The following is a 55,045-nucleotide window of genomic DNA, read 5'->3' as shown; positions in this document are numbered from 1 at the left end:
CGCAGGCGGGCGGCGTCGTGCTCGAACCGTTCCAGGAGGTACTGGGCCGCCGTCGTGTACCGGGCCGTGCTCGCCGCGTCGTGGGGCAGCACCAGCCGTGTGGGGTTGAGCCCGTCGCGCACCGGCAGGGGCGGACGGTGCGGGCCGGGACCTCCAGACGACGCGGGCACCGCTCCATTCTCCCGGGTCCCCGGGCACCGAGCACTGGGCATCGGGGCATGATGGAGCCCATGAGCCTCTACGACATCCCGTTCGAGCGCATGGACGGCACGACGACGACCCTGGCGGAGCACCGGGACGACGTCGTGCTGGTGGTCAACGTCGCCTCGCGCTGCGGGCTCACGCCTCAGTACGAGGCCCTGGAGCAGCTGCAGAAGTCGTACGCCGACCGCGGCTTCACCGTGGTCGGCTTCCCCAGCAACCAGTTCCTGCAGGAGCTGTCCTCCGACGACAAGATCGCCGAGTTCTGCTCCACCACCTACGGGGTGACGTTCCCGGTCGTCTCGAAGGTCCGGGTGAACGGGCGGCACGCGCACCCGCTGTTCGTCGAGCTGAAGAAGACGCCCGACGCCGGCGGTCACGACGGCCGGGTGCGGTGGAACTTCGAGAAGTTCCTCGTGCTCCCCGGGGCGGACGTGCACCGGTTCGCCCCGCAGACCGTGCCGGACGACCCGGAGATCGTCACCCTGATCGAGAAGGCCCTGCCGAGGTAGTCCGGGCCCTGCCGAGGTAGTCCGGGCCCTGCCGAGGTAGCTCAGGTCCCGCCGAGGTAGTCCGGACCCCGCCGAGGTAGTTCAGGTCTCGGTGAGGTAGCTCAGGACGTCACACCTCCAGGTGCAGCCAGCGCTCCGTGACCACGTAGCCGAGGGCCTCGTTCGCACGCCGCGACGCGACGTTGTCGCCGGACCCGCCCGTGCCGAACCGCGTCCGCCCCGTCGCGGCGAGGTCGAGCACCGCGGCGCCCTTCACGGCCGTGGCCAGGCCGCGGCGCCGGGCCGCCGCACGCGTCACGGTGAAGTCGATGTCGACGCGGTCCGCGGCCGTGTACAGCACCGTCGCCGCGTCGAGCCTGCCGTCGGCGGCGAACGCGCCGAACGCCCAGCGCTCTCCGGCGGCCAGCGCCGCGCCGAGCTCGCCGGCGTCGGGCACGTCGTGCGACGTCGCGACCGTCACCGGGTAGTCGCCCGCGGCGCCCGCGTCCAGGGCGACGAGGGCCGTCGCCTCCTCGGGTGCGAGCGCGCGGACCGTCCACCCCGCCTCGCGCGCGGCGTCGACCGCCGCGCGGCACGTGTCCAGGACGTCGGGGGTGACGGTGAGCCGGGCACCCCACGACTCGGACCGCACCCGCGCCCCGGAGTCGAGGAGGCGTGCTGCCTCCGGGTCGTCGGAGCGCAGGACCCGCACGGGCTGTGTCGTCGTCATCAGGTCGCAGGCTACCGGGGAGCGGTCACCCGCGGTTCGTCCCGGGGTCGCGGCCCGCGAGCAGGGCGGCGATCTCGGCGGGCACGGCGCCCGCGACGTCGAGGGCGGCGACCGGGCCCCCGGGGTTGGCGCGGTGCGCCGCGCGCCCGTGCACCAGGGCGGCGGCCGCGGCCACCTCGGCCGCGAGGGCCGGACGCTCGACCACCTCGTCCGCGCGGCCGGCGAGCATGGCGCCCAGCACGCCCGCCAGCACGTCGCCCGCCCCTGCCGTGGCCAGCCACGCCGGGCCGTCGGCCTGCGCGTACGTGGTGTCCGGCCCCACGACGACGGTTACGCCGCCCTTGAGCAGCACGGTCGCGCCCGTCAGCTCGTGCGCGCGCCGGGCCCAGAGCAGCGGCTCGGCCTCCACGTCGGCCCGCCGCACGTCCTCGCCGCGCGAGCGCAGCAACGCGGTCAGCTCACCCGCGTGCGGGGTGAGCACGAACCACGGCGGGACGACGTCGTCGAGCAGGCCGAGACCGCCCGCGTCGACGACGGCGGGCACCGGGCCGCCGGCGGTCCCGGCGAGGTTGCCGGCCGCGGCCGCCAGCGCAGCCCGGCCGCGCTCGTGCTGCCCGTCGTCGAGGCCGGAGTCCTCCCCCTCGTGCGCCGCCTCCGGGCCGCCCGGCACTCCCGGCCCGACCACCCAGGCCTGCACCCGGCCGGGCGCGGTGACCACCTCCGGACGGGCGGCCAGCACCGGGCGGCCCACGCCGTCCGACCCGCGGAAGCGCACCATCCCCGCGCCGGCGCGCACCGCGGCGGTGGTGGCGAGGACTGCCGCGCCGGGGTACGTCGTCGTGCCCGCGACGACGCCGACGACGCCGCGCGAGTACTTCTGGTCGGCGGGCCCTGGCACCGGCCACGCGCGGGCGACGTCGGCGGCTGCCAGCCGCCGCACCGCGGGGTCGCCCTCCGGGCGCAGGCCGAGGTCGACGACGCTCACCTCTCCCGCGTGCGCGGCCGCCGGCGGCAGCAGCAGGCCGGGCTTGATCGCGCCGAACGTCACCGTGCGGTCGGCGGCCAGCACCGGGCCGGGCACGGCGCCGTCGTCCACCCCGATGCCGGAGGGCAGGTCGACCGCCACCACCCACGGCGCCGTGAGCGGGCTGTCGGCCCCGGCACGCCGTGCGTCGCGGGCCGACAGCCCGCTCACCACCTGCTCGGCGAGGCCACGCAGCGGACCGTGGGCGCCGATGCCGACCAGCCCGTCGAGCACGACGTCGGCGCGCGCGGCGTCGTCGAGCACCGCGCCCAGGAGGCCCGGGGCGGAGAACAGCTCCACGACCCGGCCGCCGGCGCCCTCCAACGCCGCGCGGCCTTCCGCGTGGAACCGCTCGGCGACCAGCACCGCCGTGACCTCGAGCCCGCGGCGTGCCAGCACCGCGCCGGCGTGCAGCGCGTCGCCCCCGTTGTTCCCGGCCCCGACGAGGAGGACGACGCGCGCCCCGCGGACGGGGCCGCGTCGCGCCGCGACGTCCCGCACGACGTGCGTCGCCAGGGCGAACGACGCCCGCTCCATCAGCGGGACGCCGGCGGCGAGCAGCGGCTCCTCGGCGGCACGGACGGCGGACGCGGGCCACGACGTGATCATGAGACGCATCCTGCCGCCACCGCTCCGACGACGCAGGTGGGGCATAGGCTCGGGCCCATGCGATTCGGACTCTTCATCCCGCAGGGCTGGCGCCACTCGCTCACCGACGTCCCTCCGGAGCAGCACTGGGAGACGATGCTGTCCCTGCTCCACTACGCCGACAACGCAGCGGCCGGGGAGCCGATCCCCGGCGGCCCGTGGGCCTGGGACTCCGTGTGGGTCTACGACCATTTCCACACCGTCCCGGTGCCCAGCACCGAGGCCACGCACGAGGCGTGGACGCTGATGGCGGCGTTCGCGGCCGCGTCCCAGCGCGTGAAGCTGGGGCAGATGTGCACGTGCATGTCGTACCGCAACCCCGCCTACCTGGCGAAGGTCGCCTCCACCGTGGACGCGATCTCCGGCGGCCGCGCCCAGCTGGGCATCGGCGCCGGCTGGTACGAGCACGAGTGGCGCGCGTACGGCTACGGCTTCCCCCGCGCCGGGGAGCGGCTGCGAGCGCTCGACGAGGGCCTGCAGATCATCACGCAGATGTGGCGCACCGGGTCGTCCGGGAAGTTCGACGGCGAGACGTACCAGGTGGACGGCGCCCTCTGCTACCCGCAGCCGCTGCAGCAGCTGCCCGTGGGCGACGGCGGCGCCGACGTGCCGAGCATCCCGCTGTGGGTCGCCGGCGGCGGCGAGAAGAAGACGCTGCGCATCGCCGCGCGGTTCGCGCAGTACACCAACTTCGACGGCTCGCCCGAGGGCTTCGCGCACAAGTCCGCCGTGCTGGAGCAGCACTGCCGCGACCTCGGTCGGGACTTCGGGGAGATCACCCGGTCCGCCGACTACAACGTGGTCGTCGGGGAGAACCAGGCCGAGGTGGACGACCGCCTCGCGTGGATCGAGTCGCACTTCCGCAAGTACGCCCCCGGCGAGCGTGCCGAGGCAGAGATCGCGAGCTGGCGCAACGGCCCCCTGGTCGGCACGCCCGAGCAGGTCGTCGAGGAGCTCACCGAGCTGCGCTCCCTCGGGATGACGTACGCGATCACCTACTTCCCGAACGCGGCCGCCGACCGCGACCAGATCGAGCTGTTCCAGCGACAGGTCATCCCCGCGCTGCAGGACTGACCGCCGCGCCCCCGGGCTCCCCGGCCGTCCGGGCCGGGGAGCTCCACGGGTCGCCACGACCGCCCTCCTCGGCGCCCCCGGGCCGCAGGAGCTCGTCGAACCTCGGGGTGGCGAACCGCACCAGGTCGTCGGCGTCGAAGAGGCGGCAGAGCGCCCGCCCCACCGTGCCGGACGACGTCGTCCCCCTCGCCTCGAACTCCGCGCCGACGAGGGGGAACAGGGTGCCCAGGTCGTCGGCCACGTCGGCGGTCTCCACCCAGGCCCGCTCCCCCGCGACGACCGCCGGGAAGCGCCGCAGCTTGCGGCGGTGGTGCGGGCTGCGCCCCTCGGCATGGTGCAGGAACGTGTTGCGGTCGTGGCCGACACCGAGCAGGAGGACACGTCCCCCGAGCTCACGGACCGTACCGAACGGCGACACCTCGCCCACCCCGTAGGCGAGGCTCTGCCGCGCCACGACCTGGCTGGCCGCGCGCCCGTGGGCCACGACGGACACCTGGGGGTGGCTGCTGCGCAGCGTCCCCGCCGTCCTGCGGAGCTCCTCGGGCACGGCGCCCATCTGGCTGGGCGTGTCGGGCGTGAACAGGGGGACCGCGTCCCGTCGGGCCTGCACGTCCGACGGCGGCGGGCCGGCCACGGACGGGTCCGGGTCGGCGACCTGCGGCGTGAACGCCGGCATCACCAGCGTGCCCGCGGCGCCCACCGCGGCGCACAGGCTGTCGACCACGGCCGACGCGCCGCCGTCGACCGCTCCGAAGGCGGACAGGGAGGCGTGCACCATCAGCACGTCCCCGTCGCGGACACCGAGCCGGCGCCACGCACCGAGAAGATCGTCCCGGCCCAGGGCCTCGCGCGTCGGCATGGACCGATCCTGTCGTGGGCCACCGACACGCGGCGGCCGGCGACGGAGGCGGACGTCAGCCCTCCGCCACCACCATCGCCGACGCGATGCCGGCGTCGTGGGAGATGGACAGGTGCCAGGTCTTCACGCCGAGCTCGTCGGCGCGCGCCTGCACCGTGCCGCGCAGCTCGACCTGCGGCGGGCCGCCGACGACGCGGTGCACGGTCGCGTCGTGCCAGTGCAGGTCGCCGGGAGCGCCGAGCGCCTTGGCGATGGCCTCCTTCGCCGCGAACCGCGCCGCGAGCGACGACGCCGGGAGGTCGCGCTCGGCGTCGGTGAAGAGCTTCTCGCGCAGGCGCGGCACCCGCTCGACGGTCGCCATGAACCGGGCGACGTCCACCACGTCGATACCCACGCCGATGATCATGGGCCCAGCCTAGGTGTCGGTCACTGCCGGTCACTGTCGGTCCCCTGCCCCCGGCCTGTGGCCACGACGGGCTCTCTCAGCCCGGCGCGCGCACCCCGGCCTCGTCCTGCGGCTCCACCAGCGACCGCCAGCGGAACCACTTGCGCTCCAGCTCCGCCTCGAGGTCGACCCCGAACCGGCGTGCCACGAGCAGCAGCTGGGCCAGGACGTCGGCGAGCTCCGCCCGGAAGGCGGCGTCGACCTCGCCGTCGCCCTCGCCCCGGTCGCGCGACCGGCCCGAGCGGGCGAGGTAGGCCTGGGTGAGCTCGCCGACCTCCTCGTGCAGCTTCAGCACCAGCCAGTCGTCGGTGCGCGGGATGCCGAAGCGTCGCTCGTACACGCGCGAGATGATCTCCAGCTCGTCGGACAGCTCGTCCAGCTCCATGTCCCGATCATGCCCCTTCGTCGGCCGACCGCGGTCTCGCCCCGCGCGCGAGCAACCCGACCCGGACCCTAGGCTCGGCGCCGTGGCGAGCGTCCGCGTGGGCCTGTCCGGCTGGCAGTACGCCCACTGGCACGGCTCCTTCTACCCCGACGGCACCCGGCGTGCCGACGAGCTGTCCTACGCCGCGGCGCGCTTCGGGTCCCTCGAGCTCAACGGCACGTTCTACGGCCTGCAGCGGCCGAGCTCGTTCCTCCGCTGGCGCGACCAGGTGCCGCCCGGGTTCACCTTCGCGGTCAAGGGCAGCCGTTACGTCACGCACCTCAAGCGCCTGCGCGAACCGGGCACGGCGCTGGCGAACTTCGTCGCGAGCGGGCTACTCGCCCTCGGCGACCGGCTCGGGCCCGTGCTGTGGCAGCTTCCCGAGCGCACCTCCTTCGACGCCGAGGTGCTCGCGCCCTTCCTCGAGCTCCTGCCCCGCACGACCACGGCCGCCGGACGCCTGGCAGCCGCCCACGACGACCGCCTGCGGGCCGAGGCGTGGACCGACCCGGGCGAGGACCGGCCGCTGCGGCACGCCCTGGAGGCCCGCCACGCCTCGTTCGAGGACCCGGCGGCCCTGCAGCTCCTGCGCGACCACGACGTCGCCCTCGTCGTCTCCGACGGCGCCGGGCGCTGGCCGATGCTCGACCACCAGACCGCCGACCTCGCGTACGTGCGGCTGCACGGCCCGACGGAGCTGTACGCGAGCCGCTACGACGACGCACGCCTCGACCGCTGGGCCGGCTGGGTGCGGCGCCGGCACGACGCCGGGCAGGACGTGGTCGTCTACTTCGACAACGACGGTCACGCCCACGCGCCGCGGGACGCCCTGCGCCTCCTGGAGCGTCTCGGCGACGTCGCGGACCCGTGGCCACCGTGAGCCACCGTTCGCCACCGTGTGCCACCGTGTGCCACCGTGTGCCACCGTGAGGTCCGGACGCCGTCCGTGGCCCGTGGTTGCCCGGTTCTGGGTCGACTCGGGCAGAATCGACGAGTGGCACCTCCCCTCCCCGACCCGGCAGCGCTGCACGGCACCGGCGGCCCCGCCGCCCGACCCGCCGACCCCGGCGGCGGTGCGCCCCTACCGCTGGGCGACCACCTGACGCGGCTCGCGCCGGCCTCGCCGTACGTCGACCTCGACCGCGCCGCGTGGAGCCGCCTGTCGGCGTCGACACCGCTCCCCCTGACCGACGCGGACGTCGAACGCCTGCGCGGCCTCGGCGACCCGATCGACCTGGCCGAGGTGGACGACGTCTTCCGGCCGCTGTCACGCCTGCTCAACCTGTACGTCGCGGCGAGCGCCGGCCTGCACCGCGCGACGTCGACGTTCCTGCACGAGGAGCCGCCGCGCACGCCCTACGTCATCGGCGTCGCGGGGTCGGTGGCGGTCGGCAAGTCGACGACGGCGCGCATCCTGCGCGAGATGATGGCGCGCTGGCCGGACACCCCGCACGTCGAGCTCGTCACGACGGACGGCTTCCTGTACCCGAACGCGGAGCTGCAGCGCCGCGGGATCATGGACCGCAAGGGCTTCCCCGAGTCCTACGACCGGCGCGCCCTCATCCGGTTCCTCTCCCGTGTGAAGGCGGGCCAGCCGGAGGTGCGCGCCCCCGTGTACTCGCACGTCGTCTACGACATCGTGCCGGGCGCGGAGGTCGTGGTGCGCAAGCCGGACGTGCTGATCGTCGAGGGCCTGAACGTGCTCCAGCCGGCAAGGCCGTCGGCGGTGGACGAGTCCACGGTCGCGGTGAGCGACTTCTTCGACTTCTCGATCTACGTCGACGCCCGGACGCGCAACATCCGGCAGTGGTACGTGGAGCGCTTCCTGCAGCTGCGCAGGACGGCGTTCAGCCGGCCGGAGTCGTACTTCCGGCGCTACGCGGACCTGTCGGACGCGGAGGCGACGGAGCGGGCCCTGTCGATCTGGGAGTCGATCAACGCGCCGAACCTCGAGCACAACGTGCTGCCCACGCGCGGGCGCGCCACCCTCGTGCTCACGAAGGGGTCGGACCACTCGGTGCAGCGGGTGCGGCTGCGCAAGCTCTGACGGGACCGTCAGGCGGCGCGCGTGGTGGGCTCGGCGTCGGCGCCGTCGGCGCCGCCCTCCTCGTCGGCCGGCACCGGCAAGACCTTGGCGGGGCCGGCGACCCGCTGCACCACCTGGTCCACCAGGACGCCCAGGAGGATGCCGGCGACCACGCCGGACACCATCGCGAGGAGGGTGTTGTGGCCGAGCCAGGACGCCGCGGCGAGGCCGATCAGCATCGAGTAGACGCCCCAGGTGACGGCGGCGATCGCGGAGAAGACCATGAAGCGGCGGCGCGGGTAGCCGACGGCCCCGGCGGTCATGTTCACCGCGACGCGCCCGATGGGCACGTACCGGGCCGCGAGGATGAACGACGCGCCCCGGTGGTCGAGGGCGTGCCGCGCCCACGCGACGGACTTGCGGCCGCGCGCAGAGCGCAGGAACGCGAACCGTTCGGTGCCGACGGAGCGGCCGATCTGGTAGGCGATCTGGTCGCCCGTCCAGGCGCCGACGATGGCGAGGGCGAGGACGCCCGGCAGCCAGGGCACGCCCTCGGTGTGCGCCAGGACCGTCAGGGTGATGACCACGGACTCGCTGGGGATCGGCGGGAAGAACCCGTCGACCGTCGCGGAGACGTACATGGCGGGGTAGATCCACGCGGACGCGCCCAGGTCGAGGATCCAGCTCTCCAGCTGTCCCAGCATCGTCGACAGACTCTCCAGCACGGTCCCTCGGTTCGTCGGCCGGGAGGGTGACCTCCGGCGGTCGCGCGACGCCGGACGGCGTCACGAGACCCAGCCTAGGCAGAGTCAGGGCACAGGCTGCATGGGGAATTCCCCCGGTTCCACCCTGAGCGCCGAATGTTCACCCGAGGTCCACGACCGCGCCGTAGCGCACGAGGTTCTCGTTCGAGGTGAGCGTGCGCAGGCGTGCGTGGTCGAGGTACAGCTCGCCCGCGAGATGGTCGGTCTCGTGCTGCACGATGCGTGCCGGCCAGCCGGACAGCACCTCGTCGACCGGCGCGCCGGTCTCGTCCCGGGCGGTGAGGCGCACGCGGCGGTGCCGCGCGACGACGGCCTGCCAGCCACGCACGGACAGGCAGCCCTCGTGGAAGGCCGCGCGCTCCGGCTCGCCGTCCGCACCGGGCACGGGCTCGTACCGCGGGTCGACGAGCACCCGGAAGGGCAGCGGGGTCCGCTCGCGCGGGTCGTCGGCCTGGGTCCCGGCGTCCTCGACGACGGCGATCGCCAGACCGATCCCGACCTGCGGCGCCGCGAGCCCGACGCCCGGGGCGGCGTGCATCGTGCGCCGCATCGCGTCGACCAGCCGCGGCAGCACGTCGCCCAGCTGCCCCGTGTACGGCGCGGCGACGGCGCGCAGCACCGGGGCACCCGCCTGCACGATCGGCAGGATGCCGGTGCCGGGGCCCTCGGCGGCGGCGTCCGCCCGGTCCAGCAGGTCGACGACCGCGGCCCGCAACGCCTCGTCGGTCGAGCCGCCCGGGGCGGTCACAGGGCCGTCGGTCACAGGGCCGTCCGTCACAGGGCCGTCCGTCACAGGGCCAACCGGTCGCGCACGACGGCCGCGAGCGTGTCCGCGACGGAGTCGGCCTGCGACTGGCTGGCGGCCTCGACCATGACCCGCACCAGCGGCTCGGTGCCGGACGGGCGCAGCAGCACGCGCCCGGTGTCGCCCAGCTGCGCCTCGGCGCGCTCGACGGCCGCGCGGACGCCCTCGTCCTCGCCCGCACGGGCCTTGTCCACGCCCTTGACGTTGACGAGGGTCTGCGGCAGGCGCGGGACGTCACCGGCGAGGTCGGCCAGGCGTCGCCCGCTCGCCTTCACGCGCGCGGCCAGGTGCAGCGCCGTGAGCACGCCGTCGCCCGTGGTGGCGTGGTCCGCCAGGATGATGTGGCCGGACTGCTCGCCGCCCAGGCCGTACCCGTGGGCCCGCATCTGCTCGAGCACGTACCGGTCCCCCACGCCCGTCTGGACGGTCGTGATGCCGGCGTCGCGCATGGCGAGCAGCAGGCCGAGGTTGCTCATCACCGTGACCACCAGGGTGTCCGACGGCAGGCGCCCCTCGTCCTTGAGGGCGCGCGCGAGGATGCCGAGGATCTGGTCGCCGTCGACGAGGACGCCGCCGTGGTCGACGGCCAGGCACCGGTCCGCGTCGCCGTCGAACGCGACGCCGAAGTCGGCCTCGGCCGCCACGACGACGGCCTGCAGCTGCTCGGGGTGCGTGGAGCCGGCCTTCTCGTTGATGTTGCGGCCGTCGGGGCTGGCGTTGATGACGACGACGTCGGCACCGGCTTCGCGCAGCGCCTCCGGGCCGACCTGGCTGGCGGCGCCGTTCGCGGCGTCGACGGCGATGCGCAGGCCCTCCAGCGGCCGCACGTCGGGCGTCGTGCCGATGCTGGCCACGAGGTGCTCCACGTACTGCTGCGCCGCGATGCCGGTGTCCGAGCGCATGCGCCCGACGTCCGCGCCCACGGGCCGGTCCCACTCCTGGCCGAGCCGCGCCTCGATCTCGTCCTCGACGTGGTCGGCGAGCTTGTAGCCACCGCGGGCGAAGAACTTGATGCCGTTGTCGGGCATCGCGTTGTGGGAGGCGGAGATCATCACGCCGAGGTCCATGTCCATGGCCCCGACGAGGTGCGCGAGCGCGGGCGTGGGCAGCACGCCGAGGTTGACCACGTCGACCCCGGAGCTCGCGAGACCCGCGCCCACCGCGGCCGACAGGAACTCTCCCGACGCCCGCGGGTCGCGGCCGACGACGGCCCGTGGCCGGTGGCCCTGGAACTCGCCGGACGTCCCGAGGACGTGCGCCGCCGCGCTCCCGAGCCCCAGGGCCAGGTCTGCGGTGACGTCCCGGTTGGCGAGGCCACGGACCCCGTCGGTGCCGAACAGTCGCACGATGTCTCCTCCTCCGGGCGCGGCGGGAGCTCCGCTCTGGCGCCCACGGCGTCCACGACGGACGCCGCACCGATCGTAGCCGGACGTGCGGACGGCCCCGCCGGAGTGTTCCGACGGGGCCGTCCTTGCGCTGACGCTCCGGCCGGTGTCCGACCAGGAGCGCTCGATCAGCGCTTCGAGTACTGCGGCGCCTTGCGGGCCTTCTTGAGACCGGCCTTCTTCGACTCGACCGCACGCGGGTCACGCGTGAGGTAGCCGGCCTTCTTCAGCGCGGGGCGGTTCGCCTCGGAGTCGATCGCGTTGAGCGCACGGGCGATGCCCAGGCGCACCGCGCCGGCCTGGCCCGAGGGGCCACCACCGGTGATGCGGACGATGACGTCGAAACGGCCCTCGACCTCGACCAGCTTCAGCGGCGAGTTCACGAGCTGCTGGTGCACCTTGTTCGGGAAGTAGTCCTCGAGGGTGCGACCGTTGATCTTCCAGGTCCCGGTGCCGGGGACGAGACGCACGCGCGCCACGGCCTCCTTGCGGCGGCCGACGGCCGCCCCGGGAGCGGTGATGGACTGGCCGCCGTCCGCGACGGGCGCGGCGGACTCAGAGGTGTAGGTGCTGGGCGTGTTCTCGTCCAGCTCGGTGTCGACGGTGGTCTCGGCCACTGTGATTCCTTCGCTTTGCATCCGGCAGCGGCTCAGGCCTGCTGCGAAACCTGGGTGATCTCGAACGGCTTGGGCTGCTGAGCCGCGTGCGGGTGCTCCGCGCCGCGGTAGACCTTCAGCTTGCCCAGCTGCTCGCGACCGAGCGTGGTCTTGGGGATCATGCCGCGAACGGCCTTCTCCACGGCGCGCTCCGGGTTCTTCTCGAGGAGCTCGCCGTAGGCCACGGAGCGGAGACCGCCCGGGTAGCCGGAGTGGCGGTAGGCCAGCTTGGTCTCCCGCTTGTTGCCGCTCAGGGCGACCTTGTCCGCGTTGATGACGATGACGAAGTCACCGCCGTCGACGTGCGGGGCGAAGGTCGGCTTGTGCTTCCCGCGCAGGAGGATGGCGACCTGGCTCGCCAGGCGGCCCAGGACGACGTCGGTCGCGTCGACGACATACCAGTCGCGCTGGACGTCGCCGGGCTTGGGGGTGTACGTACGCACGGTTGCGTCACCTTTTCGTGTTCGGTGTCGTCGGGCGAGAAGCGGCGCCCGATGAGTCAGGTTGTTGTGCGCGGGTGCTCCGGTGGCGTCCTGGCCGGGGCATCGTCGGGTGCGAGTGGGCGCGCTGACGACGCGGACGCCGGGGCATAGCACAACGACGAGCCAGTTTAGCGGCCGTTCGGTACACGGGTCAAAGCGACGACCGTCACGGTCCCGAGAGGGCCGCGGAGGGCCGCGTGGCGGGATGCGGGCTCCGTCGCCGGGAGGCACCGTAGGGGCATGACCGACGAGACACCCGCCACCTCCGCCGACCCCGAGACCGGAGCCGAGGGCGACGAGGACCAGCTCCCCCAGGAGGACACCCTGCTCGACCCCGAGCTCGACGACGTCCTCGACGAGGGGTACTCGCCGCTCGAGCGCTCCCGGTCGAACCACTGGGGCGAGACCGCCTGGGAGGAGTCGGCCGGCGAGCCCCTCGACCGGCGGCTGGCCGAGGAGCAGCCGGACGTCTGGGAGGCCGACCCGCTGGACCGGCCGGACACCACGCGCGCCGGGCGGCTCGCGGAGGACCCGTTCGCCGACCCCAACGAGGACGGCGACCGCGAGAACGACATCTACGGCGAGGACGCCGGCATCGACGGTGCGGGCGCGAGCGCCGAGGAGGCCGCCGTGCACTGGGTCGAGGAGCCCTGAGCCGGCCCTGAGGCCAGCCCTGGGCCAGCCCTGGGTCAGCACTGAGCCGGTCAGGGCCACGTCTCGGTCCTCGCGGCGCCGTCGCGCCGCGCCGCTCCCGGTGATCCCGCCAGCCCCGCCAGCCCCGTCAGCCCCGTCAGCCCCGTCAGCCCTGTCAGCCGCGTCAGTCGACCTCGCTCTGCTCCCGCCTCGCCCGCACGCGGTCGGCGCGAGCGGCGAGGTCGACGTCGTCCGGGTAGGCCACGTGCTCCAGGACGAGGCCCCGCGCCGCGACGACCCCCGCGGCCGCGGACCTCGACCGGCCCGCCAGGACCGCCGCCGGGTCGCTCTCGGGCCGTCGCCCCTCTCCCACGGCCAGCGACATCCCGACCAGCGCCCGCACCATCGAGTGGCAGAACGCGTCCGCCTGGACCGTCGCGACGGCCAGACCCGCGTCCGGGCCCTCGGTCGGCCGGGCCCACGACAGCTCGGTGAGCTCACGGATGGTCGTCGCGCCCTCGCGAGGCTTGCAGAACGACGCGAAGTCGTGCAGGCCCACCAGGGGCTGGACGGCGCGGTGCATCGCGTCGACGTCGAGCCGTCGCCGGTGCCAGAGCACCCAGTCCCGGCGCAACGGGTCGCGCAGGGCAGGGTCGTCGGCCACACGGTAGGCGTACCGGCGGTGCAGCGCGGAGAAGCGGGCGTCGAAGCCGGCGGGGGCCTCGGACGCGCGGTGCACGACGACGTCCGGCGGCAGCACCCCGGCGAGCCGGTCGGCGAGGGCGACGCCCGGCTCCCGGTCGGAACGGCCCGGCAGCACCTCCCAGCGGGCCCGTGGGACGTCGACGTGCGCGACCTGGCCGCGCGCGTGCACCCCCGCGTCCGTGCGGCCTGCGACCGTCAGACGGGGCCGCGGCAGCCCGAGCGGCTCCGTGCGCAGGATCGTGGCGAGGGCGTCCTCGAGGACCCCCTGCACGGTCCGCAGGCGCGGCTGGGTCGCCCAGCCGGCGAAGTGGGTGCCGTCGTAGGCGAGGTCGAGACGCACCCGGAGGGTGTCGTCGGGCGGTGTCGGCGTGCTCACCGCCCCATTGTGGCCGGATGATGTCCCCTGATGGTCGACACAGGCGCCACGGCGCACCCCACCGGACCCCGGCCCGACGGCGGGACCGCCGACGTGCTCACTCTCGCCGTCGACTGCGGCGGCGGGGGCATCAAGGCTGCCGTGCTGGACTCCGCGGGCACGGCGCACGCCACGCCCGTCCGCGTGCCCACGCCGTACCCGCTGCCGCCGCGGCTGCTCCTGGACACGGTCGCGGACATCGCCGACCGGCTCCCGGCGGCGCACCGGGTGACGCTGGGGATGCCGGGGATGATCCGCCACGGCGTGGTCGTGCACACCCCGCACTACGTCACGCGGTCCGGCCCGCGCTCGCGCGTGCTGCCGGAGCTGGTCGAGGCCTGGTCCAGCTTCGACGTCCGCGGCGCCCTCGCACGCCGCCTGGGCATGCCCGCGATGGTGCTCAACGACGCCGAGGTGCACGGCGCGGGCGTCGTGGCCGGGTCCGGCGTGGAGCTGGTGCTCACGCTCGGCACCGGGCTCGGGTCCGCGCTGTTCGACGGCGGCCGCCTCGCGCCCCACCTCGAGTGGTCGCACGCCCCGGTACGACGGGGCGCCACCTACGACCAGTACATCGGCGAGCCGGAGCGGCGGCGGCTGGGCGACGGGCTGTGGTCGCGCCGCGTGGTCGCGACGGTCGACGGCCTACGGCCCGTCTTCCACTGGGACCGGCTGTACCTGGGCGGCGGCAACTCGCGTCGGATCACCCCGACGGCGCTCGACCGCCTGGGCGACGACGTCGTCGTCGTGCCGAACTCCGCCGCGCTGGTCGGCGGGGCGCGCGCCTGGGACCTGCCGCTCGCCTGAGCCCGGGCCGGCGCGGGCCACCTCGGCGGCCGCCTCCAGCAGCACCCGGGCGAACGCCACCGGAGCATCGAGGCTCACCAGGTGCCGGGCGTGGGGCACGACCACCAGACGCGCCTGCGCCCCGCCCCGGCGGGCCGCAGCGACGAACGCCCGCTCCTGGGTCCTGAAGTGGTCGTAGCGCCCGTTGACGACCCACACGGGGCTGTCCGCCGCGGCGAGCGCGCCGAGCACGTCCACCGGGGCCAGCTCGCGCAGCACGGCGCTCATGACCGCCAGGGCGAAGCCGCCCGCCCCGATGTCCCGGACGCCCTCCTCGTCGAGGGCGAGGCGCACGAAGGACTCGTTGAGCCGCGCGCCGCCGTCGGGCCAGCGCTCGATCCAGCGGGCCAGCGAGAGCCACGCCGGGCGCAGCGGCGACGACGTGACCGTGCTGCACGACGCCGCCACGAGGCCCGCGCTCTGCGCGGGGTGCCGCGCGCGGTGCTCGATCGCCACGTACCCGCCGAGCGACAGCCCGGCGACCAGGGCCCGTCCGCCCGCCGCGTCGACCGCGTCGCGCACGGCCGCCACGGCGCCGTCGAGGGTGAACGGCTCCGCACGCCGCGCGCCGTGGCCCGGCAGCTCCACGGCCGTCGCGCGGACGCCCGCACCGTCGAGGATCTCGAGCTGGCGGCGCCACATCGTGCGGGAGGTCCGTGACCCGTGCACGAGCACCACCGGCACGCCGAGAGAAGCCATCCCCCTACCGTGCCACGACGCCTGCCCGAGGCCCTCCCGGGGACGACGCAGCCCCGCACCACCTCACGGTGGCACGGGGCTGCGTGGTGCGCGAAGGAGCGCTCAGGAGCCTGGGGTCAGGCGTCCTTCGACTCCTCGGCCGGAGCCTCGGTGGCCTCGGCGGGGGCCTCGGTCGCCTCGACGGCGGCCTCGTCCTCGACCTTGGCGGGCTTCTCGTCGGCCTTGGCGGACTTCTCGGTGGCCTTGGTGGCCTCCTTGACGACGGCCTGCTTCGGGCTCACGGGCTCGGTGACGAGCTCGATGACCGCCATGGGGGCGTTGTCGCCCTTCCGGTTGCCGATCTTGGTGATGCGCGTGTAGCCACCGTTGCGCTCGGCCATGGCCGGGGCGATCTCGGTGAACAGGGTGTGCACCACGGACTTGTCGCGGACGACGGTCAGCACCCGGCGACGAGCGTGCAGGTCACCGCGCTTGGCGAAGGTGATCAGGCGCTCGGCCAGCGGACGCAGGCGCTTCGCCTTCGTCTCGGTGGTGGTGATGCGGCCGTGCTCGAAGAGCGAGGTCGACAGGTTCGCGAGGATCAGTCGCTCGTGAGCCGGGCTGCCACCGAGCCGCGGACCCTTGGTGGGGGTAGGCATTTCTGGTTCTCCTTGAGGGTGGATCCGCGCCGCGCGGCCCGGTCAGGTCGAGCGGGCTGCTGCGGGCGCGGAGACGTCAGTACGACTGCTCGTCGGTGTACGTGGCCTCGTCGTCCCCACCGCTGAAGTACGCGGCGCTGGACGGGTCGAAGTCGAGCGGCGAGTCCTTCAGCGAGAGGCCCAGCTCGGCGAGCTTCTCCTTGACCTCGTTGATGGACTTCGCACCGAAGTTGCGGATGTCGAGCAGGTCGGCCTCGCTGCGCGCGACGAGCTCACCCACCTGGTGGATGCCCTCGCGCTTGAGGCAGTTGTACGACCGGATCGTGAGGTTGAGCTCCTCGATCGGCAGCGCCAGGTCCGCGGCCAGCGCGGAGTCCGTCGGCGACGGGCCGATCTCGATGCCCTCGGCCTCGACGTTCAGCTCGCGGGCGAGACCGAACAGCTCGACGAGCGTCTTGCCGGCCGAGGCGAGCGCGTCGCGCGGGGCGATCGCAGCCTTCGTCTCGACGTCGACGATCAGCTTGTCGAAGTCCGTGCGCTGCTCGACACGGGTGGCCTCGACCTTGTAGGTGACCTTGAGGACCGGCGAGTAGATCGAGTCGACGGGGATCCGACCGATCTCGGCCTCGTCGTTCTTGTTCTGCGCCGCGGACACGTAGCCACGACCGCGCTCGACGGTGAGCTCGATCTCGAGCTTGCCCTTGTCGTTGAGGGTGGCGACGTGCAGGTCCGGGTTGTGCACCTCGACGCCCGCCGGCGGCACGATGTCCGCGGCGGTGACCACGCCCGCCCCCGTCTTGCGCAGGTACATCACGACGGGCTCGTCGTTCTCCGAGGAGACGACGAGGTTCTTGATGTTGAGGATGATCTCGGTGACGTCTTCCTTGACACCCGGCACGGTGGAGAACTCGTGGAGCACTCCGTCGATGCGGATGGAGGTGACGGCCGCGCCCGGGATGGACGACAGGAGGGTCCGGCGCAGGGAGTTGCCGAGCGTGTAGCCGAAGCCAGGCTCGAGCGGCTCGATGGAGAAGCGCGAACGGTACTCCGAGATGACCTCTTCGGTCAGGGAGGGGCGCTGTGCGATCAGCACGGTCAGGTCCTTTCAGTGTGCGTCCGCCATATGACGCATCACGGATCCGCGAGAGCTCGCGGCCCCCGGGCGGGACTCGGTCCACCCGCCCGGGCAGGCTGCGGCGTCGTCGAGCCCGGGGCCGATCCCTCGGCCCCGGGGCCCGACGACGTCGGGAGGGTCAGACGCGGCGACGCTTCGGGGGGCGGCAGCCGTTGTGCGCCTGGGGCGTCACGTCCTGGATCGAGCCGACCTCGAGGCCGGTCGCCTGCAGGGAGCGGATCGCGGTCTCACGACCGGAACCCGGGCCCTTGACGAAGACGTCGACCTTCTTGACACCGTGCTCCTGGGCGCGGCGGGCGGCCGACTCGGCGGCCAGCTGCGCGGCGTACGGCGTGGACTTGCGGGAGCCCTTGAAGCCGACGTGGCCGGCGGACGCCCACGAGATCACGGCGCCCGACGGGTCGGTGATCGAGACGATCGTGTTGTTGAAGGTGCTCTTGATGTGCGCCTGGCCGAGCGGGACGTTCTTCTTGTCCTTGCGGCGCGGCTTGCGCCCGGCCGTGGCGCGGGTCTTGGGAGGCATGTGCTCGTTCTCTCCTGGTCTGAGGTCGTCGGACCGGTGCGGGCGTCAGCGAGGTGCGCCCGCGTTCCGGACTGCTGGCGTCAGCGGGCCTTCTTCTTGCCCGCGACGGTGCGCTTCGGACCCTTGCGGGTGCGCGCGTTGGTCTTGGTGCGCTGGCCGCGCACCGGGAGGCCGCGGCGGTGACGCAGGCCCTGGTAGGTGCCGATCTCGACCTTGCGGCGGATGTCGGCGGCGACCTCGCGACGCAGGTCACCCTCGAGCTGGTAGTTGCCCTCGAGGTAGTCGCGCAGGGCGACGAGCTCGTCGTCGCCAAGGTCCTTGACGCGCAGGTCCGGGTTGATCCCGGTCGCGGCCAGCGTCTGCTGGGCGCGGGTACGGCCGACGCCGTAGATGTAGGTGAGCGCAACCTCGAGCCGCTTGTCGCGGGGGAGGTCGACGCCGATCAGACGTGCCATGTGCCTTCCGGCTCCTGTACTTCGTCCAGAGGTCTGCCGCACCGCCCTCCCGCGATGACCGCGGGCCCCGGCCCCTGGACCGAGGGTTCCCCCGTCGCCGTGGCGGCGGGTTCGTGGTGGTGCGCTTCGGCTGACGGCGAGCGCGTGCCGTCAGCGGGTGGCTGCGATCAGCCCTGGCGCTGCTTGTGGCGCAGGTTCTCGCAGATCACCATGACGCGACCGTGCCGGCGGATCACCTTGCACTTGTCGCAGATCTTCTTGACGCTCGGCTTGACCTTCATGTGTCTTTCCTTCGCCGCCTCGGCCTCGATCAGCCCGTCACAGCTGTTCGAGGACCCCGCGGTTCGCACCGCGGGTGTCGGCGTGATCGGTGGGGGGACCGCCCGGAGGCCCGGGCGGTCGTGACGGTTGACTACTTGTAGCGGTAGACGATCCGACCGCGGGACAGGTCGTACGGGCTGAGCTCGACCACGACACGGTCCTCCGGGAGGATCCGGATGTAGTGCTGACGCATCTTGCCCGAGATGTGTGCGAGGACCTTGTGGCCGTTCGCAAGCTCCACACGGAACATCGCGTTCGGCAGGGCCTCGACCACGCTGCCCTCGATCTCGATGACGCCGTCCTTCTTTGCCATGTCCTCCGCTAACTCTCGTCTGGCCCCGGGCGCCCGCCAGCAGCGTGACGGAGGTCCGGATGTCGTGCGTGCCGCCTGCTCACCCTCGTCCTGCTCCGACCGACGCTCGCGCCGGTCCGTGCTGGTCTGCAGCGCCGCTGTCGGGCGACTGCATCGAGGAACTGCCGAACGGACTACACCCGACGGAACATCGTACTCCATCGTTCCAGCCCCGGCGACCGCGCGCCCAGGGGGTGGTTCGTCACACGTCGAGATCGACGGGCTCGACCTCGAACGGTGCGAGGCCGGCGCGCCCACCGTCGACGGCGGTCAGCACGCTGATGCCGTCCTCCAGCAGGGCGACGGTGTGCTCCCAGTGCGCGGCACGCGACCCGTCCTCGGTGACGACCGTCCAGTCGTCCTCGAGCACGCGCGTGGCGCCGCTCCCCCGGGTCACCATCGGCTCCACCGCGAGGCACATGCCGGGGCGGAGCCGCGGCCCGCGGTCCGAGGTCCGGAAGTTCACGATGTCCGGGGGCTGGTGCATCGCCGTGCCGATGCCGTGACCGACGTAGTCCTCGACGATGCCGTACTCCACGCCCGAGGCGCCGCCGGCCAGCTCGACGGCCGTCTCGACCGCCGTCCCGACGTCGTTGAGCCGCTTGCCCCCCGCCAGCGCGGCGATGCCGGCCCACATCGCGGTGCGCGTGGCGCGGACCAGGTCGAGGTCCGCCGGGTCGACGCCCGGGGCGCCGTCCACCGGGGCGTCCACGTCGAGGGCGCCGTCCGGGCCGAGCACGAGGCTCAGCGCGGAGTCGCCATGCCAGCCGTCGACGATCGCACCGCAGTCGATCGACACGACGTCGCCGAGCTCGAGCACACGTCCGCCCGGGATGCCGTGGATGACCTCGTCGGCGACCGAGACGCAGATCGTCGCCGGGTAGCCCTGGTAGCCGAGGAACGACGGCGTGGCCCCCGCGTCGGCGATGGCGCGCGCGGCGACCTCGTCGAGGTCGGCGGTCGTCATCCCGGGCCGGGCGGCCGCGCGCACGGCGTCGAGCGTCGACGCGACGACCAGGCCGGCGCGCCGCATGACGCGGACCTGCTCGAGCGTCTTGAGCTCCACGCGCTCGCGCGAACCGAAGATCATGGCGGGCGCGACCTCAGCCGAGCTCGGCGGCCAGCGCCTGGACGATGCGGTCGGTCACCTCGGTGACCTCGCCGATGCCGTCCACCTGGGCCAGCAGGCCCCGCTCCGAGTACGCCGCCGTGAGGGGCGCCGTCTGCTCGTCGTAGATGTCCAGGCGGCGCGCGATCGCGTCCGGGGTATCGTCCTCACGGCCCTCGATCTCGGCACGGCGGGCGATGCGGGCCAGGAGCTCCTCGCGCGCGGCGGTGAGCTCGATGACGCCGTCCAGCTCCCAGCCGAGGTCGGCGAGGATCGCGTCGAGCGCCTCGACCTGGTGGGCGTTGCGCGGGTACCCGTCGAGCAGGAAGCCGCCCTTCGCGTCGTCCTCGCCGAGGCGGGAGCGGACCATCTGGTCGGTGACCTCGTCGGGGACGAGCTCGCCCTTGGCGCTGTACTCCTGCGCGAGCCGACCGAGCTCCGTGCCGCCCTTGATGTTGGCGCGGAAGATGTCGCCCGTCGAGATGGCGGGGATGTCGAACAGCTCGGCGAGGCGCGCCGCCTGCGTGCCCTTGCCCGCGCCCTGCGGTCCCATGATCACCAGGCGCGTCACCCGCGCCTCGGCGCTGCGGGCACCGTGGAGCTCGCGGCGGGTGGTCGGCGCGGCACCGGGGGTGCCGCCTTCGTTCGTCTCGGTCAACGGAGGAACCCTTCGTAATGACGCTGCTGGAGCTGGGAGTCGATCTGCTTCACGGTCTCGAGACCGACGCCGACGATGATGAGGATCGACGTGCCACCGAACGGGATGTTCGTGGTGACCCCCAGCACGACGAGCATGATCGTGGGGATCAGCGCCACGATCGCGAGGTAGATCGAGCCGGCGGACGTGATGCGCGTGATCACGTAGTCGAGGTACTCGGCGGTCGGTCGACCCGCGCGGATGCCGGGGATGAACCCGCCGTACTTCTTCATGTTGTCCGCGACCTCGTCCGGGTTGAACGTGATCGAGGTGTAGAAGAACGCGAAGAAGATGACCAGCAGCACGTACAGCACGATGTACAGCGGGTCGGACTGCTGGACCAGGTTGTTGGAGATCCACACCACCCAGCCCGCGGTCTGGTCGCCGAACTGCGCCAGCAGACCGGGGATCGCGAGGATCGACGCCGCGAAGATGACCGGGATGACGCCGGCCATGTTGATCTTGATCGGGATGTAGGTGCTGGTGCCGCCGTACATGCGGCGACCCACCATCCGCTTCGCGTACTGCACCGGGATCCGGCGCTGCGACTGCTCGACGAAGACCACGAGCCCCACGACGATCACGATCACCGCGATCATCACGATGAAGTTGATCGGGCCGTTCGAGCCACCGGCGATCGACCAGAGAGCGGACGGGAAGTTCGCCGCGATCGACGTGAAGATGAGCAGGGACATGCCGTTGCCGACGCCGCGCTCCGTGATCAGCTCGCCGAGCCACATGACGAGGCCGGTACCCGCCGTCATGGTGATGACCATGAGGGTGGCGGTGATGAAGCTGTCGTCCGCGATGACGTCGACGTTGCAGCCCGGGAACAGCATCCCGGTCCGAGCGGTCGTGATGATCGTGGTCGACTGCAGGATGGCGAGGGCGATCGTCAGGTAGCGCGTGTACTGCGTGAGCTTCGTCTGCCCCGACTGGCCCTCCTTGTGCAGGGCCTCGAAGCGAGGGATGACCACCCGCAGCAGCTGCACGATGATGCTCGCGGTGATGTACGGCATGATGCCGAGCGCGAAGATCGAGAGCTGCAGCAGGGCGCCGCCGCTGAAGACGTTGACGAGCCCGAGCAGCGAGGAGCTGTTCTCGAGGGCCGCCACGCACTGCTGCACGTTGCCGTAGTCGACGCCGGGTGTGGGCACGAGCGACCCCACCCGGAAGAGCGCCATGATCGCGATCGTGAACAGCAGCTTGCGCCGCAGGTCCGGTGTCCGGAAAGCCCGGCCGAATGCGCTGAGCACCTATCCTCCTGGCCCGCCGCGGCGGGTTGTCGTGTCGCCGGGGACCGGCGAGTTGTGGCGCGAGCTCCCGGCACCGCGGCCCGGGGGCCACGTCGCCGACACGCCGACTCGGTCATGGTCCGGCCGGGGAGACCCCGGCCTCGTCGGCACCCGGGGACCGGGTGCGCGGCTCGAACCGTCACGGATTCTACGTGCCCAGGACGAGTGATCCAGACCACACGGTCTGGCGGCTGGTGCACGCCGAGAGCACACAGGGCCGGCAGCGCGTGTGCGCCGCCGGCCCTGTGAGCGGATGTCAGTCCTCGGAGACCGTGCCGCCGGCCGCCAGGATCTTGTCCTTGGCGGAGCCGGAGACGCGGTCGACCACGACGTCCAGCTTGACGGTGATCTCGCCCGTGCCGAGCACCTTCACCGGCTGGCCCTTGCGGACCGCGCCCTTGGCGACGAGGCCCTCGACGGTGACGGAGCCACCCTCGGGGTACAGCGCGGCGAGCTTGTCCAGGTTGACGACCTGGTACTCGACGCGGAACGGGTTCTTGAACCCACGGAGCTTCGGGAGGCGCATGTGCAGAGGCATCTGCCCACCCTCGAAGCCTGCGGGAACCTGGTAGCGAGCCTTGGTGCCCTTGGTACCGCGACCCGCCGTCTTGCCCTTCGACGCCTCACCACGACCCACGCGGGTCTTGGCGGTCTTGGCGCCGGGAGCCGGACGCAGGTGGTGGACCTTGAGAGGCTGCGCCTTCTCGGTGTTGTCGGCCATGATCACTCGACCTCCTCGACGGTGACGAGGTGCGCCACCGTGGTGACCATGCCACGGATCTCCGGACGGTCCTCCTTCACGGCGGTGTCGCCGATCCGCTTGAGGCCGAGGGTCCGCAGCGTGTCACGCTGGTTCTGCTTGCCGCCGATGGCGGACTTGACCTGGGTGACCTTCAGACGAGGCATCACGCACCCACCTTCTCGTCCGCCTTGGCCGCCTTCTCGGCGAGACCGGCGGCCTGCGCACGCAGGAGCGCGGCCGGGGCCACGTCCTCGAGCGGCAGACCACGGCGGGCGGCCACGGCCGCCGGCTCCTCGAGGCCCTTGAGGGCCGCGACGGTGGCGTGCACGATGTTGATCGAGTTGGACGAGCCGAGCGACTTGCTCAGCACGTCGTGGATGCCGGCGCACTCCAGCACGGCGCGCACCGGACCACCGGCGATCACACCGGTACCCGGCGAGGCCGGACGCAGGAACACGACGCCGGCGGCCTCCTCACCCTGGACGGGGTGAGGGATGGTGCCCTGGATGCGCGGGACGCGGAAGAAGTTCTTCTTCGCCTCCTCGACACCCTTGGCGATCGCCGCGGGCACCTCCTTGGCCTTGCCGTAGCCGACACCGACGGTGCCGTCGCCGTCGCCCACCACGACCAGCGCGGTGAAGCTGAAGCGGCGACCACCCTTGACGACCTTCGAGACGCGGTTGATGGTCACCACGCGCTCGACGAAGGCGTTCTTGTCGGCCGCGTCGCGACCGCCACCACGGCGGTCGTCGCGACGGCCGCCACCACGGCGCCCGTCGTTCTTGTTGGACTCGTTGGCGCCCTGGGGGGCGCCGGTGCGCTGCCCTGCAGCCATCAGAGGATCCTCATCTTCCGTGCGAACTCGCGGACGTCGGCCATCACAGCTCCAGCCCCGCTTCCCGGGCGCCGTCGGCGACCGCAGCCACCCGACCGTGGTACTTGTTGCCACCGCGGTCGAAGACCACGGTCTCGACACCGACGGCCTTGGCACGCGCGGCGACGAGCTCGCCGACCTTGCGGGCCTTGGCGGTCTTGTCGCCGTCGAGGGCACGCAGGTCCGCCTCGAGGGTCGAGGCGGAAGCGACGGTCTTGCCGACCGTGTCGTCCACGATCTGCGCCACCATGTGGCGCGACGAACGGGTCACGACGAGGCGCGGACGCGCCGCGGTGCCCTTGATCTTCTTGCGCAGGCGCAGGTGACGGCGCTGACGAGCGACGGCCTTGCCCTTGCCCAGAACCTTGAGAGCCATCACTTACCAGCCTTTCCGACCTTGCGGCGGACGACCTCGCCGGCGTAGCGCACGCCCTTGCCCTTGTAGGGCTCGGGCTTGCGGATCTTGCGGATGTTCGCTGCGACCTCGCCGACCTGCTGCTTGTCGATACCCGCGACCGAGAACTTGGTCGGGCTCTCGACAGCGAAGGTGATGCCCTCCGGAGCCGTGACGGTCACCGGGTGCGAGAAGCCGAGGGCGAACTCGAGGCTCTGACCCTTGGCGGCCACGCGGTAACCGGTGCCGACGATCTCGAGCTTCTTCTCGTAGCCCTCGGTCACACCGGTGACGATGTTCGCGAGGAGGGTGCGCGTGAGGCCGTGCAGCGCACGGGACTTACGCTCGTCGTCCGGGCGCGACACCACGAGGGTGCCGGCGTCCTGCGCGACGGTGATGGGGGTGGGCACCGTGTGCTCCAGGGTCCCCTTCGGGCCCTTGACGGTCACGAGCGCACCGCTGATGGTGACGTCCACGCCGGCCGGGACCGGAACGGGGAGCTTGCCGATTCGAGACATGGCGATTCTCCTTTCCGGATTACCAGACGTAGGCGAGGACTTCGCCGCCGACGCCCTTGGCCTGGGCCTGACGGTCGGTCAGCAGGCCGGAGGACGTGGACAGGATCGCCACGCCGAGGCCGCCGAGGACCTGAGGCAGGTTGGTGGACTTCGCGTAGACGCGGAGACCGGGCTTCGAGACGCGGCGGACGCCGGTGAGGGCGCGCTCGCGGCTCGGGCCGTACTTGAGCGTGAGGGTGAGGGTCTTGCCGACCTTCGCGTCCTCGACGGTCCAGCCGGAGATGTAACCCTGCGCCTGCAGGATCTCCGCGATGTTCGACTTCAGCTTCGAGTGCGGCATGGTGACCGTCTCGTGGTGCGCCGAGTTCGCGTTACGCAGACGCGTGAGCATGTCTGCGATGGGGTCTGTCATGGTCATTGGGCTCCAGCCCTTCCTCGCCGGGGTATCCGGGGTGTGCGTGCACACGGCCCGGACCTACGGCGTAGTGGTTTTACCAGCTGCTCTTGGTGACGCCGGGGAGCTCGCCGCGGTGGGCCATCTCCCGCAGGCAGATCCGGCACAGGCCGAACTTGCGGTAGACCGAGTGCGGACGGCCGCAGCGCTGGCACCGGGTGTAGGCGCGGACGGCGAACTTCGGCTTGGCGTTCGCCTTGTTGATCAGGGCCTTCTTCGCCATGTCAGTTCTCCTTGAAGGGGAAGCCGAGACGGCGCAGCAGGGAGCGGCCCTCGTCATCGGTCGTCGCCGTGGTCACGACCGTGATGTCCATACCGCGGACGCGGTCGATCTTGTCCTGGTCGATCTCGTGGAACATCGACTGCTCCGTGAGACCGAAGGTGTAGTTGCCGTGCCCGTCGAACTGCTTCGGGCTCAGGCCGCGGAAGTCGCGGATACGCGGCAGCGCGATCGACAGCAGGCGGTCGAGGAACTCCCACATCCGGTCGCCGCGCAGCGTGACGTGCGCACCGATCGGCATGCCCTCACGCAGCTTGAACTGCGCGATGGACTTCTTCGCCCGCGTGACCTGGGGCTTCTGACCCGTGATCGCGGTGAGGTCGCGGATCGCGCCCTCGATGAGCTTGGAGTCCTTCGCCGCGTCACCGACACCCATGTTCACGACGATCTTGGTCAGACCGGCGACCTGCTGGATGTTCTGGTGGCCGAACTCCTCGCGCAGCGCCGCGATGATGTCCTCGCGGTACTTCTGCTTGAGGCGGGGGGTGGCCGGGGCCTCGAGAGTGGTCTCGGTCATCAGATGTCCTTCCCGGAACGCTTGGCGACGCGCACGCGGACGGTGCGGGTACGGCCGTCGCGCTCGACCTGCTCGGTACGGAACCCGACGCGCGTGCCCTTCTTGGTCTCCGGGTCGACGACCATCACGTTCGAGACGTGGATCGGCGCCTCGACGGTCTCGATGCCACCCGTGCGGGTGCCGCGAGCCGTCTGGCCGGCCTTCACGTGCTTGGTGACACGCTGCACGCCCTCGACCACGATGCGGTCGGAGTCCTTGAAGACCTCGAGCACGCGGCCCGTCTTGCCCTTGTCGCGACCGGCGATGACGATCACCTGGTCGCCCTTCTTGATCTTCGCCATGGTCAGAGCACCTCCGGCGCCAGCGAGACGATCTTCATGAACCGCTTGTCACGCAGCTCGCGCCCGACCGGGCCGAAGATGCGGGTGCCGCGGGGCTCGCCGTCGTTCTTGAGGATCACGGCGGCGTTCTCGTCGAACTTGATGTAGGAACCGTCGGGACGACGGCGCTCCTTGGCGGTCCGGACGATGACGGCCTTGACCACGTCGCCCTTCTTCACGTTGCCGCCGGGGATCGCGTCCTTGACGGTGGCGACGATGGTGTCGCCGATACCGGCGTAGCGACGGCCGGATCCACCGAGAACACGGATGCAGAGAATCTCCTTGGCACCCGTGTTGTCGGCGACCCGCAGTCGCGACTCCTGCTGGATCATCGATTGATCTCCTGTCGTCGAGCTGGTTCTCGTCCCGAGAGGTCCCGGGCGAGCCTTGCCGAACGGATAGTTGCTGTGGTGGTCAGGGCGGGCCGCATACGTGTGTCACGGCCCGCCCCGGCCGAAGGTCAGAAGACCTTCTGGATCACTTGGCCTTCTCGAGGATCTCCGTCAGGCGCCACCGCTTGGTCGCGGACAGCGGACGGGTCTCCATGATCTCGACCAGGTCGCCGATACCGGCGGAGTTCTGCTCGTCGTGCGCCTTCACCTTGGTGGTGGTGCGCAGGACCTTGCCGTACAGCGGGTGCTTCTTGCGGTCCTCGACCTCGACGACGATGGTCTTCTCCATCTTGTCGCTGACGACGTAGCCACGACGCACCTTGCGCGTACCGCGCTCGGTCGCGTCAGCGGCCACCGCGTTGGTGTTCTCGCTCATCGATGCCTCACTCACTCACGCTCGGGGCCGTGCGGATACCGAGCTCGCGCTCGTGCAGGACCGTGTAGATCCGCGCGATGTCGCGCTTGACGGCCTTGATCCGACCGTGGGACTCCAGCTGGCCGGTGGCCGACTGGAAACGGAGGTTGAACAGCTCCTCCTTGGCCTTCTTCAGCTCGACGACGAGCTTCTCGTCGTCGAAGCCATCGAGGTCAGCGGGGGCCAGGCCCTTGGTTCCGACTGCCATCAGTTAGCACCACCCTCGCGCACCACGAAACGGCACTTCATAGGGAGCTTGTGGATCGCGCGGCGCATGGCCTCGCGGGCCAGCTCCTCGTCCACGCCGGCCAGCTCGAAGACGATCCGGCCGGGCTTGACGTTGGCGACCCACCACTCGGGCGAGCCCTTACCGGAACCCATGCGGGTCTCGGCGGGCTTCTTGGTCAGGGGACGGTCCGGGTAGATGTTGATCCAGACCTTGCCGCCACGCTTGATGTGGCGGGTCATCGCGATACGAGCAGCCTCGATCTGGCGGTTGGTGACGTAGGCGGGCTCGAGAGCCTGGATGCCGAAGTCGCCGAACGCGATCGTGGTGCCACCCTTGGCAGCGCCGGAGCGCTTCGGGTGGTGCTGCTTGCGGTGCTTGAGCCTGCGCGGGATCAGCATGACTCAGGCCTCCGTTCCGGACTCGGGGCTCGCCGTCTGCTCGGCCGGCGCCGGGGCCGCGTCGGACGCGGGGGCGCTCTCGGCGGACGGCTGGGCCGGACGCTCGGGACGACGACCGCCACCACGGCGCTCCCCGCGCTCCGGCCCACGGCCACGACCCTGACGGGGCGCGGCGGTGGCCTGCTGCGCGGCGAACTCCTTCTCGGTCATGTCGCCCTTGTAGATCCACACCTTCACGCCGATGCGGCCGAAGGTGGTGCGGGCCTCGAAGAAGCCGTAGTCGATGTTCGCGCGCAGCGTGTGCAGCGGCACACGACCCTCGCGGTAGAACTCCGACCGGCTCATCTCGGCGCCGCCGAGACGGCCCGAGACCTGGACGCGAATGCCCTTGGCACCGGCGCGCTGCGCGGACTGGATGCCCTTGCGCATGGCACGACGGAACGAGACGCGGCTCGCGAGCTGCTCGGCGATGCCCTGCGCGACCAGCTGCGCGTCGATCTCCGCGTTCTTGACCTCGAGGATGTTGAGCTGGACCTGCTTGCCCGTGAGCTTCTCGAGCTCGCCGCGGATGCGGTCGGCCTCGGCACCCCGGCGACCGATGACGATGCCCGGACGCGCCGTGTGGATGTCCACGCGGACGCGGTCGCGAGTGCGCTCGACCTCGACCTTGGAGATGCCGGCCCGCTCGAGACCGGTGCTCATGAGCTTGCGGATCGCCACGTCCTCGCGGACGTAGTCGCGGTACCGCTGACCAGGCTTGGTGCTGTCGGCGAACCAGCGCGACCGGTGGTCGGTGGTGATGCCGAGGCGGTACCCGTGCGGGTGAACCTTCTGCCCCACTATCGGGCCCCTTCCTTCTGCTCACGCGGTGCGACGACCACGGTGATGTGGCTGGTGCGCTTGAGGATCTGGCTCGCACGCCCCTGCGCCCGCGGACGGAACCGCTTGAGCGTCGGCCCCTCGTCGACGAACGCCGCCGAGACGAAGAGCTCCGTCTCGTCGAAGCGCTCGCTGGCGCGGTCGGCCTTCACCCGGGCGTTCGCGACGGCGCTCTCCACAACCTTGCGGATCGGCTCGCTCGCGGCCTGCGGCGCGAACTTCAGCACCGCGACGGCCTCGGCGGCCTGCTTGCCACGGATGAGGTCCACGACGCGCCGGGCCTTCTGGGGCGTGACACGGACGAACCGCGCCTGCGCCTTGGCTTCCATTGCTGTCCTGCTTTCCTGTATCGAAGACAGTCCAGGTCAGTCATCTACTGAGTCAGAGGTCAAGACCTCTGGCTCAGCGACGACGACCCTTCTTGTCGTCCTTCACGTGGCCGCGGAAGGTTCGCGTGGGAGCGAACTCGCCGAGCTTGTGGCCGACCATCGCCTCGGTGACGAAGACCGGGGTGTGCTTCCGGCCGTCGTGCACGGCAAAGGTGTGACCGAGGAAGTCGGGCGTGATGACCGACCGACGGGACCAGGTCTTGATGACGTTCTTGGTCCCCTTCTCGTTCTGAGCGTCCACCTTCTTCTGCAGGTGGTCGTCGACGAAGGGGCCCTTCTTCAGGCTACGAGGCATCTGTCAGGCTCCTATCAGCGCTTCTTGCCGGTGCGGCGACGGCGGACGATCAGCTTGTCGCTCGGCTTGTTCGGGCGGCGGGTCCGGCCCTCGGGCTGGCCCCACGGGCTGACCGGGTGGCGACCACCGGAGGTCTTGCCCTCACCACCACCGTGCGGGTGGTCGACCGGGTTCATGACGACACCACGCACGGTCGGGCGGACGCCCTTCCAGCGCATGCGGCCGGCCTTGCCCCAGTTGATGTTCGACTGCTCGGCGTTGCCCACCTCGCCGACCGTGGCGCGGCAGCGCAGGTCGACGTTGCGGATCTCGCCGGACGGCATGCGCAGCTGCGCGTACGGACCGTCCTTGGCGACGAGCTGCACGGACGCACCGGCCGAGCGGGCGATCTTCGCGCCGCCGCCGGGGCGGAGCTCGACGGCGTGGATGACCGTACCGGTCGGGATGTTGCGCAGCGGCAGGTTGTTGCCGGGCTTGATGTCGGCGCCGGCACCGGCCTCGACGACGTCGCCCTGCGACAGCTTGTTCGGCGCGATGATGTAGCGCTTCGTGCCGTCCGCGTAGTGCAGGAGCGCGATCCGAGCCGTGCGGTTCGGGTCGTACTCGATGTGCGCGACCTTCGCAGGCACGCCGTCCTTGTCGTGGCGACGGAAGTCGATCACGCGGTAGGCACGCTTGTGGCCACCGCCCTTGTGACGGGTCGTGATGCGACCGGAGTTGTTGCGCCCACCCGTCTTGGACAGCGGACGGACCAGAGACTTCTCCGGCTGCGAGCGCGTGATCTCGACGAAGTCGGCGACGCTGGAGCCGCGGCGGCCGGGCGTCGTCGGCTTGTACTTACGGATTCCCATGGGTTAGTCCTCGATCTGCTCTCTGCGCCTCAGGAAGCCGGACCGCCGAAGATGTCGATCGTGCCCTCACGGAGGGTCACAATCGCGCGCTTCGTGTCCTTGCGCTTGCCCAGGCCGAAGCGCGTGCGACGCGCCTTGCCCTTGCGGTTGATCGTGTTGACCGAGTCGACCTTGACGCCGAAGACCTGCTCGACCGCGATCTTGATCTCGGTCTTGTTGGCCCGCGGGTCCACGACGAAGGTGTACTTGCCCTCGTCGAGGAGGTTGTAGGACTTCTCGGAGACGACCGGCGCGATCAGGATGTCGCGCGGGTCCTTCGTCACGGCGGTCACTTGGTGGCCTCCTCGGTCTCGGCCGCCTCGGACTCCGTGGCGACGGCCTTCACGGACTTGCCCGTGGCCGGGCCGGCGAGGAACGCGGCGAGCGCACCCTCCGTGAAGACGACGTCGTCGGAGACGAGCACGTCGTAGGTGTTGAGCTGGTCCGCCGTCAGCAGGTGGACCTGCTGGACGTTGCGGAGCGACTTGATCGTCAGCTCGTCCGAGCGCTCGGTGACCACGAGGACGTGCGTGCGCTCGGTGAGCGCGGCGATCGTCTTGACGGCGGTCTTGGTCGACGGCGCACCGTCGAGGCCGAAGCCGGAGACCACGTGGACGCGGCCGGCGCGAGCCCGGTCGGACAGGGCACCGCGGAGAGCGGCGGCCTTCATCTTCTTCGGGGTCCGCTGGTCGTACTTGCGCGGCTGCGGGCCGTGGACGGTGCCACCACCAGCGAACTGCGGGGCGCGGGTCGAACCCTGACGGGCGCGGCCGGTGCCCTTCTGCTTGTACGGCTTCCTGCCACCACCGCGGACCTCGCCGCGGGTCTTGGTGGAGTGCGTGCCCTGACGGGCTGCGGCGCGCTGCGCCACGACCACCTGGTGGATCAGCGGGACGTTGGTGTCGATGTCGAACACCTCGGCGGGAAGCTCGGCGGTGCCGGCCTTCTTGCCCTGGGCGTCGAGCACGTCGACGGTCTGGTTAGCCATGGGGGTCACGCACCCTTCGCGGCGCTACGCACGACGACGACGCCACCCTTGGGGCCGGGAACCGCGCCCTTGACGAGCAGCAGACCCTTCTCGGCGTCGACCGCGTGGACGGTCAGGTTCTGGACGGTCATGCGGGCGTGGCCCATACGACCGGCCATCCGCAGACCCTTGAAGACGCGCGACGGCGTCGATGCGCCACCGATCGAGCCGGGCTTGCGGTGGTTACGGTGAGCACCGTGGGAGGCGCCGACGCCGGAGAAGCCGTGGCGCTTCATGACACCGGCGGTGCCCTTGCCCTTGGTGGTGCCGACGACGTCGACCACGGTGCCGGCCTCGAAGGCGGCGGCGGTGATCTCCTGGCCGAGCGTGAACTCGGCGGCGTCCTCGGTGCGGACCTCGGCGACGTGACGGCGCGGCGTGACGCCGGCCTTCTCGAAGTGGCCCTTGAGCGGCTTGGTGACCTTGCGCGGGTCGATCTGGCCGGCGGCGAGCTGGATGGCCGCGTAGCCGTCGGCGTCCGCGGAGCGGACCTGCGTCACGACGTTGGTCGGGACGGCCACGACGGTGACGGGGACGAGGCGACCTGCGTCGTCCCACAGCTGCGTCATACCGAGCTTGGTGCCGAGCACCGCGGTCACGTTCTTCTGCTGGTTGGTCATGTTGTCCCCCAGCCTCAGAGCTTGATCTCGATGTTCACGTCGGCAGGCAGGTCGATACGCATGAGCGAGTCGACGGCCTTCGGCGTGGGATCGATGATGTCGATGAGCCGCTTGTGCGTGCGCATCTCGAAGTGCTCGCGGCTGTCCTTGTACTTGTGAGGCGACCGGATGACGGTGAAGACGTTCTTCTCCGTCGGCAGCGGCACCGGGCCCACGACCGTCGCACCAGCGCGCGTCACCGTGTCGACGATCTTGCGCGCCGAGCTGTCGATGACCTCGTGGTCGTAGGACTTGAGCCGGATGCGGATCTTCTGTCCCGCCATGGCGTCGTCTGACTCTCTCTCTCGAACCGCTACTGTCCGACCCCCGCGCTCGGGCGTGTCGCTCTTGTGTCAAAGCAGAGCGGCATACCAGGGCGCACACCGAACCGGCGTGGGGCCGTTGGATGTGGTCCGCGAGGCGGACCACGACGTTTGTCTGGCCTGTCGAGACATGTGTCCCGCGGGGCGCTCTAGCGCGTCGACAGCCGGCAACCCCGCGACCCCTCACCGGGAGGGGAACCGCTCCAGGCGACGCGGGCCGTTCCGGAGATCCGGACCGGCGCACGCACCGTGGTGCTACACACTGTTCGACACGAGAAAGAACGCGCCCGTGACAGGCAACCTGAACATCTTGCCACAGAGAACCCCCGGATTCCAAGCCGGAACGGGGTTCGACCGCTGTGACGCCGGACGCACCGGAGGCCCGGACCCTTGCGGGGCCCGGGCCTCCGGGTGCTTCAGTCAGTCAGATCACTTGATGATCTTCGTGACACGGCCGGACCCGACCGTGCGGCCACCCTCACGGATGGCGAAGCCGAGGCCCTCCTCCATGGCGATCGGCTGGATCAGCGCGACCGTCATCTCGGTGTTGTCGCCGGGCATGACCATCTCGGTGCCCTCGGGCAGCGTGATGACGCCGGTGACGTCCGTCGTACGGAAGTAGAACTGCGGACGGTAGTTCGAGTAGAACGGGTTGTGACGCCCACCCTCGTCCTTGCCCAGGATGTAGACCTGAGCCTCGAAGTCGGTGTGCGGGGTGATCGAACCCGGCTTCACGACGACCTGGCCGCGCTCGACGTCCTCGCGCTTGATGCCGCGCAGGAGCAGACCGGTGTTGTCGCCGGCCTGAGCCTGGTCCATCTGCTTGTGGAACGTCTCGATACCGGTGACCGTGGTCTTCTGCGGCACGCGGATGCCGACGATCTCGACCTCGGAGTTGACGTCGAGCGTGCCACGCTCCACCTTGCCGGTCACGACGGTGCCGCGGCCGGTGATGGTGAAGACGTCCTCGATCGGCATGAGGAACGGCTTGTCGAGCTCGCGCACGGGGTCGGGGACGTTCTCGTCCACGGCCTCCATGAGCTCCAGGATCTTCTTGGTCCACTCGGCGTCGCCCTCGAGAGCCTTGAGGCCCGAGACGCGCACGACCGGAGCGTTGTCGCCGTCGAACTCCTGCGACGACAGCAGCTCGCGGACCTCCATCTCGACGAGCTCGAGGATCTCCTCGTCGTCGACCATGTCGGCCTTGTTCAGCGCGACCAGCAGGTAGGGCACGCCCACCTGGCGGGCCAGCAGCACGTGCTCGCGCGTCTGGGCCATCGGACCGTCGGTCGCGGCGACCACCAGGATCGCGCCGTCCATCTGGGCGGCACCGGTGATCATGTTCTTGATGTAGTCGGCGTGACCCGGCGCGTCGACGTGCGCGTAGTGACGCTTCGGCGTCTCGTACTCGATGTGCGCGATGTTGATCGTGATACCGCGCTGCTTCTCCTCCGGCGCGGCGTCGATCTCGTCGAAGTTGCGCTGCGTGTTCGCCGGAAGGTCGGGGTACGTGTCCGCAAGCGTCTTCGAGATCGCGGCAGTCAGCGTCGTCTTACCGTGGTCGACGTGCCCGATCGTGCCGATGTTGACGTGCGGCTTGGTCCGCTCGAACTTGGCCTTAGCCACTGGGGTCCTCCTGGGACTTGGGTAGATGTTCCCGAACGTTGCGAGACTCGGCCAAGAAGCCTACATCCCGCGGGGCGACGGGGTTTCCTACAGGTTGATTGTTGTGCTGGTCGTCGACCTGTGGGGACTCACTCGCCCCGGGTCTTCTTGATGATCTCGTCAGCAACGTTACGAGGAACCTCGGCGTAGCTGTCGAACTGCATCGAGTACACGGCACGGCCCTGCGTCTTGGAACGCAGGTCACCGATGTACCCGAACATCTCGCTCAACGGTACCTGGGCGCGCACGACCTTGACACCGGTCGCGTCCTCCATGGACTGGATCATCCCACGACGCGAGTTGATGTCGCCGATCACGTCGCCCATGTACTCCTCGGGCGTCCGGACCTCGACCGCCATGACGGGCTCGAGGATGACCGGGTCGGCTCGCTTGATGCCCTCCTTGAAGACCATCGAGCCGGCGATCTTGAACGCCATCTCCGAGGAGTCGACGTCGTGGTAGGCGCCGTCGAGCAGCGTGGCCTTGACCCCGACCACGGGGAACCCGGCCAGCACGCCCTGCTGCATCGCCGACTGGATGCCGGCGTCCACGGACGGGATGTACTCGCGCGGGATGCGTCCACCGGTGACGGCGTTGACGAACTCGTAGAGCTCGCCCTCGTCCGTCTCGAGCGGCTCGAAGGTCACCTGGACCTTCGCGAACTGGCCCGAGCCACCGGTCTGCTTCTTGTGCGTGTAGTCGATCTTCTCCGCGGTGCGGCGGATCGTCTCGCGGTACGCCACCTGCGGCTTGCCGACGTTCGCCTCGACGCGGAACTCGCGACGCATGCGGTCGACGAGGATGTCGAGGTGGAGCTCGCCCATGCCGCCGATGACGGTCTGGCCGGTCTCCTCGTCCAGCTTGACGCGGAAGGTCGGGTCCTCCTGGGCGAGCTTCTGGATCGCCGTGGAGAGCTTCTCCTGGTCGGCCTTCGTCTTCGGCTCGATGGCCACGTCGATGACCGGCTCGGGGAAGGTCATCGACTCGAGGATGACCGGGTTCGCAGGGTCGCAGAGCGTGTCACCGGTGGTGACGTCCTTGAGCCCGATGAACGCGTAGATGTGGCCGGCGTGGGCCTCCTCGACCGGGTTCTCCTTGTTGGAGTGCATCTGGAAGAGCTTCCCGATGCGCTCCTTCTTGCCCTTGGTCGAGTTCTGGACCTGCGCGCCCTGCGCGACCTTGCCCGAGTACACGCGGACGTAGGTGAGCTTGCCGAAGAACGGGTGCGTGGCGACCTTGAAGGCGAGAGCCGAGAACGGCTCAGACTCGTCCGGGCGACGCTCGATGATCGTCTCGGAGTCCTTGACGTCGTGGCCCTGGACGGCCGGCACGTCGAGCGGCGTCGGCAGGTAGTCGATCACGGCGTCGAGCATGGGCTGCACGCCCTTGTTCTTGAACGCCGAGCCGCACAGCACCGGGAAGGCCTGCGAGCTGATGACGAGCTTGCGGATGCCGGACTTGATCTCGGCGACCGACAGCTCCTCGCCGCCCAGGAACTTCTCGAGCAGCTCGTCGTCGGCCTCCGCGACCGCCTCGACGAGCTCGGCCCGGTACTGCTCGGCCTTCTCGACGAGGTCCGCGGGGATCTCCTCGACGGCGTACTCCTCGCCCATCTTGGTGTCGCCGCGCCAGGTGAGCGCCTTCATCTCGAGGAGGTCGACGACGCCCTCGAAGTCGTTCTCGGCACCGATCGGGAGCTGGATGACCAGCGGCTTCGCCTTGAGGCGGTTGACGATGGTGTCGACCGTGAAGTAGAAGTCGGCGCCCAGCTTGTCCATCTTGTTGACGAAGCAGATGCGCGGGACGTCGTACTTGTCGGCCTGGCGCCACACGGTCTCCGACTGGGGCTCCACGCCCTCCTTGCCGTCGAACACCGCGACCGCGCCGTCGAGCACGCGGAGGGAACGCTCCACCTCGACGGTGAAGTCCACGTGACCGGGGGTGTCGATGATGTTGATCTGGTTGTTCTTCCAGTAGCAGGTCGTCGCGGCGGACGTGATCGTGATGCCGCGCTCCTGCTCCTGCTCCATCCAGTCCATCGTCGACGCACCGTCGTGCGTCTCACCGATCTTGTAGTTCACACCCGTGTAGAACAGGATGCGCTCGGTGGTGGTGGTCTTGCCGGCATCGATGTGGGCCATGATGCCGATGTTGCGGACCTTGTTCAGGTCGGTCAGCACGTCGAGTGCCACGGTGCGTTACCCCTTGTCGGTGGAAGGTCGGAAGCCGGGCCGGAGGGCCGGCTGCCGGCCGGTTCCGGATCCGCGGACGGCCCCGGGGATCACCTGGGGCCGTCCGTGCGCATCACCAGCGGTAGTGCGCGAAGGCCTTGTTCGAGTCGGCCATCTTGTGCATGTCCTCACGGCGCTTCACCGCGGCACCGAGGCCGTTGGAGGCGTCGAGGATCTCGTTCATGAGGCGCTCGGTCATCGTCTTCTCGCGACGAGCGCGCGAGAAGTCGGTGAGCCAGCGCAGCGCGAGCGTCGTGGAGCGCGCGGGACGGACCTCGACGGGCACCTGGTAGGTGGCGCCACCGACACGGCGGGAGCGGACCTCGAGAGCCGGGCGGACGTTCTCCAGCGCGCGCTTGAGCACGACGACCGGGTCCTGGTCCGTCTTGGCACGGACGCCCTCGAGGGCGCCGTAGACGATCGCCTCGGCGGTGGACTTCTTGCCGTCGAGCAGGACCTTGTTGATCAGCTGCGTGACGACGGGCGACCCGTAGACGGGGTCGACGATGAGCGGCCGCTTGGGGGCCGGACCCTTGCGAGGCATCAGGCCTTCTCCTTCTTCGCGCCGTACTTGCTGCGACCCTGCTTGCGGTTCTTCACGCCCTGCGTGTCGAGCGCGCCGCGCACGATCTTGTAGCGGACACCCGGGAGGTCCTTCACACGGCCGCCGCGCACGAGCACGATCGAGTGCTCCTGCAGGTTGTGGCCGACGCCGGGGATGTACGCCGTGACCTCGGTACCGGAGGACAGCTTGACGCGCGCGACCTTGCGGAGCGCGGAGTTCGGCTTCTTGGGGGTGGTGGTGTACACGCGCGTGCACACGCCGCGCCGCTGGGGGGAGGCCTTGAGGGCGGGCGTCTTCGACGCCGTAGCCTTCGTGCTCCGGCCCTTGCGGACGAGCTGCTGGATCGTAGGCACTACGTCTCCGTCGTCTTCTCGAGCTCACGAGGGCCGGCCGGCCCTCGACGGTGGTCTGTCTGGCTTGTGCGTGCCGATCGCATGCGGCACCCGCGGCCCTCACGGACCGCAACGCCACTTACCACCGGCTCGATGGCCCGGGCCCGCTCCCCGTCCTCGCGGACGGTCCGAGCGATCTTCCCGGGGTACCCGTGCGCTCAGGTCGGCGACGCCTCCGGCAGCCAGTCCGAGCCGAGGCTCTGGGCTGACAGCGGGATGCGCGCGCGACGGCACGGGCACGGCTTCCTAGATTACCCGCGGAAGCAAGCGGGGTCAAAGGTTCGGGACGGACGCCCGCTGTGACGTGCGCCGCCCTGCCCCTGCGGGGGCGCGAAGGCCGCGAGGCGGCGCAGTCGGCACACGTCCGGGGACGTGGGCCCTGCGCCGCCTCGCGGCCTTCGCACTACTGCTCGGAGCGGATCAGCGGAAGTCCCCGAAGTCGAGGTCCTCCAGCGGGATCGCCTCGCCGGAGCCCATGCCGAGCGTCGGGAAGTCGATCTCGTCGTACCCGAAGCTCGGGTAGAGCTCGGCCTTCGCCTGCTCCGTCGGCTCGACCTCGATGTTCCGGTAGCGGGGCAGGCCCGTGCCGGCGGGGATGAGCTTACCGAGGATGACGTTCTCCTTGAGGCCCAGCAGCGGGTCACGACGACCGCTCATCGACGCCTCGGTGAGCACGCGGGTCGTCTCCTGGAAGGAGGCGGCCGACAGCCACGAGTCGGTGGCGAGCGACGCCTTCGTGATGCCCATGAGCTCCGGACGGCCGGAGGCCGGCTGGCCACCCTCCGCCACGGCACGACGGTTCGCGTCCTCGAAGCGGACGCGCTCCGCGAGCTCACCCGGCAGCAGGTGCGAGTCACCCGAGTCGAGCACGGTCACGCGACGCAGCATCTGCCGCACGATGACCTCGATGTGCTTGTCGTGGATGTCCACACCCTGCGAGCGGTAGGTCTCCTGGACCTCGTCCACCAGGTGCTTCTGGGTGGCACGCGGGCCGAGGATGCGGAGCACCTTCTTCGGGTCGACGGCACCCTGCACCAGCTGGGTGCCGACCTGGACCTCCTGGCCGTCCGTGATCAGCAGACGCGCACGCTTGGTCACCGGGTAGCGGATCTCCTCGCTGCCGTCGGCCGGCGTGAGGACCAGGTGGCGCGTGCGCTCCGTGTCCTCGATGGCCACGGTGCCCGTGTACTCCGCGATGGGCGCCTCACCCTTGGGGGTGCGGGCCTCGAAGAGCTCGGTGACACGCGGCAGACCCTGCGTGATGTCCTCGGCGGACGCCACACCACCGGTGTGGAAGGTACGCATCGTCAGCTGCGTGCCCGGCTCACCGATCGACTGGGCCGCGATGATGCCGACGGCCTCGCCGATGTCCACCAGCTTGCCGGTGGCCAGGGAGCGGCCGTAGCACTTCGCGCAGGTCCCGACGCGCGACTCGCAGGTCAGCACGGACCGGACCTTGACGCTCTCGATGCCGGCGGCGATGACCTTGTCGATCACCACGTCGCCCGCGTCGGAGCCTGCCTCGGCCACGACGTTGCCGTCGCCGTCCAGGACGTCCGTCGCGAACGTGCGCGAGTAGATGCTCGTCTCGACGCGCGGGTGCGGCACCAGCACGTCACCGATGCGCTCGGCCACGGGCAGCGTGAGGCCACGCTCGGTGCCGCAGTCCTCCTCGCGGATGATGACGTCCTGCGACACGTCGACGAGACGACGGGTCAGGTAGCCGGAGTCCGCGGTACGCAGCGCCGTGTCGGCGAGGCCCTTGCGGGCACCGTGCGAGGCGATGAAGTACTCGAGGACGGACAGGCCCTCGCGGTAGTTGGACTTGATCGGGCGGGGGATGATCTCGCCCTTCGGGTTCGCCACGAGGCCGCGCATACCGGCGATCTGACGGACCTGCATCCAGTTACCACGGGCACCCGAGGACACCATGCGGTACAGCGTGTTCCGCGAGTTGCTCTCGAGGTTCTCCCGCATGACCGACGCGATCTTGTCGGTGGCCTGCGTCCAGATCTCGATGAGCTCCTGACGGCGCTCGTCGTCGGTGATCAGACCCTTGTCGAACTGGTCCTGCACCTTGAGCGCACGCTGCTCGTGCTCGTCGAGGATCGTGTCCTTGATCGCCGGCATCGCCACGTCGGAGATCGCGATCGTGACGCCCGAGCGCGTGGCCCACCGGTAGCCGGCGTCCTTGAGCGCGTCGAGCGACGTCGCGACGTCGACCTTGGGGTAGCGCTCCGCCAGGTCGTTGACGATCGTCGAGAGCTCCTTCTTGCCGACCACGCCGTTCTGGAACGGGTAGTCGATCGGGAGCGCCTCGTTGAAGATCGTGCGGCCCAGGGTGGTCTCGAACAGCAGCGGCTGCCCGGGCTCCCAGCCCTCGGGGGCCTCGAAGCCGCTGGTCGGCGGCACGAGGTCGGACATCCGCAGCTTGATCGTGGCGTTCAGGTCCAGCTGGCCACGGTCGAGGGCCATGATCGCCTCGGCCTGCGAGGAGAACACACGCCCCTCCCCCGTCGCGCCGGGGCGGTCCGAGGTGAGGTGGTGCAGACCGATGATCATGTCCTGCGAGGGCATGGTCACCGGACGGCCGTCCGACGGCTTGAGGATGTTGTTGCTCGAGAGCATGAGGATGCGGGCCTCGGCCTGCGCCTCCGCGCTCAGGGGCAGGTGGACCGCCATCTGGTCGCCGTCGAAGTCCGCGTTGAACGCGGCGCACACGAGCGGGTGCAGGTGGATGGCCTTGCCCTCGACGAGCTGCGGCTCGAAGGCCTGGATGCCGAGGCGGTGCAGGGTGGGGGCACGGTTCAGCAGCACCGGGTGCTCCTGGATGACCTCCTCCAGCACGTCCCAGACCTCGCCGCGGGTGCGCTCGACCATGCGCTTGGCGCTCTTGATGTTCTGCGCGTGGTTGAGCTCGACGAGCCGCTTCATGACGAAGGGCTTGAACAGCTCGAGCGCCATCTGCTTGGGCAGGCCGCACTGGTGCAGCTTGAGCTGCGGGCCGACCACGATGACCGAACGGCCCGAGTAGTCGACGCGCTTGCCGAGCAGGTTCTGGCGGAACCGGCCCTGCTTGCCCTTGAGCATGTCGGAGATCGACTTGAGCGGGCGGTTGCCCGGACCCGTGACCGGACGGCCGCGGCGGCCGTTGTCGAACAGCGAGTCCACGGCCTCCTGGAGCATCCGCTTCTCGTTGTTGACGATGATCTCCGGCGCACCCAGGTCGAGCAGGCGCTTGAGCCGGTTGTTGCGGTTGATCACGCGGCGGTACAGGTCGTTGAGGTCCGACGTCGCGAAGCGGCCACCGTCGAGCTGCACCATCGGGCGCAGGTCCGGCGGGATGACCGGGACGGCGTCGAGCACCATCGCCGTGGGCGAGTTGGTCGTCGTGAGGAACGCGTTGACGACCTTCAGGCGCTTGAGCGCGCGCGTCTTGCGCTGGCCCTTGCCGCTCCGGATGGTCTCGCGCAGCGACGCGGCCTCGGCGTCCAGGTCGAAGCTCTCCAGACGCTTCTGGATCGCCGCGGCACCCATCGAGCCCTCGAAGTACGTGCCGTACCGGTCGACGAGCTGGCGGTACAGCATCTCGTCACCCTCGAGGTCCGCGACCTTGAGGTTCTTGAACCGGTCCCAGACCTGCTCGAGGCGGTCGAGCTCCGCGTCGGCACGCTTGCGCAGCTGCGCCATCTCGCGCTCGGCGGAGTCGCGCACCTTGCGGCGCGCGTCGGCCTTGGCACCCTCGGCCTCGAGCTCGGCCAGGTCGGCCTCGAGCTTCTGCGCGCGGGCGTTGATGTCGTTGTCGCGGCGGTCCGAGATCTCCTTCTTCTCCAGGTCGATCTCGTTCTGGAGGTTGGGGAGGTCCTCGTGCCGGGCCTCGTCGTCGACCCACGTGACCATGTAGGCCGCGAAGTAGATGACCTTCTCCAGGTCCTTCGGGGCCAGGTCCAGCAGGTAGCCGAGGCGCGACGGCACACCCTTGAAGAACCAGATGTGCGTGACCGGGGCGGCGAGCTCGATGTGACCCATGCGCTCACGGCGCACCTTCGAGCGCGTCACCTCGACGCCGCAGCGCTCGCAGATGATGCCCTTGAAGCGCACGCGCTTGTACTTGCCGCAGTAGCACTCCCAGTCCCGGGTGGGGCCGAAGATCTTCTCGCAGAAGAGCCCGTCCTTCTCCGGCTTCAGGGTGCGGTAGTTGATGGTCTCGGGCTTCTTGACCTCACCGTGCGACCAGGCACGGATGTCGTCGGCCGTTGCCAGGCCGATACGCAGCTCGTCGAAGACGTTGACGTCGAGCAAGATGTCCTACTTCCTCAAAGCTTTTGAATGTCCGTGGAGTTCAGCTGGTCGCTGGATCAGATCTCGTCGACCGTGGCGGCCGAGTTGGGGCGTCGGGACAGATCGATGCCCAGCTCCTCCGCGGCGCGGTACACCTCGTCGTCGGACTCCTTCATCTCGATGGAGGTCCCGTCGCTCGAGAGCACCTCGACGTTCAGGCACAGCGACTGCATCTCCTTGAGGAGCACCTTGAAGGACTCCGGGATGCCCGAGTCGGGGATGTTCTCGCCCTTGACGATCGCCTCGTACACCTTCACGCGGCCGGGGACGTCGTCGGACTTGATGGTGAGCAGCTCCTGCAGCGTGTAGGCCGCGCCGTACGCCTCGAGGGCCCACACCTCCATCTCACCGAAGCGCTGGCCACCGAACTGCGCCTTACCACCCAGCGGCTGCTGCGTGATCATCGAGTACGGGCCGGTCGAGCGCGCGTGGATCTTGTCGTCGACCAGGTGGTGGAGCTTGAGGATGTACATGTAGCCCACCGACACCGGGTCCGGGAACGGCTCGCCGGAGCGGCCGTCGAAGAGCCGGGCCTTGCCGTCCGTGGCGACCATGCGCTCGCCGTCGCGGTTCGGCAGGGTCGTCGAGAGCAGACCACGCAGGCCGGTCTCCTCGAGGCCGTCGAACACCGGCGTCGCCACCGGAGTCCTCGGCGCCGACTTCGCGGCGACCGCGGGCAGGCTCTCCTTCCAGGAGAGGTCGTCGCCCTCGGCCAGCTCGATGTCCCAGCCGCGGCTGGCGACCCAGCCGAGGTGGGTCTCGAGGACCTGGCCGACGTTCATACGACCGGGCACGCCCAGCGGGTTGAGGATGACGTCGACCGGGGTCCCGTCGGGGAGGAACGGCATGTCCTCCTGCGGCAGGATCTTCGAGATGACGCCCTTGTTGCCGTGGCGGCCGGCCAGCTTGTCGCCGACGGTGATCTTGCGGCGCTGGGCGATGTAGACGCGCACCAGCTGGTTCACGCCGGCGGGCAGCTCGTCGCCGTCCTCGCGGTTGAACTCGCGCACGCCGATGACCGTGCCCTGCTCGCCGTGGGGCACCTTGAGCGACGTGTCGCGCACCTCGCGGGCCTTCTCGCCGAAGATGGCGCGCAGCAGGCGCTCCTCCGGGGTCAGCTCGGTCTCGCCCTTCGGGGTGACCTTGCCGACCAGCACGTCGCCGGCACCGACCTCGGCACCGATGCGGATGACACCGCGCTCGTCGAGGTCCGCCAGGACGTCCTCGGAGACGTTCGGGATGTCCCGCGTGATCTCCTCGGGCCCGAGCTTCGTGTCGCGGGCGTCGACCTCGTGCTCCTCGATGTGGATCGAGGAGAGGACGTCGTCCTCCACGAGGCGCTGCGACAGGATGATCGCGTCCTCGTAGTTGTGGCCCTCCCACGACATGAACGCCACGAGCAGGTTGCGGCCGAGCGCGAGGTCGCCCTCGTCGGTCGCCGGGCCGTCGGCCAGCACGGAGCCGACCTCGACACGCTGCCCCTCGTCCACGAGCACGCGCTGGTTGTAGCTGGTGCCCTGGTTCGAGCGGCGGAACTTCGCGGCACGGTACGAGCCCGTGGTGCCGTCGTCGTTCGCGACGAGCACCAGGTCGGCCGACACCTCGGTGACCACACCGGGCTTGGTCGCCACGATGACGTCGCCGGCGTCGATGGCCGCACGGCGCTCCATGCCGGTACCGACCAGCGGCGCCTCGGAGCGCACCAGCGGCACGGCCTGGCGCTGCATGTTGGCGCCCATGAGCGCGCGGTTCGCGTCGTCGTGCTCGAGGAACGGGATGAGCGCCGTCGCGACGGACACCATCTGGCGCGGCGAGACGTCCATGTAGTCGATCTCGGCCGGCGGGAGGTCGTCCGTCTCGCCACCCTTGGTGCGGACCAGCACACGCTCGCGGAGGAACGTGCCGTCCTCGGTGAGCTCGGTGTTCGCCTGGGCGATGATGTGGCGGTCCTCGTCGTCGGCGGTCAGGTAGACGATCTCGTCCGTGACCTTGCCGTCGGTGACCTTGCGGTACGGCGTCTCGATGAAGCCGAACGGGTTGATGCGACCGAACGACGCGAGCGAGCCGATGAGGCCGATGTTCGGGCCCTCAGGGGTCTCGATCGGGCACATGCGGCCGTAGTGCGACGGGTGGACGTCACGGACCTCCATGCCGGCGCGGTCGCGGGACAGACCACCCGGGCCGAGGGCGTTGAGGCGACGCTTGTGCGTCAGGCCCGCGAGCGGGTTGTTCTGGTCCATGAACTGCGACAGCTGCGACGTGCCGAAGAACTCGCGGATCGACGCCACCACGGGGCGGATGTTGATCAGGGTCTGCGGCGTGATCGCCTCGACGTCCTGCGTCGTCATGCGCTCGCGGACCACGCGCTCCATGCGGGACAGGCCCGTGCGCACCTGGTTCTGGATGAGCTCGCCGACGGCGCGGATGCGACGGTTGCCGAAGTGGTCGATGTCGTCCGTCTCGACGCGGACCTCGGTCGGCTGGCCGTCCCGGGTACCGGGGATGGTCGCCAGGTCGGCGTGCAGCGCGGCGAGGTACTTGATCGTCGCGACGACGTCCGTCACGGACAGCGTCGAGTCGGCCAGCGGCGCGTCGACGCCGAGCTTCTTGCTGATCTTGTACCGGCCGACCTTCGCCAGGTCGTACCGCTTCGGGTTGAAGTAGAAGTTCTCGAGCAGCGCGCGGCCGGCCTCGACCGTGGGCGGCTCGCCCGGGCGGATCTTGCGGTACAGGTCGACGAGGGCCTCGTCCTGCGTGTGGACGTGGTCCTTCTCGAGCGTGTCGAGCACCGACGGGAAGTTCGCGAACTCCTCGCGGATCTCCGCCTCCGTGAGGCCGAGGGCCTTGAGGAGGACGGTGACGGGCTGCTTGCGCTTGCGGTCGACGCGCACGCCGACGGCGTCGCGCTTGTCGATCTCGAACTCGAGCCAGGCGCCGCGCGACGGGATGACCTTCGCCGAGAAGACGTCCTTGTCGCTCGTCTTGTCGGGCGTGCGCTCGAAGTAGACGCCCGGGGAACGGACCAGCTGCGAGACGACGACGCGCTCGGTGCCGTTGATGATGAACGTGCCGCGCGCCGTCATGAGCGGGAAGTCGCCCATGAACACCGTCTGGCTCTTGATCTCGCCGGTCGTGTAGTTGACGAACTCGGCCGTCACGAACAGCGGCGCGGCGAAGGTGAAGTCCTTCTCCTTGCACTCGTCCGCGGTGTACTTCGGCGGCTCGAACCGGTGGTTCGAGAAGGAGAGGGACATCGACTGGCCGAAGTCCTCGATCGGCGAGATCTCCTCGAAGATCTCCTCGAGGCCGGAGGTGGCCGGGACGTCGGACCGGCCGGCGGCGGTGGCCGCCTCGACCCGGGCCTGCCAGGCGGGGCTGCCGAGCAGCCAGTCGAAGCTCTCGGTCTGCAGCCCGAGGAGGTCAGGGACCTCGAGCGGCTCGTAGATCTTGGCGAAGGAGACGCGGCGGGAAGCGGTGCGGTTCGCGATGGCGTCGGCGGACGGAACAGAAGGGGTGCGCGAGGCAGCCAAGAGGGGTCCTTCCCTGCAGTTCGATGGCACGCTGTACGCTCAGCGAGGCTGCAGGCGCCGGACCGCGACGGGAGAACCGGCCTCCGGGGTCACGAAGACGTGATCACGAGGGGCGGGGCATCATCGGCGGGGAGGCGTCGGGGCACAAGCGAGCGCAAAGCGCTAGCGTAGCCAGAACTTCGTCGTTTGTCCACTCGCGCGGGCACACGAGCGGACGCCCTCGGTTCTGGGTCGTAGAGGACGTTGTCTCGGTGGCCGCCATATGCCGCCCAAGAAACGGTTGTCGGACCAGCCTAACCCGTGCTAGGGGGCGTGGCCAGGCCCGCGGACGCGACCCTGGTCACCACACAAGATCCCCACGTTCCCCGACGACGCCCGCCCGCGACGCACGCGATCGCGGCGGCAGCTCCAGCTCAGGGCGGCAGTTCAAGCTGCCGCGCCGAACGGGAACTGCCGCCGCGAACACGCCTGACGGCGTCGCCCCGGGACGCAGCGAGGCCCGCACCCCGGACGGGGTGCGGGCCTCGCAGGAAGCGATGCGCGGCTAGGCCGCAGCGATCACTTGAGGGTGACGGTGGCGCCGGCGCCCTCGAGGGCAGCCTTGGCCTTCTCGGCCGTCTCCTTGTTCGCGGCCTCCAGGACCGGCTTCGGGGCGCCGTCCACGAGGTCCTTGGCCTCCTTCAGGCCGAGGGACGTGAGCGCGCGCACCTCCTTGATGACCTGGATCTTCTTGTCGCCGGCGGCCTCGAGGATGACGTCGAACTCGTCCTTCTCCTCGGCGGCCTCGGCGCCGGCGCCGCCAGCGGCGGGGGCGGCAACGGCAGCGGCGACCGGAGCGGCGGCGGTGACGTCGAACTTCTCCTCGAATGCCTTCACGAACTCGTTGAGCTCGATGAGGGTGAGCTCCTCGAAGGCGGACAGGAGCTCGTCGGTGCTGAGCTTCGCCATGATGGCGTTCCTTTCGGGTTGGTGCGTCCTGGGGCCTCGCCGGCCCCGCAGAAGCAGAGGGGGTTGATCTCGCCGTACCGCCGTCAGGCGGCAGCGGCCTCCGATTCCTGCTTCTGACGCAGGGCATCGATGACGCGAGCGGCCTGGGCCGGCTTCGCGGTGAAGGCGTAGGCAGCCTGGTAGAGCTTGGCCTTCATCGCGCCGACCGTCTTGGCCAGCAGGACCTCGCGGGACTCGAGGTCCGCGAGCTTGGTGATCTCTGCAGCGGTCAGCGGCTTCCCGTCGAGGACACCGCCCTTGATGACCAGTGCAGGGTTCGCCTTGGCGAAGTCACGCAGACCCTTGGCGGCCTCGACCGGGTCGCCGGTCACGAACGCGATCGCGGAAGGACCCTTGAGGTCCGCCTCGAAAGCGTCGATCCCGGCCTCCTTGGCCGCGATGGACGTCAGCGTGTTCTTCACCACGGCGTAGGTTGCGTTGCCGCTGAGCGACCGACGCAGCTCCTTGAGCTGCGCGACGGTGAGCCCGCGGTACTCGGTCAGCACGGCCGCGCTGGAGTCACGGAACTTGTCCGCGACCTCCGCGACAGCGGCTGCCTTGTCCGGCCTCGCCATGGCAATCCTTCCGGTGGTGGTGCCACCGGTACCCCGGAAAGAGAAAGAGCCCCGGCGCAGGTGCGCACGGGGCTCGGAGCTCACAGCGGACTGTGTGATCGTCGTCGTGTCACCTACGCAGGCCCCCGCTCTCACGGGACTTCGGTCTTCTGCTTCCTGGGCGAGCCCGGGCAGCGTCGGACGACCGGCGGTCTTGGGTTACCTGAACAGGCTAGCGCAACGTGCCCCGCCGGCCAACCATGGACGGCCAGTTGTGACCGGCATCACCGCACTGCTAGCTTCTCGCCGCAGACTGCACGAGGACGAAGAGGGCTCATAGGCGACCCCTCACGATGGGCCACTGAGCCCGCCGGGCCGCGTGCAGCAACCATGCGACAGGAAGGAAGGGACGATGAGCGACCCCCTCACCATGGGCCACTGAGCCCGCCGGGCCGCGTGCAGCAACCATGCGACAGGAAGGAAGGGACGATGAGCGACCCCATCACCGTGGGCCACTGAACGTGACGCGAGCCAGCACAAGACACCTGCCTCCACGCCCCGCGAGCTGGCCCGCCCACCGCGGGGCGTGGGGGTAACACGATCGGACACCATTTCTGTGAATTCTGATGACCCCGGGACGAACTTGAGGCAGCTCGAGCGGCAGTTCGTCGTGCTCACGGCGCTTCGCTGGCTCCCGTCCGGCCTGTCCGTCCCGACGATGGTCCTGCTGATGCAGGAACGCGGACTCGACGTCCGCACCATCGGCATCCTGCTTGCGCTCCTGGCAGGCGGAATCATCGTCCTCGAGCTCCCGTCGGGCGGGTTCGCCGACGTGGTGGGACGCCGCAACTCCCTCCTGATCTGCGGATCCTTGAGCGCCGCCGCCGCCCTCGGCTTCGCGCTGAGCCCCGGCGTCGGCGCTTTCGCCATCACTCTCCTCGTCCACGCCGTCGCCAAGGCGCTCGACTCCGGACCGCTCAAGGCGTGGTACGTCGACACCGCACAATCGTGGGACCCCGACGTCGACCTGACGCCGGGCTTCGCCCGCGCGGCGACGGCCGAAGCGCTCGGCCTGGGCGCCGGCGCCCTGCTCGCGGGCGGTCTCGTCACCGTCGCTCCGCTCCCGACTGCCGACAGCCCGGTCCTTGCCCTCTCCGTGCCCTACCTCGCGGGAAGCTGTCTGACGCTTCTCTCGCTCGGGCTCGTCGCCCGTTGGGTCCAGGATCCTCCGCGCGAGCGCACCCTCGTCGTGCGCCAGATTGTCACGCGCGAGGTCCCGCGGACGATAGCGCGAGGCGTCCGCCTAGCAGTGTCGCACGGTCCGCTTCGCAACATCGCTCTCTACATGATTGCCTTTGGGGTCGCACTCTCGGGGGTCGAACTGCTCGCCCCGACCGCGTTCGCGGCGTTTTACGGCGGGGGCTCGGCCGCGTCGGGCCTCTACTCAGTGCTGGTGACCGCTGGTTTCGGCGGATCCGCCCTGGGAGCTTCGCTGGCACCCCGCATCGCGCAGACGGTCCGCGGAACGCGCCGCGGAGCAGGTCTCGCAACCGCGGCGGCGGCGCTCGGGCTTGCCGGAATCGCGGTGCCTCTCGTCGGCGTCGCCGCGGCGGGGTACTTTCTCGTGTTCCTGCTCCTCGGGGTCGCCAGCCCGCTCGTCGACGAGGCGACACAGAGCGTGACGCCGTCCGACCAGCGCGCCACCGTCGGCTCCGTGATGTCCTTGTCGATGCAGTCAGGCGGAGTTGTCGCCAACGTCCTCTGCGGCGCGCTTGCCGCATCGGTCGCCCTGCCGTTCGGCGTGGGAGTCGCCGCCCTCGGCCTGGTGCTGGGTGCCGTCGTCATCACCGCCGGCACCGGCACGGACGGACGCACCGAACCCTCTGTCGAGGACCAGGCCGCCGACCGTGCGACAGCGGGCGCTCCGGCTGGCCGGCCCTAGAGGACCAGCGGGCCGAAGCACACCAGCGGCACCGGCTCGGGCTCGTCCGCGACAGCACGGGCCAAGGCCGCCCCCGGCCGCAGCCCGTCCCGCAGTCCCGCGTGCAGGGACGGCATCACCCGCACCGCGACGTCGTCGCGCAGAGGCGCGACGCTCGCGATCACTGCGCGAGCGCCCATCCTCAGCAGCACGCTCGTCAGTCCGAGCGGCTCGCCGCCTTGGCGGATGCTCGCCGATCCGACGTCGCACGCCGAGAGGACCATCACCGAGCGCGACAGGTCGCGACCGTCCAGCTCGTGGGCAAACAGCGGGCCGTCGGCCAGCAGGAGGTTCGAGAACACCGGGTTGTCCGGCTCGTGGGTGCCGTGCGTGGCCAGGTGCACCACCGAGGCCTGCTCGACCGCTCCAGCGACGGCCGCGCAGGTCGCTCGATCGTCCACCAGGATCCGTGCACCGCTCCCCCACACCCGCGCAACCTCCGTGGCCTCCGCGTTCGCGTGCCGCAGACCCGGCCCGGCGACCGCCAGCGCTGAGCCGGCCTCCCATCCCGCGCTGCCTCTGGTGACCCACGAGTTCACGACCGTCGACTGCCCCCGCCGCGAGGGCAGGAGCGACCACGGGATCGACACCAGCCGGTCGCGTGCGGCGATGTGCACGGGCCCTTCGACCCCGGCGCCACGGAGGAGCGCGCCGTCCAGCCAGTCCAGGCTGCGCGCCAGGGACTGGGAGGCGGCGGCATGCAGCGGTGCCGGGAGCAGGGGGTTAGAGAGCGCTCCCAGGTCCGCGCGGACTCGTCGCACCTGCTCGAGCGCCGGCCCGAGCGGAGCCAGGTCGAGCAGACGGGCGCCCCGCCGGTCGACTCGCACCGCGCACACCCGGTCCTTGAACATCATGAGGTCGAGAACCGACCGGTCCGAGTCCGCATCCCGGAGGTCTGCCCGAAGTGCGCGGGCGGTGGTCGGGCGCGGGACCCCCGCGCGACCGTCGGCGTGCCACGACCGCTCCCGCGCCTGGCTCTGGAGCCGCCTTGCGTCGCGCCGGAGCCGTGCCTGCTCGACCGCGGATGCGGCGTCCCCGTCGAGCGTCCGAGCGCGTTCCGCCAGACGGCGTGCACCACCCACCAGGGCAGCAAGCTCGGGGTCCTCCGGCGGCCGCACCCTCCCAGAACCCGCGAAGGTGGCACGGCCACGCTCGACCGCGTCGAAGACCGCCTCGGCACGACCCGATCGGAGGGCCGCCTCGAGGTCCACCGCCTGCAGCCGGATCCCGTGCACGGACGCGGCCGTCACGGCCTCGACGGCACCCAGCCGCTGGCGTTGCTGCGCCAGGAGCGTGTGGCCCGTGCGGACGGCGGCGAGTGCCGAGCGCCGGTCCTCCGCGGCAAAGGCGATCAGGGCGCGCACGACCTGCGCTCGCAGCTGGGTACCCAGCGAAAGGCCCGACGCTGGCGGAAGCTGTCGCAACCGTTCGGCAGCGACGGCAGGCTCCCCTCCTCGCACGGCTCCCTCGGCGACCACCAGCTCGAGGTCGACGGCCACCCGGTCAGCCCCGGGAAGCGCACGGGCACGCTCGGCGAGCATGGACGCGGCGTGCGCCAGCCGGAGGAAGGCACGAGGCGGAGCTCCTGCGTCCACGAGGACCTCGTGCCGCGCGTCGATGGTGATCAGGCCTGCCCGCAGGTCGAGCAGCTCGTGTCCAGCCCGCCGTGCACGCCCCTGGACGCGGCGCGCCAGAGCGATCGCCTCCTCGTATCGCCCTAGCCCGACCAGGCACCGGGCCTGGACGATCTGCGCGTCGATGAGGTCCCGCCACGCTCGCGTGTCGGCGAGAACGGTCGCCGCCATCGCCAGCGCCTCGGCTGCCTCCGTCAGCAGACCAGCCTCGTAGAGGACCGCGGCCTTGTCCATCAGGCCGATGCCAGCGTGCTCGGGCGGTGAGTTCTTCGCTGCCGCATCCATCGCACGAAGCGCCGCGGGCAGGTCCCCTCCCAGGTACCGGGCGTAGCCGAGATTATGCTCCGCCATGAGCTCGACCGCGGTCTCCCCTGCCCGGTGCGCGAGCTCACGGCACCGTTCGAGGTCGCTCACCGCGACGTCGAGCTCACCGGTCTCGAGGCAGAGCCAGCCTCGGTTGATGAGGACCGGCACGAGATCTCGCTCGTCCGTGATGCCCTCGAGAGCAGCGTCGAGCTCCCCCCGGGCCTCGCCGAGCTCCCCCATGCGCATCAACTGGAGCCCGCGGTGTCCCCGGACCAGGGCGACCGTCGACGCGTCGTGCGCCGTCGACGCCAGAGCCTGCGCCGTGTCGAGCAGGCCCATGACGACGTCCCGGCCGGCGCCCCGCTCGTACTCGCACGTGGCGATCCCGACGAGAACGCGGGCCCTCGCATGGACGACGTCCGCACCACCAGGGCCCGGTAGTTCATCGAGCCTCCGGAGGGCCGCCCGATAAGTCCGTAGCGCGAGCCCGAACCGACGGCGCGACCGAGCGGTCGTCCGCGCACGCTCGATCTGCTCCAGCACGGCCTCGAGCCCGTCCACGCCTCACCTCACGTCATCACCCGGGGTGGGCACCTCCCACAGACAGCCCCCCGGTCGCACCGGTGATCGCCGACCAGATCTGCTGCACCCTTGTCGTCACGAGAGTATCTGCGTCGGGCTCCGACCCCCACGCGGAGGCATCCTCACGCAGGGCCAACAGCTCTCGTGCGATCTCACCAGCCAGGACAGGCGCCGAGAACGAGGTGCCGCTCCACGTCGCGAAGCCGCTCTGGAACCCCTCAGGGTCAATCGTGGAACGGAACTGATCGGAGTGCCGTTCCTTGATGCGCAACGAGGGCGTCACCGGGCCGTCGAGCGTCGTGGGCACCGTGCTCACGACCCCCGCCCCCGGCCGGAGACACGTGACCCACGGTCCGTCGTTACTGAAGAGCGCCGTGGTCCCGTCCGGATTCAGCGCACCCACCGCGAGAATGGGCGGGCGATCGGCCGTGGTGTCGCCGGCCACGGTGATCGACGGCGGAACCGTGCGCCGGTCGACCTCGGGGGCAAACGCCGCAGGGAACTCCGGTCGGGTCTCTCCGTCGTTGCCCGCTGCCACGACCACGGCCACTCCCGTGTCGCGGAGCCTGGCGAGCACGGCACGGAGCGGATGGTCCCAGCGCATGTCCTCCGGGCGCTCGTGGTAGTAGCCCATCGAGAGGACCACCACGTCGACGGGTACGTGGCCGTCCCTCCCTGCCAGTCCTCGCTCGTGGAACCGGGCGAGCCGTCTGAGCGACTCGATGACCTCCGACTCGGCCGCGACGCCCGAACCACCCACGGTCCGGACCGGGAGGATCAGGGCATCGGGGCAGACCTGGTGGACGATCCCGGCGATGAAGGTCCCGTGCCCGGCGACCGGGTCGAGCGGTCCGGTCAGCGGGGAAGTGCTCGATCCGCCGATCTCGGCGTCCTCCTCGGGATACTGCTGCGCGGGGTAGGTGCCGATGGGATCCCCGTCCAGCAGGGCGTCGCGGATGACGACGCCGTTGCCGTCCGACGGCCCGTCCGCGTCGTAGGTCCCGAACCAGTCGTGCGTCCCCACACCGGTGTCCAGGACGGCGACGACGGGACGGATCGCTCCGTCGGGGGTTCGCCACATGTCACCGTCGTCGCGCACGTGGCGCGTTGGAGCGGCCCCGAGCCAGCGGACAGGCGTACGACCTCCCGAGCCGGCGACGCCGTACTCCGCGAGTCCCTCGACCGGGTGGGTGGAGAAGGGGTGGGTGGAGAAGGGGTGCGTCGAGAACGGGTGCGTCGAGAACGGATGCGTCGAGAACGGATGCGTCGAGAACGGATGCGTCGAGAACGGGTGCGTCGAGAAGGGCCGCGCCGACATCACATGGTCGAGGCTCAACGACCACTCCGTCGCTTGATCGTCTCCGTCAGCCTCGAGCGCCTCCCACGCGTCCGGCTGGGCATCCTGGTTCTCGGGAAGGAGCCGGAGGACGAAGCCGTGCTCCTCGTCCACACCCTGGAGCGGGTCCTCCTCGGCTGCTTGCGCATCGGAGCGGTACCGCACCTGGAGGCCCAGCCGGCAACCCTGGCGGCGCGCTTCGTGCTCCACGCGCGTCGCCTCGGCCTCGTCGTCGGGGAACGTCACATCGAGGAGCCGCGGACGGGAGTCGGTGGTCGCCGGGCGCCGCACGCGGTCCCGCAGGCCGCTCGGCAGCTCGCCGTGGACAATCACGCGGTCGGCGACATACCACGTCGGCGCCACGGCGCGCCGCCCAGGGCGAGCCCTCAGCGCGTTCGGGTCCAGGTAGCGCATCGGCGCATCGACCTGCCGCGGTGCGCGGCCCCCTGGTCCAGCGGGGGTCTCGGTCACGTGTCCTCCTCGTCACGGGGGCGCCGATCGGCGCGGGTCAGGGCGGGCGCGCGTCGCGCCCGGGTATTAGAGCTCGATGACCGGCGTGGCGACGGTGACGTCACCGGGCAGGCGCACGAGCAGGCTTGCGGGACCGCGGTCGACGGCGGTGAAGGCGAAGCGGCCGTCGTCGTCGGCGGTGGTGGTGCGTTCGTCGCCGGGCTGGCGCAGCTCCACGACGAGGGCGCCGGCGGGCGCCACCCAGCCGTCGAGACGCACGTGGGTGCCGTCGTCGTCGGTGGACAGCGCGATCATCACCGTGAGGCGCTCGTGCGTGAACGTGATCGTGCGCGCCTCCAGCGGCGGGGCGTCGCCGCGCACGGACCCGACGGGGGCCTCGATCTGCTGCAGCTCCATCACCTCGGCCTCCAGGCTCGCGAGCGTCATCGCGAACAGCGACCGCTCGACCAGCCCGTCGGGCAACGGGTCCAGGAGCTGCACGGTCCGACCGAGCCGGGACAGGGCCTCGACGTCGCGCGCGTCGATGGGTCCGTCCTCGCCCGGCACGGGCGCCCCCCACGCGTTCTCGTGCTTCCGGTTCATGTCCACGAGGCCTCTCCCTGTTCGGTGAGGACGGCGCGCAGCTTGGCCAGGCACCGTCCCCGAGTGGCACCGATGCTTCCCACCGGCATGCCGATCGATGCCGAGATCGCCTTGTAGTCCGGGCGGTCGGCGAGCGAGACGAGTCGCAAGAGCTCCTGGCAGCGCGCCGGGAGCGTACGCAGCGCCGACCACAACATCCGGTCGCGCTCGTCGGTCAGCACCTCGGCCTCCGGTCCCGGCCGGGAGTCCGGCAGGGCGGCAGAGCCTTCGGTGAGGTCGTCCGGCAGCTCGGTGCGCCGGCGCTGGTCGGTCCGCTCCTTGCGCACCGTCTCCCACGCACCGCGGCGGGCCGTCACGAGGAGCCACTTCAGCACGGCCTTCGGCTCCGCGATCGTCTCCGCGTGCCGCACCAGGGCCGCCCACGTGGACTGCACCACGTCGTCGGCCACGTCCCGGTCCACACCCTGGGCGCGCACCGTGTGCCACAGCAGCGGTGTCGCCTCGCGGACCAGGTCCGTCAGGGCGTCCGTACGCCCCGCGCGGTACTCGAGGATCGCCCGCGCGGCCCGGTCCCCCAGGCTCTCACCGGCGTCGGACTCCTCACCGACAGGTTCCTCCGTGGCTCGTGTCATGGCAGTTCGCACCTCGTGAGGGCTCGTCGAAAGGCCGGGACGACCGCGTCCCGGGGCCTCCGAGCCTACGGCGCGCAGCGAAACGGCAGAAGGATGACTTTGCATCGTGGGTGCCATCACCTCTCGCCGGGCGGCACCGTCCCGGCGCCGCGCTCTCGTCGTCACGGGGAGGGAGCAGCGCGCCGCACGCCTGATACACGCACCCGGTATCTGACCTCGGCAACTTCTCGACGACCTCTCGACGGCCGACCCATCCGGTCCGGCGTCCGCTCCGAACCCCCGGCGAGCGTGGGACGGACCCGCGCCCCGAGCAGAAGGAGCAGCCCATGTCCTCGTCCGCTAACCGCCTCCTCGCCGCAGTGTTCGGCACCGTCTACCTGCTGGTCGGCCTCGCCGGGTTCGTCGTCACGTCCGGCGTCGGCTTCATCGCCACGGACGGTGAGAAGCTGCTGTTCTTCGAGGTGAACCCGCTGCACAACATCGTCCACCTCGGCATCGGCGCCGCGCTGCTCCTCGCGTCGCGGTCGGTCGGCGCGGCCAAGGGCGTCAACGTGACCATCGGCGGGGTCTATCTCCTGGTCGGCGTCCTCGGCCTCTTCCTCGTCGGCACCGGCGCGAACATCATCGCGCTCAACGGCGCGGACAACGTGCTGCACCTCGCGAGCGCGCTCCTGCTGCTGGGCGTCGGGCTGGGCGCGGACCGTCGCGCCGAGACGGGGGTCGCGACCGCATGAGAGCCATGGCTCCCCCGGCCCGCATCCTCGTCGCGTTCACGCTCCTCGGCGCGGGCCTGGTGAACCTCGGGTCGGCGCGCGGCGCGCTCGCCCGCCCACAGGGCGTCTTCGCGCTGGTGCTCGGGGCGGTGGAGCTGGTGGCGGCGCTGCTCCTGCTGCGCGGTGTCACGCCGGGCCGCGCGGACCCGGCCGTGCTCGCCAGGGTCGGCGTCGGGCTCCTCATGGTGGCGAGCGTGCTCGGGCTGGCGCTCGCCGTCGCGCCCGGGGGCCATCTCGGGGCGGCCGCGGCCTCCGCCGCGGCGCTCCAGCTCGCAGGCGCGGCGACCGTGGGGGCGGCCACCCGCCCGCGGCCCGAGGCGGCGGTGGCTCCGGCGGCGCCCCCGGCGGCGGGGAGCGGCAGCGACGATGGCGGTGCCGGGCGCCGGCGCCCGGCGGGGTCCCTCGCTGTCCTCTTCGTCGGGGCGGTCCTCGTCTCGACCGCGACCACCGCGGGACTCACCGACACCGAGGCCGGCGCGGTCGCCGTCCCGCACAGCGAGCATCACCTTCCCGACCTGTCCGGGCTGCAAGGACACCACCACGGAGGGTGACCGTCCCCGGCATCACCGGCTCCGGGGACGACGACGGCCCGGCC

General features: G+C 70.9%; 63 protein-coding genes and 1 pseudogene (1 of these 64 cut by a window edge). 9 read left to right on the top strand and 55 right to left on the bottom strand.

Annotation, left to right across the window (positions count from 1 at the left end; translation table 11 throughout):
- A protein-coding gene (locus ACWGKI_RS09680) for a pseudouridine synthase (RefSeq protein ID WP_452186528.1) crosses the window boundary here: on the bottom strand, positions 1-170 show its beginning. 847 nt of this gene lie to the left of the window's left edge; the window shows 170 of its 1,017 coding nt (coding positions 1-170); its start codon is at positions 168-170; the stop codon falls past the left edge of the window.
- Positions 171-230: 60 nt separating this feature from the next.
- Between ACWGKI_RS09680 and ACWGKI_RS09675 the strand changes: the two genes are divergently transcribed.
- A complete protein-coding gene (locus ACWGKI_RS09675; protein WP_452186526.1) occupies positions 231-713 on the top strand; it encodes a glutathione peroxidase in 483 nt (160 codons plus the stop codon).
- Positions 714-822: 109 nt separating this feature from the next.
- Here the strand turns inward: ACWGKI_RS09675 and ACWGKI_RS09670 are convergent, their stop codons facing one another.
- A complete protein-coding gene (locus ACWGKI_RS09670; protein ID WP_452186524.1) occupies positions 823-1,422 on the bottom strand; it encodes an acetyltransferase in 600 nt (199 codons plus the stop codon).
- A 25-nt stretch (positions 1,423-1,447) separates the two neighbouring features.
- Positions 1,448-3,055, bottom strand: coding sequence for an NAD(P)H-hydrate epimerase (locus tag ACWGKI_RS09665; RefSeq protein WP_452186522.1), 1,608 nt, complete (start codon positions 3,053-3,055; stop codon positions 1,448-1,450).
- Between the two features lie 57 nt (positions 3,056-3,112).
- On the opposite strand from ACWGKI_RS09665, the gene ACWGKI_RS09660 reads away from it, so the two are divergent.
- On the top strand, positions 3,113-4,168 hold the full coding sequence (locus ACWGKI_RS09660; protein WP_452186521.1) for an LLM class F420-dependent oxidoreductase: 1,056 nt from the start codon (positions 3,113-3,115) through the stop codon (positions 4,166-4,168).
- On the opposite strand, the gene ACWGKI_RS09655 is transcribed toward ACWGKI_RS09660, so the two are convergent.
- From ACWGKI_RS09655 to ACWGKI_RS09645, 3 genes are all read right to left on the bottom strand, one after another.
- Positions 4,146-5,027 carry an aminoglycoside N(3)-acetyltransferase gene (locus ACWGKI_RS09655; RefSeq protein WP_452186519.1) on the bottom strand — a complete coding sequence of 294 codons (882 nt, stop codon included), beginning with the start codon at positions 5,025-5,027 and terminating at the stop codon, positions 4,146-4,148. The two genes, ACWGKI_RS09660 and ACWGKI_RS09655, sit on opposite strands and share 23 nt — an antisense overlap.
- Positions 5,028-5,082: 55 nt before the next feature.
- On the bottom strand, positions 5,083-5,433 hold the full coding sequence (locus tag ACWGKI_RS09650; protein ID WP_380243292.1) for a holo-ACP synthase: 351 nt from the start codon (positions 5,431-5,433) through the stop codon (positions 5,083-5,085).
- A 76-nt stretch (positions 5,434-5,509) separates the two neighbouring features.
- Positions 5,510-5,857 carry a nucleoside triphosphate pyrophosphohydrolase family protein gene (locus tag ACWGKI_RS09645; RefSeq protein WP_380243293.1) on the bottom strand — a complete coding sequence of 116 codons (348 nt, stop codon included), beginning with the start codon at positions 5,855-5,857 and terminating at the stop codon, positions 5,510-5,512.
- A gap of 82 nt (positions 5,858-5,939) precedes the next feature.
- Between ACWGKI_RS09645 and ACWGKI_RS09640 the strand changes: the two genes are divergently transcribed.
- Positions 5,940-6,776, top strand: coding sequence for a DUF72 domain-containing protein (locus tag ACWGKI_RS09640; protein WP_452186517.1), 837 nt, complete (start codon positions 5,940-5,942; stop codon positions 6,774-6,776).
- A gap of 219 nt (positions 6,777-6,995) precedes the next feature.
- Complete coding sequence (gene coaA / locus ACWGKI_RS09635) at positions 6,996-7,943, top strand: type I pantothenate kinase (protein ID WP_380243307.1); 948 nt, start codon at positions 6,996-6,998, stop codon at positions 7,941-7,943.
- 8 nt (positions 7,944-7,951) lie between these two features.
- On the opposite strand, the gene ACWGKI_RS09630 is transcribed toward coaA, so the two are convergent.
- From ACWGKI_RS09630 to rplM, 5 genes are all read right to left on the bottom strand, one after another.
- Positions 7,952-8,626 carry a DedA family protein gene (locus tag ACWGKI_RS09630; RefSeq protein ID WP_380243295.1) on the bottom strand — a complete coding sequence of 225 codons (675 nt, stop codon included), beginning with the start codon at positions 8,624-8,626 and terminating at the stop codon, positions 7,952-7,954.
- Positions 8,627-8,786: 160 nt separating this feature from the next.
- Positions 8,787-9,449: a peptide deformylase gene (locus ACWGKI_RS09625; protein WP_452186515.1), complete on the bottom strand. Its 663-nt coding sequence runs from the start codon at positions 9,447-9,449 to the stop codon at positions 8,787-8,789.
- A gap of 26 nt (positions 9,450-9,475) precedes the next feature.
- Entirely contained in the window at positions 9,476-10,840 is a 1,365-nt protein-coding gene (glmM, locus tag ACWGKI_RS09620; RefSeq protein ID WP_452186535.1) for a phosphoglucosamine mutase, read from the bottom strand.
- A 164-nt stretch (positions 10,841-11,004) separates the two neighbouring features.
- Positions 11,005-11,493 (bottom strand): 30S ribosomal protein S9, encoded by a 489-nt coding sequence (gene rpsI, locus ACWGKI_RS09615; RefSeq protein ID WP_380243297.1) that lies wholly within the window; start codon positions 11,491-11,493, stop codon positions 11,005-11,007.
- A 32-nt stretch (positions 11,494-11,525) separates the two neighbouring features.
- The gene (gene rplM, locus ACWGKI_RS09610; protein WP_380243298.1) at positions 11,526-11,975 is read right to left on the bottom strand and encodes a 50S ribosomal protein L13; all 450 of its coding nucleotides are present in this window, start codon (positions 11,973-11,975) and stop codon (positions 11,526-11,528) included.
- A gap of 279 nt (positions 11,976-12,254) precedes the next feature.
- Between rplM and ACWGKI_RS09605 the strand changes: the two genes are divergently transcribed.
- Positions 12,255-12,668 (top strand): DUF5709 domain-containing protein, encoded by a 414-nt coding sequence (locus ACWGKI_RS09605; protein ID WP_380243299.1) that lies wholly within the window; start codon positions 12,255-12,257, stop codon positions 12,666-12,668.
- A gap of 163 nt (positions 12,669-12,831) precedes the next feature.
- Here the strand turns inward: ACWGKI_RS09605 and truA are convergent, their stop codons facing one another.
- A complete protein-coding gene (truA, locus tag ACWGKI_RS09600; RefSeq protein ID WP_452186512.1) occupies positions 12,832-13,728 on the bottom strand; it encodes a tRNA pseudouridine(38-40) synthase TruA in 897 nt (298 codons plus the stop codon).
- A gap of 30 nt (positions 13,729-13,758) precedes the next feature.
- On the opposite strand from truA, the gene ACWGKI_RS09595 reads away from it, so the two are divergent.
- Complete coding sequence (locus ACWGKI_RS09595; protein WP_452186510.1) at positions 13,759-14,571, top strand: ROK family protein; 813 nt, start codon at positions 13,759-13,761, stop codon at positions 14,569-14,571.
- A 105-nt stretch (positions 14,572-14,676) separates the two neighbouring features.
- Here ACWGKI_RS09595 and ACWGKI_RS09590 read toward each other — a convergent pair.
- From ACWGKI_RS09590 to rplJ, 39 genes and pseudogenes are all read right to left on the bottom strand, one after another.
- Positions 14,677-15,252, bottom strand: a pseudogene (locus tag ACWGKI_RS09590) (alpha/beta fold hydrolase); the annotation flags it as partial.
- Positions 15,253-15,425: 173 nt separating this feature from the next.
- Positions 15,426-15,947 (bottom strand): 50S ribosomal protein L17, encoded by a 522-nt coding sequence (gene rplQ, locus ACWGKI_RS09585; protein ID WP_452186508.1) that lies wholly within the window; start codon positions 15,945-15,947, stop codon positions 15,426-15,428.
- A gap of 76 nt (positions 15,948-16,023) precedes the next feature.
- Positions 16,024-17,040, bottom strand: a complete 1,017-nt coding sequence (locus ACWGKI_RS09580) for a DNA-directed RNA polymerase subunit alpha (RefSeq protein ID WP_380243303.1) — start codon at positions 17,038-17,040, stop codon at positions 16,024-16,026.
- Between the two features lie 160 nt (positions 17,041-17,200).
- Positions 17,201-17,605, bottom strand: coding sequence for a 30S ribosomal protein S11 (gene rpsK, locus ACWGKI_RS09575; protein ID WP_225564409.1), 405 nt, complete (start codon positions 17,603-17,605; stop codon positions 17,201-17,203).
- 80 nt (positions 17,606-17,685) lie between these two features.
- Positions 17,686-18,060 carry a 30S ribosomal protein S13 gene (gene rpsM / locus ACWGKI_RS09570; protein WP_452186506.1) on the bottom strand — a complete coding sequence of 125 codons (375 nt, stop codon included), beginning with the start codon at positions 18,058-18,060 and terminating at the stop codon, positions 17,686-17,688.
- 167 nt (positions 18,061-18,227) lie between these two features.
- On the bottom strand, positions 18,228-18,341 hold the full coding sequence (rpmJ, locus tag ACWGKI_RS09565; protein WP_009740505.1) for a 50S ribosomal protein L36: 114 nt from the start codon (positions 18,339-18,341) through the stop codon (positions 18,228-18,230).
- A 131-nt stretch (positions 18,342-18,472) separates the two neighbouring features.
- Positions 18,473-18,694 carry a translation initiation factor IF-1 gene (gene infA, locus ACWGKI_RS09560; protein ID WP_012867920.1) on the bottom strand — a complete coding sequence of 74 codons (222 nt, stop codon included), beginning with the start codon at positions 18,692-18,694 and terminating at the stop codon, positions 18,473-18,475.
- A gap of 241 nt (positions 18,695-18,935) precedes the next feature.
- Entirely contained in the window at positions 18,936-19,823 is an 888-nt protein-coding gene (gene map / locus ACWGKI_RS09555; protein WP_380243305.1) for a type I methionyl aminopeptidase, read from the bottom strand.
- 13 nt (positions 19,824-19,836) lie between these two features.
- On the bottom strand, positions 19,837-20,394 hold the full coding sequence (locus tag ACWGKI_RS09550; RefSeq protein WP_380243309.1) for an adenylate kinase: 558 nt from the start codon (positions 20,392-20,394) through the stop codon (positions 19,837-19,839).
- A 101-nt stretch (positions 20,395-20,495) separates the two neighbouring features.
- Entirely contained in the window at positions 20,496-21,794 is a 1,299-nt protein-coding gene (gene secY / locus ACWGKI_RS09545) for a preprotein translocase subunit SecY (RefSeq protein WP_452186504.1), read from the bottom strand.
- 295 nt (positions 21,795-22,089) lie between these two features.
- Complete coding sequence (gene rplO, locus ACWGKI_RS09540; RefSeq protein WP_380244181.1) at positions 22,090-22,554, bottom strand: 50S ribosomal protein L15; 465 nt, start codon at positions 22,552-22,554, stop codon at positions 22,090-22,092.
- Between the two features lie 2 nt (positions 22,555-22,556).
- Complete coding sequence (gene rpmD / locus ACWGKI_RS09535; RefSeq protein ID WP_079573239.1) at positions 22,557-22,739, bottom strand: 50S ribosomal protein L30; 183 nt, start codon at positions 22,737-22,739, stop codon at positions 22,557-22,559.
- Complete coding sequence (gene rpsE, locus ACWGKI_RS09530; protein ID WP_380244182.1) at positions 22,739-23,410, bottom strand: 30S ribosomal protein S5; 672 nt, start codon at positions 23,408-23,410, stop codon at positions 22,739-22,741. The genes rpmD and rpsE overlap by 1 nt, the downstream gene beginning before the upstream one ends.
- Before the next feature lie 43 nt (positions 23,411-23,453).
- On the bottom strand, positions 23,454-23,825 hold the full coding sequence (rplR, locus tag ACWGKI_RS09525; protein WP_380244183.1) for a 50S ribosomal protein L18: 372 nt from the start codon (positions 23,823-23,825) through the stop codon (positions 23,454-23,456).
- The gene (gene rplF / locus ACWGKI_RS09520; protein ID WP_380244184.1) at positions 23,825-24,361 is read right to left on the bottom strand and encodes a 50S ribosomal protein L6; all 537 of its coding nucleotides are present in this window, start codon (positions 24,359-24,361) and stop codon (positions 23,825-23,827) included. Before rplF ends, rplR begins: the two co-directional genes overlap by 1 nt.
- 19 nt (positions 24,362-24,380) lie before the next feature.
- Positions 24,381-24,779: a 30S ribosomal protein S8 gene (gene rpsH, locus ACWGKI_RS09515; RefSeq protein WP_380244185.1), complete on the bottom strand. Its 399-nt coding sequence runs from the start codon at positions 24,777-24,779 to the stop codon at positions 24,381-24,383.
- A 73-nt stretch (positions 24,780-24,852) separates the two neighbouring features.
- The gene (locus ACWGKI_RS09510; RefSeq protein ID WP_013837851.1) at positions 24,853-25,038 is read right to left on the bottom strand and encodes a type Z 30S ribosomal protein S14; all 186 of its coding nucleotides are present in this window, start codon (positions 25,036-25,038) and stop codon (positions 24,853-24,855) included.
- A gap of 1 nt (position 25,039) precedes the next feature.
- Positions 25,040-25,612 (bottom strand): 50S ribosomal protein L5, encoded by a 573-nt coding sequence (gene rplE / locus ACWGKI_RS09505; protein ID WP_380244186.1) that lies wholly within the window; start codon positions 25,610-25,612, stop codon positions 25,040-25,042.
- Positions 25,612-25,953, bottom strand: a complete 342-nt coding sequence (gene rplX, locus ACWGKI_RS09500) for a 50S ribosomal protein L24 (RefSeq protein WP_380244187.1) — start codon at positions 25,951-25,953, stop codon at positions 25,612-25,614. The genes rplE and rplX overlap by 1 nt, the downstream gene beginning before the upstream one ends.
- A gap of 2 nt (positions 25,954-25,955) precedes the next feature.
- Positions 25,956-26,324, bottom strand: a complete 369-nt coding sequence (gene rplN, locus ACWGKI_RS09495) for a 50S ribosomal protein L14 (protein ID WP_380244188.1) — start codon at positions 26,322-26,324, stop codon at positions 25,956-25,958.
- Positions 26,325-26,469: 145 nt separating this feature from the next.
- A complete protein-coding gene (rpsQ, locus tag ACWGKI_RS09490; protein ID WP_380244189.1) occupies positions 26,470-26,760 on the bottom strand; it encodes a 30S ribosomal protein S17 in 291 nt (96 codons plus the stop codon).
- Positions 26,761-26,767: 7 nt separating this feature from the next.
- The gene (gene rpmC / locus ACWGKI_RS09485) at positions 26,768-27,007 is read right to left on the bottom strand and encodes a 50S ribosomal protein L29 (protein ID WP_380244190.1); all 240 of its coding nucleotides are present in this window, start codon (positions 27,005-27,007) and stop codon (positions 26,768-26,770) included.
- Positions 27,007-27,426: a 50S ribosomal protein L16 gene (gene rplP / locus ACWGKI_RS09480; RefSeq protein WP_380244191.1), complete on the bottom strand. Its 420-nt coding sequence runs from the start codon at positions 27,424-27,426 to the stop codon at positions 27,007-27,009. The genes rpmC and rplP overlap by 1 nt, the downstream gene beginning before the upstream one ends.
- A gap of 3 nt (positions 27,427-27,429) precedes the next feature.
- A complete protein-coding gene (rpsC, locus tag ACWGKI_RS09475) occupies positions 27,430-28,266 on the bottom strand; it encodes a 30S ribosomal protein S3 (RefSeq protein WP_380244192.1) in 837 nt (278 codons plus the stop codon).
- Positions 28,266-28,634 carry a 50S ribosomal protein L22 gene (gene rplV / locus ACWGKI_RS09470; protein ID WP_079572426.1) on the bottom strand — a complete coding sequence of 123 codons (369 nt, stop codon included), beginning with the start codon at positions 28,632-28,634 and terminating at the stop codon, positions 28,266-28,268. The genes rpsC and rplV overlap by 1 nt, the downstream gene beginning before the upstream one ends.
- A gap of 73 nt (positions 28,635-28,707) precedes the next feature.
- Positions 28,708-28,989, bottom strand: coding sequence for a 30S ribosomal protein S19 (rpsS, locus tag ACWGKI_RS09465; RefSeq protein ID WP_075829208.1), 282 nt, complete (start codon positions 28,987-28,989; stop codon positions 28,708-28,710).
- Between the two features lie 14 nt (positions 28,990-29,003).
- Complete coding sequence (gene rplB / locus ACWGKI_RS09460) at positions 29,004-29,840, bottom strand: 50S ribosomal protein L2 (protein WP_079572422.1); 837 nt, start codon at positions 29,838-29,840, stop codon at positions 29,004-29,006.
- 29 nt (positions 29,841-29,869) lie between these two features.
- Positions 29,870-30,172 (bottom strand): 50S ribosomal protein L23, encoded by a 303-nt coding sequence (gene rplW / locus ACWGKI_RS09455; protein WP_079572420.1) that lies wholly within the window; start codon positions 30,170-30,172, stop codon positions 29,870-29,872.
- Entirely contained in the window at positions 30,169-30,867 is a 699-nt protein-coding gene (gene rplD / locus ACWGKI_RS09450) for a 50S ribosomal protein L4 (RefSeq protein WP_380244193.1), read from the bottom strand. The genes rplW and rplD overlap by 4 nt, the downstream gene beginning before the upstream one ends.
- A 5-nt stretch (positions 30,868-30,872) precedes the next feature.
- A complete protein-coding gene (gene rplC, locus ACWGKI_RS09445; RefSeq protein WP_380244194.1) occupies positions 30,873-31,526 on the bottom strand; it encodes a 50S ribosomal protein L3 in 654 nt (217 codons plus the stop codon).
- Positions 31,527-31,540: 14 nt separating this feature from the next.
- Positions 31,541-31,849, bottom strand: coding sequence for a 30S ribosomal protein S10 (gene rpsJ / locus ACWGKI_RS09440; protein WP_013837837.1), 309 nt, complete (start codon positions 31,847-31,849; stop codon positions 31,541-31,543).
- Between the two features lie 468 nt (positions 31,850-32,317).
- A complete protein-coding gene (tuf, locus tag ACWGKI_RS09435; RefSeq protein ID WP_380244195.1) occupies positions 32,318-33,514 on the bottom strand; it encodes an elongation factor Tu in 1,197 nt (398 codons plus the stop codon).
- Positions 33,515-33,642: 128 nt separating this feature from the next.
- The gene (gene fusA / locus ACWGKI_RS09430) at positions 33,643-35,745 is read right to left on the bottom strand and encodes an elongation factor G (protein ID WP_380244196.1); all 2,103 of its coding nucleotides are present in this window, start codon (positions 35,743-35,745) and stop codon (positions 33,643-33,645) included.
- A gap of 112 nt (positions 35,746-35,857) precedes the next feature.
- A complete protein-coding gene (gene rpsG / locus ACWGKI_RS09425; protein WP_380244197.1) occupies positions 35,858-36,328 on the bottom strand; it encodes a 30S ribosomal protein S7 in 471 nt (156 codons plus the stop codon).
- Complete coding sequence (rpsL, locus tag ACWGKI_RS09420) at positions 36,328-36,702, bottom strand: 30S ribosomal protein S12 (protein WP_079572407.1); 375 nt, start codon at positions 36,700-36,702, stop codon at positions 36,328-36,330. Before rpsL ends, rpsG begins: the two co-directional genes overlap by 1 nt.
- 459 nt (positions 36,703-37,161) lie before the next feature.
- Positions 37,162-41,043, bottom strand: a complete 3,882-nt coding sequence (locus ACWGKI_RS09415; protein ID WP_452186497.1) for a DNA-directed RNA polymerase subunit beta' — start codon at positions 41,041-41,043, stop codon at positions 37,162-37,164.
- 56 nt (positions 41,044-41,099) lie between these two features.
- The gene (gene rpoB / locus ACWGKI_RS09410; protein WP_380244057.1) at positions 41,100-44,612 is read right to left on the bottom strand and encodes a DNA-directed RNA polymerase subunit beta; all 3,513 of its coding nucleotides are present in this window, start codon (positions 44,610-44,612) and stop codon (positions 41,100-41,102) included.
- A 558-nt stretch (positions 44,613-45,170) separates the two neighbouring features.
- Positions 45,171-45,560, bottom strand: a complete 390-nt coding sequence (gene rplL, locus ACWGKI_RS09405) for a 50S ribosomal protein L7/L12 (protein ID WP_380244058.1) — start codon at positions 45,558-45,560, stop codon at positions 45,171-45,173.
- A gap of 83 nt (positions 45,561-45,643) precedes the next feature.
- Positions 45,644-46,174: a 50S ribosomal protein L10 gene (gene rplJ, locus ACWGKI_RS09400; protein ID WP_380244060.1), complete on the bottom strand. Its 531-nt coding sequence runs from the start codon at positions 46,172-46,174 to the stop codon at positions 45,644-45,646.
- Between the two features lie 622 nt (positions 46,175-46,796).
- Between rplJ and ACWGKI_RS09395 the strand changes: the two genes are divergently transcribed.
- Positions 46,797-48,095, top strand: coding sequence for an MFS transporter (locus ACWGKI_RS09395; protein WP_452186494.1), 1,299 nt, complete (start codon positions 46,797-46,799; stop codon positions 48,093-48,095).
- Here the strand turns inward: ACWGKI_RS09395 and ACWGKI_RS09390 are convergent.
- The 4 genes from ACWGKI_RS09390 to ACWGKI_RS09375 all read right to left on the bottom strand — a co-directional run bounded on the left by ACWGKI_RS09390 (position 48,092) and on the right by ACWGKI_RS09375 (position 53,677).
- Positions 48,092-50,635, bottom strand: coding sequence for a CHAT domain-containing protein (locus ACWGKI_RS09390; protein ID WP_452186492.1), 2,544 nt, complete (start codon positions 50,633-50,635; stop codon positions 48,092-48,094). The genes ACWGKI_RS09395 and ACWGKI_RS09390 overlap by 4 nt on opposite strands.
- A gap of 16 nt (positions 50,636-50,651) precedes the next feature.
- Positions 50,652-52,463 (bottom strand): S8 family serine peptidase, encoded by a 1,812-nt coding sequence (locus ACWGKI_RS09385; protein ID WP_452186490.1) that lies wholly within the window; start codon positions 52,461-52,463, stop codon positions 50,652-50,654.
- Positions 52,464-52,529: 66 nt separating this feature from the next.
- On the bottom strand, positions 52,530-53,045 hold the full coding sequence (locus tag ACWGKI_RS09380; protein ID WP_452186488.1) for a carboxypeptidase-like regulatory domain-containing protein: 516 nt from the start codon (positions 53,043-53,045) through the stop codon (positions 52,530-52,532).
- A complete protein-coding gene (locus tag ACWGKI_RS09375; RefSeq protein WP_380244064.1) occupies positions 53,042-53,677 on the bottom strand; it encodes an RNA polymerase sigma factor in 636 nt (211 codons plus the stop codon). Before ACWGKI_RS09375 ends, ACWGKI_RS09380 begins: the two co-directional genes overlap by 4 nt.
- A 326-nt stretch (positions 53,678-54,003) precedes the next feature.
- On the opposite strand from ACWGKI_RS09375, the gene ACWGKI_RS09370 reads away from it, so the two are divergent.
- Together ACWGKI_RS09370 and ACWGKI_RS09365 are read left to right on the top strand one after the other, a co-directional pair.
- Positions 54,004-54,411: a DUF4383 domain-containing protein gene (locus ACWGKI_RS09370; protein ID WP_380244065.1), complete on the top strand. Its 408-nt coding sequence runs from the start codon at positions 54,004-54,006 to the stop codon at positions 54,409-54,411.
- A 5-nt stretch (positions 54,412-54,416) separates the two neighbouring features.
- Complete coding sequence (locus tag ACWGKI_RS09365; protein ID WP_380244066.1) at positions 54,417-55,001, top strand: hypothetical protein; 585 nt, start codon at positions 54,417-54,419, stop codon at positions 54,999-55,001.
- Positions 55,002-55,045: the final 44 nt, after the last annotated feature.

This window comes from Isoptericola sp. NPDC055881 (genome assembly GCF_053615895.1).
This window is presented reverse-complemented; position numbering and strand designations above follow the sequence as displayed.

Coding starts and splice junctions, on each gene's coding strand:
- ACWGKI_RS09605 (WP_380243299.1), top strand. CDS start 12,255: ATGACCGACGAGACACCCGCCACCTCCGCCGACCCCGAGACCGGAGCC.
- rpsG (WP_380244197.1), bottom strand. CDS start 36,328: ATGCCTCGCAAGGGTCCGGCCCCCAAGCGGCCGCTCATCGTCGACCCC.
- rpsE (WP_380244182.1), bottom strand. CDS start 23,410: ATGGCTGCAGGGCAGCGCACCGGCGCCCCCCAGGGCGCCAACGAGTCC.
- rplO (WP_380244181.1), bottom strand. CDS start 22,554: ATGGCCGACAACACCGAGAAGGCGCAGCCTCTCAAGGTCCACCACCTG.
- rplR (WP_380244183.1), bottom strand. CDS start 23,825: ATGGCTCTCAAGGTTCTGGGCAAGGGCAAGGCCGTCGCTCGTCAGCGC.
- ACWGKI_RS09365 (WP_380244066.1), top strand. CDS start 54,417: ATGGCTCCCCCGGCCCGCATCCTCGTCGCGTTCACGCTCCTCGGCGCG.
- rpsH (WP_380244185.1), bottom strand. CDS start 24,779: ATGACCATGACAGACCCCATCGCAGACATGCTCACGCGTCTGCGTAAC.
- rpsQ (WP_380244189.1), bottom strand. CDS start 26,760: ATGAGCGAGAACACCAACGCGGTGGCCGCTGACGCGACCGAGCGCGGT.
- ACWGKI_RS09370 (WP_380244065.1), top strand. CDS start 54,004: ATGTCCTCGTCCGCTAACCGCCTCCTCGCCGCAGTGTTCGGCACCGTC.
- ACWGKI_RS09650 (WP_380243292.1), bottom strand. CDS start 5,433: ATGATCATCGGCGTGGGTATCGACGTGGTGGACGTCGCCCGGTTCATG.
- rpsS (WP_075829208.1), bottom strand. CDS start 28,989: ATGCCTCGTAGCCTGAAGAAGGGCCCCTTCGTCGACGACCACCTGCAG.
- ACWGKI_RS09645 (WP_380243293.1), bottom strand. CDS start 5,857: ATGGAGCTGGACGAGCTGTCCGACGAGCTGGAGATCATCTCGCGCGTG.
- ACWGKI_RS09655 (WP_452186519.1), bottom strand. CDS start 5,027: ATGCCGACGCGCGAGGCCCTGGGCCGGGACGATCTTCTCGGTGCGTGG.
- rplL (WP_380244058.1), bottom strand. CDS start 45,560: ATGGCGAAGCTCAGCACCGACGAGCTCCTGTCCGCCTTCGAGGAGCTC.
- rpmJ (WP_009740505.1), bottom strand. CDS start 18,341: ATGAAGGTCAAGCCGAGCGTCAAGAAGATCTGCGACAAGTGCAAGGTG.
- ACWGKI_RS09665 (WP_452186522.1), bottom strand. CDS start 3,055: ATGATCACGTCGTGGCCCGCGTCCGCCGTCCGTGCCGCCGAGGAGCCG.
- rplX (WP_380244187.1), bottom strand. CDS start 25,953: ATGGCGAAGATCAAGAAGGGCGACCAGGTGATCGTCATCGCCGGTCGC.
- rplV (WP_079572426.1), bottom strand. CDS start 28,634: ATGGAAGCCAAGGCGCAGGCGCGGTTCGTCCGTGTCACGCCCCAGAAG.
- ACWGKI_RS09380 (WP_452186488.1), bottom strand. CDS start 53,045: ATGAACCGGAAGCACGAGAACGCGTGGGGGGCGCCCGTGCCGGGCGAG.
- rpmC (WP_380244190.1), bottom strand. CDS start 27,007: ATGGCAGTCGGAACCAAGGGCCTGGCCCCCGCTGACCTCGATGGCTTC.
- rpmD (WP_079573239.1), bottom strand. CDS start 22,739: ATGCCTCGTCTGAAGGTCACCCAGGTCAAGTCCGCCATCGGCGGCAAG.
- ACWGKI_RS09660 (WP_452186521.1), top strand. CDS start 3,113: ATGCGATTCGGACTCTTCATCCCGCAGGGCTGGCGCCACTCGCTCACC.
- rplP (WP_380244191.1), bottom strand. CDS start 27,426: ATGCTGATCCCGCGCAGGCTCAAGCACCGCAAGCAGCACCACCCGAAG.
- ACWGKI_RS09630 (WP_380243295.1), bottom strand. CDS start 8,626: ATGCTGGGACAGCTGGAGAGCTGGATCCTCGACCTGGGCGCGTCCGCG.
- rplN (WP_380244188.1), bottom strand. CDS start 26,324: ATGATCCAGCAGGAGTCGCGACTGCGGGTCGCCGACAACACGGGTGCC.
- rpsM (WP_452186506.1), bottom strand. CDS start 18,060: ATGGCACGTCTGATCGGCGTCGACCTCCCCCGCGACAAGCGGCTCGAG.
- rplQ (WP_452186508.1), bottom strand. CDS start 15,947: ATGCCTACCCCCACCAAGGGTCCGCGGCTCGGTGGCAGCCCGGCTCAC.
- infA (WP_012867920.1), bottom strand. CDS start 18,694: ATGGCAAAGAAGGACGGCGTCATCGAGATCGAGGGCAGCGTGGTCGAG.
- ACWGKI_RS09510 (WP_013837851.1), bottom strand. CDS start 25,038: ATGGCGAAGAAGGCCCTGATCAACAAGGCGAACGCCAAGCCGAAGTTC.
- rpsJ (WP_013837837.1), bottom strand. CDS start 31,849: ATGGCGGGACAGAAGATCCGCATCCGGCTCAAGTCCTACGACCACGAG.
- rpsK (WP_225564409.1), bottom strand. CDS start 17,605: ATGCCTCCCAAGACCCGCGCCACGGCCGGGCGCAAGCCGCGCCGCAAG.
- ACWGKI_RS09670 (WP_452186524.1), bottom strand. CDS start 1,422: ATGACGACGACACAGCCCGTGCGGGTCCTGCGCTCCGACGACCCGGAG.
- rplC (WP_380244194.1), bottom strand. CDS start 31,526: ATGACCAACCAGCAGAAGAACGTGACCGCGGTGCTCGGCACCAAGCTC.
- map (WP_380243305.1), bottom strand. CDS start 19,823: ATGATCTTCGGTTCGCGCGAGCGCGTGGAGCTCAAGACGCTCGAGCAG.
- ACWGKI_RS09595 (WP_452186510.1), top strand. CDS start 13,759: ATGGTCGACACAGGCGCCACGGCGCACCCCACCGGACCCCGGCCCGAC.
- rplE (WP_380244186.1), bottom strand. CDS start 25,612: ATGACCGAGACCACTCTCGAGGCCCCGGCCACCCCCCGCCTCAAGCAG.
- rplJ (WP_380244060.1), bottom strand. CDS start 46,174: ATGGCGAGGCCGGACAAGGCAGCCGCTGTCGCGGAGGTCGCGGACAAG.
- rplF (WP_380244184.1), bottom strand. CDS start 24,361: ATGTCTCGAATCGGCAAGCTCCCCGTTCCGGTCCCGGCCGGCGTGGAC.
- ACWGKI_RS09550 (WP_380243309.1), bottom strand. CDS start 20,394: ATGGGACCGCAGGGCGCGGGCAAGGGCACGCAGGCGGCGCGCCTCGCC.
- ACWGKI_RS09675 (WP_452186526.1), top strand. CDS start 231: ATGAGCCTCTACGACATCCCGTTCGAGCGCATGGACGGCACGACGACG.
- rplB (WP_079572422.1), bottom strand. CDS start 29,840: ATGGGAATCCGTAAGTACAAGCCGACGACGCCCGGCCGCCGCGGCTCC.
- ACWGKI_RS09375 (WP_380244064.1), bottom strand. CDS start 53,677: ATGACACGAGCCACGGAGGAACCTGTCGGTGAGGAGTCCGACGCCGGT.
- rplD (WP_380244193.1), bottom strand. CDS start 30,867: ATGGCTAACCAGACCGTCGACGTGCTCGACGCCCAGGGCAAGAAGGCC.